Consider the following 57,671-nt stretch of genomic DNA (forward strand, 5'->3'; position numbering starts at 1 on the left):
CAGCTCAGCAGTTATTGATCAAAAAACCACATCTTTAACCGAACTGGGTTTGGTATCTATTGATCGTGTGCGCCTGATCGCAGAGCTTTATCTTGCCATTCAACAAGCCTGCGACTGGTTTAATCACGATTGCTATAATTTGGCATCTCGCTTCAATCATCATGCCGCATTTATGCAACAACAAGTTGAATTTGAACATTTTAAAGGTACTTGTCAGGGTACTTTTTTAGGCATTCAGGATGATGGCGCAGTGCAAATTGAAACGGCACAAGGGCTTGAAGTTTTTTATCAGGGACGTTTACGCCCTATCGATCATGCCGAGTCATCTTCATGAAAAATTTATGGCTAGATATTGGTAACACCCGCCTGAAATATTGGGTCACAGAACAAGACCGCATCATCGAACATGAAGCAGAATTGCATTTGCAATCTCCTGCCGATTTGTTGCTGGGTTTGATTCAACACTTTAAAAGTCTGAATGTGCATAAAGTAGGCGTGTCATCGGTACAAGATCAGAAGAATAATCAACGCATTCACTTGATTTTAAAAACCCTGAATGTGCCTGTAATTTATGCCAAAGTGCATGCAGATTATGCAGGTTTGCATTGTGAATATGATATTCAACAACTGGGGATAGATCGCTGGCTGCAAGTGCTTGCCGTGGCAAATGACCCACAAGAAAATTATTGTGTCATTAGTTGTGGTACGGCGCTGACTATTGATTTGGCGGATGGACTGACGCATTTAGGCGGCTATATTTTACCGAACTTATATTTGCAACGTGATGCACTGATTCAAAACACCAAAGGCATTAAAATTCCCGATGCTGCATTTGATGAACTCACCCCAGGACGCAGCACCATTGATGCTGTTCATCATGGTATTTTACTCGGCTTGCTCAGCACCATTGAGCATGTAATTCGACAATCACCACGTAAACTGATTTTAACGGGTGGCGATGCACCGCTGTTTGCCAAATTCTTGCAGCAATATCAACCGCAAGTCGAGCAAGATTTATTGCTCAAAGGTTTGCAGCGTTATATTCAATATGCAACCCATGAAGTGCACTAAAAACCAAACATTGCTCCATCTACGCTGATAAATCTTTCGGTGTAGCTGTCATCTACGAATAAAGAACAACAAAAAAGCAGGCGCATTTTTATGCGCCTGCTTTTTTAACACTTTGATTCTAAGATGTTTTTAACAATTATTTCTTGGTTGGGTCGTTGCCACCAAACAATGGGCCCATACCGCCGCCACTGAATTGCTTTTGTAAACCGCCCAGTGAACGCATCATTTTTGCCATGCCCGATGGATTGGCAAATTTTTTCATCATTTTTGCCATTTGTGCATGTTGCTTGATCAACTTATTCACTTCTGACACATCCATACCACAACCCGCAGCAATACGTTTTTTACGGCTTGGATTCATCAGGTCTGGGTTACGACGCTCTTTGATGGTCATCGACTGGATAATCGCTTCCATCTTTTTCACTTGCTTTTCAGGATTGGCTTGCGCAATTGCATCTTGAATACCTGAGTTGCTCATGCCAGGCAACTTGTCTAAGAAGCCCATCATGCCGCCCATTTTATTCATTTGTTCAAACTGCATCAGCATATCCTCAAAGTTGAAGCTGCCGCCTTTTTGCAGTTTTTTCGCCATTTTTTCGGCTTTTTCTTTGTCGATTTTACGTTCAACTTCTTCGACCAAAGACAGCACGTCACCCATGCCCAAAATACGTTGTGCAACACGTTCTGGGTGGAATGGCTCTAGGGCATCGAGTTTTTCACCCATCCCCAAGAATTTAATTGGTTTACCCGTAATCGCACGAACTGAAAGTGCTGCACCACCGCGCGCATCACCATCAGTTTTAGTAAGGATTACACCTGTTAATGGCAAGGCATCATTAAAGGCTTTGGCTGTATTTGCCGCATCCTGACCCGTCATGGCATCGACCACGAACAAGGTTTCAGTCGGTTTAATCGCTGAATGTAATGCCTTGATTTCATCCATCATGTCATCATCGACGTGCAAACGACCTGCAGTATCGACAATTAACACATCAGCAAACTGAATTTTTGCCTGTTCGATGGCACGGTTGGCAATATCGACAGGGTTTTCATTGGCATTTGAGTCAAAGAAAATTGCGCCAACTTCGCCTGCAACCGTTTGTAGCTGTTTAATTGCCGCAGGACGGTAAACGTCGGCAGACACCATCGCCACTTTTTTCTTTTGACGTTCTTGTAAGAAACGTGCCAATTTTGCTGCAGTGGTGGTTTTACCCGCACCCTGCAAACCTGCCAATAACACCACAACCGGTGGCTTGGCAGCAAGGTCAAGGCTTTCATTGGCCTCGCCCATCATTTTTGTGAGTTCGTCATAGACAATTTTGACGAACGCCTGACCAGGGGATAACTGAGTCATCACTTCCTGACCCAATGCCTCTTCCTTAACTTTCGCGATGAATTCACGAGTTACAGGTAACGCCACATCGGCTTCAAGAAGTGCCATACGTACTTCACGTAACGTATCTTTAATATTGTCTTCGGTTAGCTGCCCTGAGCCAGTAACATTTCTTAAACTCTGCGTGAGTCGTTCTGTTAAGGTATCAAACATTGCAAATTCCGCTTAAAATAGCCATTAGCAAAAAAATGTTTCTTTAAAATAGAAAATTTATGCACAAGATGCTATAGGATACTGTAGTTCGCATCGAATTTATATAAATGAATATTCATCATCCTGAAAAAGGTTTGACATGATCAGTCTCCCCTTGGTTTATACGATTTTAGCATTAATCGCTTATACCAGTTCTTTTTGGTATTTATTTTCACATTTAATGTCTAAACGTGCGCCAAATCACTGGTTTATTCGTTCTCTGCTCAGTTTGGGCTTATTGCTGCATGCTGCCGTGTTGTATAACGATATGTGGACGCCGATGGGTGTCAACTACAACGTGTTTAACCTAATGTCATTTACTGCGGGTTTAATGTTGTTATTGAGCTTGCTGTTCAGCAGTTACCGACCTGTAATTGCGCTAAATTTGATTGGTATTCCTGTAGCAGCAGTGGGTTTAATTGCAGGTTTTTCATTCAGCCAACATAATTTATTTATTAACCAAAACTCGATTGGTTTAGATATTCATATTATTTTATCGCTGTCTGCTTATGCCGTATTGTTGATGGCGACCATTCATGCCGTGCTCATGTGGTTTCAAAACCGCGAACTCAAAAACAAACAAAAGCGTCGGGTTTGGGTAAATTTACTGCCGTCTTTGCAAGATATGGAATCTTTGCTGTTTGATATGTTGATTGTAGGTTTTGCCTTACTCACAGTCGCACTAGGCTTTGGTTTCTTTACGGTAGAACATTTCTTTGCACAGCATTTAGCGCATAAAACTGCCTTTAGTATTATTTCTTGGTTTGTCTATGGGGCGTTGTTACTTGGGCGTTATAAGTTTGGTTGGCGTGGACAAAAAGCAATTCGTTTTACCATTATTGGCTTCTTTTTATTGGCGCTCGGTTTTATTGGTTCTAAATTTGTGTTGGAAATGATTTTGAGTAAGTAAGGTGTTTTTATTTTGCTCATTCAAAGTGTAGGATGATCAATTATTTAATAGCATAGTCGAGGGGGAATGGGCTGTTTAAATTAAGCCAATCATTTAAATGATTTCTAACGATGTAAGAACTCAATTAAAAGATCTAGTCTAGGATACACATCAACTGCATGGACTAGATAAAACTTGAGATACAGATCACTGTGTCAAATAAAACAGCTTAAATACCAGAACCTTAGCTACAACCACTTCAATTCAAAACCCTTTTCCTAGACAACCCACAGAAAAAAACGTATAACTCCACTTTTGTTTGAACTGGCAGCATCTTGTGAAACTGATTCTTGCACCCATGGAAGGCTTAACCGACCCCATCATGCGTGATGTAATCACGTCTGTAGGCAGTTTTGACTGGTGTGTAACAGAGTTTATTCGGGTCACAGACAGCATTTTGCCAGACCATATCTACCACACCTATTGCCCAGAACTACTCACCAATGGCAAAACTGCGGCAGGTACGCCTGTGCATGTTCAGTTTTTGGGGAATAATCCTGAAATGTTAGCCGCCAATGCAGCCAAAGTTGCGGCTATGGGTGCACCTGCAATTGATATGAACTTTGGCTGCCCTGCCAAAACAGTCAATCGGCATCGTGGCGGTTCAGTTTTACTCGATGAACCCGAAGTAGTATATGAACTGGTTAAAGCGGTTCGCGATGCCGTTCCTGCTCATATTCCAGTTTCCGCCAAAATGCGTCTAGGCTATATGGATCGGAACTTCATGCTAGAAAATGCGCACGCCATTGAAGATGCAGGCGCAGCATGGGTTACAGTACATGCACGTACCAAAGCCGATGGCTATACGCCTCCCGCATTTTGGGATCAGCTACGTCCTATTCGTGAAGCCTTGAAGATTAACGTCATCGCCAATGGTGAAATTTGGAACAATGCCGATGCCAAACAATGCCAGTTAGAATCGGGCTGTGAAGATTTGATGATTGGTCGTGGTGCGGTCACCACCCCAGACTTGACCCAATGTATTCGTCAAAATTCAGACCTGCCTTTGCTGAGTTGGCAAGATTTGCTGCAACTACAAATTCGCTTTATTCACGGCCCTGCCAAAACAGAAATTGGGATGCTGGGACGTTATAAACAATGGCTCGGCATGATGTCGAAACATTATCCCGAAGCCAAAGCTTTGTGGGATGAAATCAAGCGTCTGAAAAAGCTGGATGAAATCATTGAAAAATTAGTCGCGCACACGACTTAAACATTGAATCCATCAAACTCAAGCTTCATCTAAAAAATTTCAGCTTTTATTAGGGTCTGCTGACAATTCGTCTATGTTTGCGGCGATGCATATTTTTTAGCTGATATAAGGCATGGGACAGGAAATTTAGTCATTCTAAATGACTGGCACATAACGCAATAGCAGCAAAAAATATGCTCGCCCTGAAAGGCTGTGGCTAAAACTTTCTCAGATTGTGTTATGAAACTTAGCAATAGTCTCGCTATTACTTGCGTTTCATGCCTGATCTGCTCAGTTTTAGCCTACAGCGCAAGCCATTTATGAAATGTCAAAAGCCCCTAGTGAATATCGGCTATTCAACCTTGCTGACAAAGCTTGGCATTTCCCATGCACTGCCTGCAAAACCTTTGCATTGTCTTGCATCGAATTGATAGCTTTTGACAAACTGCTGACCATTCCACGCCCACTCAATTTGACTGAAACAATCGCCAATTCCACGCCCTTTTTGATAGGCAAAAATCTGTCCATTGCTAAATTCTGAAGCAGAATCAGTTACAAATTGCTGTATCTTTTGCAGTTTTTTATCCATAACCCAATAAGCCACACCCCAATTATAAGCCCCTCGCCAACAGCTTGCCTCAACCAACACGCTATCTTGATTTAAGAGATAAGTATGAATCTGCTGTTCTGCTTGTTCAGGTTCAAACAGCATATAACAATCTTCACGATCTACGGTTTTTTGTAAAATTGGATATAACTTTTCTGCACTGGCCGCGGTAAGCACCTGTGCTTTGGCGGTTCGGTGTTGAGGCTGCATGAGAATGTTAATTTTAGGCATCGCTTGCGCTTTTAAGACCTGCGTGGATGCTTGATTGCCTTTTGCCAATATTGCGGAGTCTGTACCCACACGTTTTTGAAATTCATCCATTTTTAGCAACACTGCACTCATGCCTGCATCAGACAATTTCCAGCGTTGTTGACCATGTTTCAACTCGATCACGACATGCTGACGCGCCTGTGCCAACAGCTTTTGCACACTGGCAGCAGATAAATTGGCGATACTTTCATGAAAGTTTAATTGCTGCAAAGCGCGTTCATTTAAAAATAAAGTGGCTTGAGCAATATCTTCTTGAATTTGCAATTGCCCTTGTACAGCACTCTTTGCACCTGCTTGACGGGTCAATAACATACTGATCGGTTGTTCAAAATCATCATCGCTTTGGTAGCCTGCGGCACGGCAGGTTCCTGTATTATCACAGGCCAACTCCCAATCTTGATGCTGAAAATACAGTCCTTGCAAAGCAGTCGACTGGCTTGAAGCAATCGTTTTTTCAGCAGTGATCGGTGCTGCAAAAATACCAACACTACCGAATAAACCACTGATCGCCAGCAATATTTTTAGATTGCATCTGAAATTCATAATCTTCGCAACTCCTGAAATGGTCATCTATAATTCAACGGCTCAATCAAAGCTAAATTTAGCACCTTGCCTACTCAGCTCAATAAAAAAGCACGCCAGAGCATGCTTTTCTAATGCAATTGAACATCAAGATTTAATGTAAAAAATTACGATTCCTGTGTTAAATCCTTGACCGTGGTTCTTGCGCCATTGGTTTTCACTGACTCAATTCCTTTGTCACGTGATTGTTCAGAAGTATAGAGCTGACTCGTACCAATAATCTGATGGTTGGCAGCTTTTAAATTAAAATACGGCTTATCATTCTTAGATGTCAGTCGATCATAACGCCCATCATCCTGACTGTTCTTTTGTACCGAAGCGATGCCATTTTTTGCCGATGCTTTCGCCTTATACTGTTCACTGGTTAAGATAATTTCGCCATTCCCAGCTTTAAGTACAAAGCGGTACTGACCATTGCTTGCTTGTGAAATCTCAAACCATCCTGACATACTTGCCCCCAGTTTTCTTGTGAGTGGTGAAGTGTGTTGTTGAATGATGCTAGGCTTTAAACTGCCTAAAAATTATTCTTTTCACTTAAAATATAAAGGACTTAGGCACAAGAAAACAGTATTAATTTTGTACACTCTTAAAGTTATTGTTGCTCAATTTGAATACTAAAATACTTTTATAAACTCCATAAAAAAGCGCAGGCAACTCAAGTCGCCTGCGCTGTTGAAATCTGCTTAAACTTAAGCTTTTTTCACATATTCAGATTTTAATTTCATAGCCCCCATGCCATCAATCTTACAATCAATGTCATGACCATCTGCTGCATCTGGAATTAAGCGAATATTTTTCACTTTCGTTCCCACTTTTACAGCAGCCGAAGAACCTTTAATCTTCAGGTCTTTAATCACAGTCACCGTGTCGCCATCTGCCAACACGTTGCCGTTTGCATCTTTAATCACAGCAGCAGTTTCTTCTAGCTGTTCCCCTTCTTTCCACTCATGTGAGCATTCAGGACAAATCAGTAGGTCGCCATCTTGGTAAGTGTATTCTGATTGGCATTTTGGGCAATTTGGCAAAGACATAAAAAACCTCAAAAACTATATTATAGCATTTTTTACTGAATTTTCATAAACTTAAAATCCTTATAAAGCACAAGGATAATCAAATAAAACTCTTTAATTGGACTGTGCTAAGCGTTGCAGTATCACGCGTTTTAATACCACTACATGATTGTGCTGCTCATCTTTAGCTGCTGTGACCAGAGTGATTTTTTGCTGCTGTGCCAGTTCACACAACGCCTGTAAAGCCTCTTCTTGCTCTGCTAATTCAGCTATATAACGCTGCTGAAACTCATCCCAATGTTGTTCAGGGTTTTGATGATACCATTTACGCAGCCCAGTCGAAGGCGTAATTTCTTTGGGCCATAAGTCAATACGAGCGCGTTCTTTACTCACACCACGCGGCCATAAGCGATCAACCAGCACCCGTGTTCCATCTGCCTGAGTCGCTTCAAGATAAGCGCGTTTCATTGCAATATCCATATTTGCACCTCTGCATCTTTTATGATGACGTCATCAGCGCCAAAGTTTTAGGCAGCAGATTATGTATCACAAATAAAAAAGCATGTGATCAACACATGCTTTTCAGATACCCGATTTAATCTTCGTAATCGTCTTCGTCTTCATCATCGTAGACGTAAGCCATACAGCCCCAGCCATCGTATTCACCGCCATGTTCTTCAGCAATTTTGCTGAACCATTGCTCTAAATCGATAATGTCTGAATACTCTGGTTCCATGTAAACATAAATGGTAATGATCCATTCAACTGCGTCAGATTCTTCATCTTGGAATAATGAAATTTTTTGTTCTTCGGCCAACAAATACAAAGCACATTTTTCAGCTTGTTCTTGTGTGGTAAAAGCGATGGAGTACTCAATCTCATGTGGCTCTGTCAGGTCATCCCCATCTTCATGCATTTGCCAAAGTACATTGCCATTATCATCATCAGGGAATTGTTCATAGTCACGTGTCATGCGAATATCCTTGTTATCTTTTTAGCCAATATATATCTGGCAAGTGACAAAATAGTGAATTCAACATAGCACAAATTTGCCCGAAGGACTCAATTTTCATCTCGTTTTACACTGACTTTAGTCTGAATTACCCAGAAGCTTGCTTTTACATGACACTACAATTGCTTTAAGCATTTGCAGCCAGTTTAATTTGTGGCATCTGACAAGATGCTTTCCTGTTTAAATGCCAACAGTAAAGCAGCAAACTTTAATTCTTCTTGTCGAAGTGTTAAGTAAGAGTCTAGAATTTTTGCGTGTCCAAATGCAGCCGCATAATGATTCAGCAAAGTAAAATCATCCTGCAAAGCTTGAAGCGATTCAGCCAGATTATGTTCAGTCAGCTGCGCCAAATATAAATCTGCTTTACTATTAAATGCTTGAGCCAGCAAAGTCACTGCCGCTAGACGGCGTTGCTCATCGACAAAAGCACAATGCGCAACTTCTTGATTTTTAACCGCATCTTGAATCTTGTGTCGTACTTGCTGCAGGTGTTGTGCTGCATCACTATAGCCATAACCTTCAATCAGATCATCCAATAGCTGCTGTGCAGGCAACTGAAAAGCAGGCGTATGATGTTCAATTTTATGATACAGCGCGGTCATAATCTGTTCGAGTTGCTGACGTTCTTCAACCAAGTTATAAAAAGCACCCAATTGATCTTGTGCTGTTTTAAGCGTTTTGGCTTTGGTTTTTTGCTCATGCTCGGCTAAAAAATTTCGGACTTTTTCAACTTGTTGCTTGCACTGCTCCCGCGTATTTTCCGCTTCGGATTTAATCATTTCTACAAACATTTCTACTTGTTGACGACGTTCTAATACATATTGCTCAACGTCTAAAATATGTTGATAGTGCTGCAAGGTTTCTAAACGACCTTTTAAACTGCCTATTTCGATGCGTAGCATGGTGAGCTGATGCTCTAATTCATTACTTTCTAACTCATCGGACGCCAAATTGGAGCGAGTGCGGTCTAAATTGCTTTGTAAAGATTGAATGCTGGCAGACAACTCACGGCGGCGCTGAGATTGCCAAAAAATAATCACCACCAAAACAATAATGATTGCACCCAATATATACAGCATATAACTTCTCCCACCCGCATTGGTCTGCCATATTTTGAAAAACCATCTTCAGTTTTTAAAGACGCTTTCTAACCCGCTTTGACAGCCCACCACACTCAAAAACACAAAGTTTTAAAACAGCGAGTTATTCACATCCTTTATTTATGCCAAGGCAAATGAATAACGACAGCTCTAAGGATACGTTAGCGAGTTAGCGGCACGAAGACTATCCCAATTTTTGAGTATTTTCACAAAAAAATTGAAAAATATGCGCCTGTTAGAAAAATTGAATCCAAAAATCTCTAAAAAGGAAGCTGTGCCCGAATTGCAACAGGAATTTGGCTTAACGGTTGCGTAAAAGCCAAATAACTAGCATGCAGCGCCATCCGACCTAAAGTGCTTTTTTTCGGTTCAGGATGATATAACTTATCGCCTGTAATGGGATGTCCAATATATTGCATGTGTACTCGTAACTGATGTGAGCGCCCTGTAATCGGGGTGAGCAATACACGGGTAATATCTTCAACCGCACAATATTCCAAAGCCTGATACAGCGTTTGCGCAGGCTTGCCTAAATCGAAATGCACAATTTGGCGTGGACGGTTTTCCCAATCGGTAATTAAAGGCACATCGACACTGCCCTCACCTTCAAGTTTGCCTTGAATTAAAGCAATGTAGTTTTTTTCTACTGTTCGCGCCTGAAACATTTTACTCAATGCGACTTCTGCATCACGATGCTTGGCGAACATGAGAATGCCTGAGGTCGCCATATCTAAACGATGGGCAATTTTTGCCTGAGGATAATCTGCGAGTACTCTTAAATATGCGCTGTCCTGATGTTCGGGCAAACGCCCAGGCACCGACAATAAACCTGCGGGCTTATCAATCACCAATAAATCGTCATCTTCATAGACAATTACTAAGGGATCTTGTGGAGGTGCATAAATAAAGTTGTCGTTTAAAGCCATGAACATACAGCATACAAAGCGGTGCGGGCAAAATATCAAGCACAGCCCGAACTGTCAATTCAGTCGGGCGATGTACTTTTTAGTGTAAAGATTTAGATTTTAAATTGGCTGAGTCTGCCAAGCTTAATCTGTCAAACTTAGTCTGCGAAACTTAGTCTGCTAAATAGTATTCCACCGTAGACACCACACGTACTTTTTTCAAATATGGCGTGTTGCTGTCACGATCTTCAATACTAAATACACCCTGATTGGCTGATTTAATTTTACCTAGACGACTGTCAGAATCTGCGGCAAATTTTTCTGCAACACTGCGGGCATTTTGTGTGGCTTGCTCAATCATGGCAGGTTTAATGTCATTTAGTTGTGTATATAAATATTCGGTACGTTGCCCGTAATCTTCACCACCAAAGGCAATTCCATTTTTGCCTAAATCGACCAAACGGCTTTGTGCGCTGCGCACTTTATCAATATTTTTGGTATAGACCGTAATGGTTTGATGTGCGGTATAACGCAAAGCAACATTGCCATCGCCACCATATTGCTGGGCGTATTTATCGGTAATTACAGGAGCAGCAATGGTGATTTCTTCAGGACTAAAACCTTCATTTTTTAAAAAGTTTTGAATCTGGGATGTTTGGCTTTGCATGGTGTCGTACAGCGCGGCCAAGTCTTGACTGGCGGTACTAAAACGAATTGGCCACACCGCGACATTGGCTTTTACTTCACGTTCAGACAAACCTTTGACTGAAACCACACGCTCATATTGTTTAATTTTGAGTGCGCTATTGCCCAATATCCAACCTGCGAGCACCATTCCCAAACAAATTAGACCGCCTAAAATCAATGCAGGTTTAAATTGATTCATGTTTGCCAACTCCTCAAATTGCGGGCTTTTCGCCTCTATTTCAATGACCGTGTGTTTTTAATGTACTGTCTAAAGCGGTTGTTTCTATGCTTTTCGATGCTTGTTTATAGAGTTTTAAATTAAGGTCGCATCATATACAGCGCAATGAGTGGCGCAATATTCAATAGCAATACCCCAATTTTATAGACTGCCATACCGCCATAATGAATGGCATCAAAACTTGCATCTGACAATTTGAACCATCTGCCATGTAACTGTCGCAGCCAGTCATGCGCGAAAATCACCACCACAAACCACAGCATTAAAATGGCATAGTTAATCAGTGCGCAGGTCAGTAATAAACGACACCAAAAATCGTAATCAACACTCATATCACACCTAATTAGATGTAGATGATTATTGCAAATTAACAGATTTGAATGAAAAATTTGATGGGAGTTTTGTAGCAGAAAGATGGTTTAAAATTCATTTAAGCTTTTATTTTGTCTGGATTTTATTGTCTTGATCTTGTTTTGTTTTTTATATTTTTAACAATATTCTTTAGGGTGTTAGGGAAAACAACTGTGGTTTACTTCAACTATCATGCTGGATAAGCCATGATCTTATAGCCTATAAACTTCTGGTTTATAGCGTCCTAAGCCGAATCGAGACCTTTTGGGTAAGTACTACACGCACGTTGTACGCAACTGGTAGCAATCTACTCTTTTCGATCCCCATCACACCCTTGAGATATATAGTAGTGATTTGAGGATGGGATTGTTTCCCCGTAATGATTTTATTTTGATTAATTTTTAAAATTTTTATCACTTTTTAAGTCATATTTTAAAAAATTTTCCAAATAGACATTTTTTATGCACTTAAATCATCAAATAAAGCTCAAATATTAAATTTATTACCACACTTATTTTTAAAATATTTTCAAACTGACCACAAACCTATGTGGAGGATTCAACAACTTTCTTTTTTCCTCGAATCCAGCGAATTGCCCAAATTAAAGTCAGGAGCACCACAAAAACCACCAATACAGGCACAATGAAGGACAACACTGAAAGTACGGCAGCCCCAATCCACTCTCCTGTAGAAATCACAGGATTAGCAACACCACCTGTGGTTGCGGTTGATACACCACGTGCCGCAACTGTACTCATTTGCACCACACCTGCTGTTCCACCACCGACAATAATGGCAGAAGCCCAACTGGCAAATTGCGACATTTCGCCACTGCTTACAGCCATTGTGGTGAGTGTACCTGCAATCATGGCGGCAGGCGTTGCAACGGTATCGAGTAAGTTATCAACCCACGGTACATAATACGCAGCAATTTCACTGATTGTTGCCACGGTCAAAGCCAGACAAACAGCAGGCATCGCCAACCATTCAAAACCTTTTAAGGGTTCAAACCAACCCATGAGCGCGGCAACACTCATAACCAATATAGGTACGAAAACCCGAAAACCACTGGCAGCACTTAGCCCAATGCCGACACATAAACCGAGTATTGTTTCCATGTTGTACCTCATTGCCTTGGGTTTTCTTTAGGTAAAATAGCAAAAAGCCCCATCGGGTGATAGGGCTTTAGATTAAAAACAGGATCAGCTGTTTTAAGTCGTGTAGCTTAGGCAACCTTGTTGTTATATTCGGTGCCATGGCATTTGGTACACGGTGGTAGACGGTCTGTACCAATTTCTAAGTAAACGCGATGCCCGCATTGGACACAAAAATAGAAGCCTGTTCCTGGTTTATCACCTGCAGTTACCATCTTTGTTCTCCGTGTGGTTTAGAAATGGTCAATCCAGTATATCTATTCTGTGATGATTGTCTATTGTCCATTTTGACGGGTGATGAGGGCAGTTGGGCGAAGGATGATTTTTATAAAAAATCTAACTCAATTACAAAGGATTAGATACCCAGTTTTCGACTTTTAATCCATCGACACGAGTAAATTCTTTTTCGTTATTGGTGACCATGACCCAATGATTTGCACGTGCATGTGCTGCTAACCATAAGTCATTTGCGCCAATGATCTGCCCCTTAGATGCAAAGTTCTGGCGTATTTCTGCATAATGGTGTGCAACATTTTCATCCAATTCAACCACTTGAATCATTGATGTTAATTCATCTATGACTTTTAAAGCCTTTTCTTTATGTTGACTTTTTTCTGCACCAAAACGTAATTCTCCCAACGTAATGACAGAAATTAATATATTTCGATGCGGAAGATGTTTTTCAAAATACTGACGCACAATTTCAGGTTGGTATTTAATAATGTAAATACAAATATTTGTATCTAATAAATATTGTACTTGCATTAGAACATTTCCCGTTCTTGAGGCGGCAGATCTTCTCTTTCATCTGCATAAAAGTCATTTGGCATTTGGGATAACGCTTTAAATAACCGATCTACCGTGACTGGTTTTTCACGAAGAATCACTTCATCACCACGACGAAAGATTTCAACTTCTTTGCCTTCAAAGCGAAATTCTTTAGGCAATCGAATGGCTTGACTTCGTCCTGTCATAAAAACTTTTGCGGTAGTCATTGGGCTACTCCATCGTTTTTAATACATACCTTATGATAGGTATTTATTGAATGTTTTTCAACCAACGAAACTTCCATTTTTAAATTTTATTGTTTTTGATAACTGCTGATTTTTTGAATGAATGATACTTTTTAGAAAATTAAGTTAGGTTTACAAAGAATTTGCTGTTTAATTCACAATATATTCATCTTCCAGAAAAAAAGACCTCACTTAATCATGAGGTCTTTTCTCAACAATAATCATTCTCTAACACTTCTTTAAAGAATAAAAATTAAAGAAGATTCTTAAAACATCATCAAGCCACATTCCCTTCCAAGAAGTCCTGCGCAAAGCGTTGCAATACACCGCCCGCTTCATACACAGATACTTCTTCTTCGGTATCTAAACGACAAGTTACTGGCACTTCAATCGTTTGGTTTTTACCATCATCCGTTGAACGCTCAATCACCAAAGTCAAAGTTGAACCTGGCGCAATATTACCAATCACGCTATAAAGTTCCGTACCATCCAAACCTAAAGTTTTACGGTTAACACCCACTTTAAACTCAAGTGGCAATACGCCCATACCCACCAAGTTGGTACGGTGAATACGCTCAAAACCTTCAGCCACAATCGCTTCCACACCCGCAAGACGCACGCCTTTTGCAGCCCAGTCACGGCTTGAACCCTGACCATAATCTGCACCCGCAATAATAATTAACGGCTGCTTACGGTTCATATAAGTTTCAATCGCTTCCCACATACGCATTACTTCGCCTTCAGGCTCAACACGCGCTTTAGAACCTTGCTTAATTGTGCCGTCTGAACGTACCACCATTTCATTAAACAATTTCGGATTCGCCAAAGTTGCACGCTGTGCAGTCAAATGATCACCGCGATGCGTTGCATAAGAGTTGAAATCTTCTTCTGGCAAGCCCATTTTTGCCAAATATTCCCCTGCTGCCGAGTCTAAAATAATCGCATTCGATGGAGATAAATGGTCTGTGGTGATGTTATCGCCCAAAATTGCCAACGGACGCATATTGGCTAAAGTACGTGGCGCAGCCAATGCACCTTCCCAATATGGTGGACGGCGGATATAAGTACTTTGTGGACGCCAGTCGTAGAGTGGACTTTCAGATTTTTCCGACTCTCCCAAATCGAACATTGGAATGTACACTTGGCGGAATTGTTCAGGTTTAACCGATTCTTTCACCAAAGCATCAATTTCAGCATCAGATGGCCAAATATCTTTCAGATAAATCGGGTTACCATTTTGATCTGTGCCCAAAGCATCTTTTTCGATGTCAAAACGAATCGTTCCTGCAATCGCATAAGCCACAACCAACGGTGGCGATGCCAAAAATGCTTGTTTCGCATACGGATGGATACGACCATCAAAGTTACGGTTACCCGACAGCACCGCAGTCGCATACAAGTCACGGTCAATAATTTCTTGTTGAATCGCTGGGTCTAATGCACCAGACATACCGTTACAAGTAGTACATGCATAAGCGACAATACCAAAACCAAGTTTTTCTAAGTCTTTCAGTACGCCTGCTTCTTCCAAATACAATGCAGCCGCTTTAGAACCTGGTGCAAATGATGATTTCACCCAAGGCTTACGCACTAAACCTAACTCATTGGCTTTACGTGCCAACAAACCTGCTGCTACAGTATTACGCGGGTTTGAGGTATTAGTACAAGAGGTAATCGCAGCAATGATGATGGCACCATCTGGCATTAAACCATCAGTACGGTTTTCAACCACACCTGCAATGCCTTTTTCTTTTAAGTCTGCAGTTGAAACACGCGCATGCGGATTCGATGGGCCTGCAATGTTACGAGTTACTGTTGAAAGGTCAAAACGTAATACACGTGGATACTCTGCCTGTGTCATTTCAGATGCCCAAAGACCAATTTCTTTAGCATAAGTTTCAACCAGTTTGACCTGATCTGCTTCACGACCTGTTAAGGTTAAATAGTCGATGGTGTTTTGATCGATGTAGAACATAGCGGCAGTTGCACCATATTCAGGTGTCATGTTGGAAATCGTGGCACGATCCCCCACCGACATGCTATCTGCACCTTCACCAAAGAATTCTAAATATGCACCGACCACACGTTCTTTACGCAAAAACTCGGTTAAAGCCAATACGATGTCCGTTGCCGTAATACCAGCCTGACGCTGACCGACCAACTCCACACCAATAATGTCTGGCAGACGCATCCAAGAAGCACGACCCAACATCACGTTTTCAGCTTCAAGACCGCCTACACCTACAGAAATGACACCCAAAGCATCGGTATGTGGTGTGTGTGAGTCTGTACCCACACAAGTATCTGGGAATGCAATGCCTTCACGGTTTTGAATGACTGGTGACATTTTTTCCAGATTAATCTGGTGCATGATGCCGTTGCCTGCAGGAATCACATCAACATTTTCAAATGCAGTTTTCGTCCATTCAATAAAGTGGAAACGGTCTTCATTACGACGATCTTCCACTTCACGGTTTTTACGGAAAGCATCTGGGTCAAAACCGCCATATTCCACAGCTAAAGAGTGATCGACAATTAACTGGGTAGGTACGACAGGATTCACTTTAGAAGGATCGCCACCTTGATCGGCAATTGCATCACGTAAACCTGCTAAGTCAACGAGCGCAGTTTGCCCCAAGATGTCGTGACATACCACACGCGCTGGATACCACGGAAAATCATGCTCTTGTTTACGCTCAATCAATTGTTTTAAAGATTGTTCTAAAATTGCAGGATCACAACGGCGCACTAACTGTTCTGCAAGTACTTTTGAGGTATAAGGAAGTTTGGCATAAGCGCCTGGCTGGATATCTTCAACGGCTTGTCGCACGTCATAAAAATCGAGCTGAGTGCCTTGCAGTGGTTTGCGGTAGTTGTTATTCATCTGGTATTCGCCCTTACTCTATTGTTCTCAACATCTTATGGGATGATTGTTTCCACCCGTCGAAAGCATTGTACGCTGCCAAAAACCCATTTCCCAAATCCTATATATTTCATACACTTAAATATAAAAACAGGGGTTTTTGAAACATTTAATTACATTTTGAGTAAAATTCTTGCCCTAAAAATGCTTTTTTTTGAAAAATAGCGCAAAATTGACCTCATTCTTTAGTCTTAGATTTCAATGTGAAAGGTTATTCATGCGCGATTTAGCTTTCAGTGCTTTAAGTTTAAACGGTGTCGATGCACAAAAATTCCTGCAAGGTCAGGTAACAGTCAATGTCGAAACATTAGCTGAAAATACAACCTGTTATACCGCAATTTGCAGTTTAAAAGGACGCGTTCAGTTTGGCTTCTGGCTTAAAAAAATCTCGTCCGAATGTTTTGAAATCATCAGCACAGCCGACCAAGCCGAAGATTTAGCCAAACACATTAAAAAGTTTGGTGCATTTTCAAAAATGCAGCTTGAAACCATCGGTACGGTTTACCCAACCATTCAGGGCAATCAAACTGAATTTTCAGCTGAAGTGACTGATTTAAACGCATGGCAACTACAAGCGATTGAAACAGGTCAGGCATGGATTCAAGCCTCAACAGCAGAAGTGTTTCAACCGCAGGAATTGCGTTTGCATCAACGAGATGGCGTGCATTATGACAAAGGCTGTTATTTGGGTCAGGAAGTCGTGGCACGTTTATGGTTTAAAGCCAAACCAAAACATTGGTTGCATTTAATTCAGGGTTCAGGCGAAGCACCTGCACCTGCCGCCAAACTGAATAATGATGTGGAAGTGGTGAATAGCATAGCGACTGCAGAAGGTTTTAAAGCGTTGGTGGTTGCCAAACCAAGTGCTTTGGAAGAGTTAGCTGTACAAGTATTGGCTTTGCCTGAACATTTGAATGGCGATGTTGCACGTCCGCAATAAAATAGATTCCACCCGCTCAGGTTAAGGGAGTCGCAAGATTCCCTTCAAATGACAATGAAAAAAAAAGCATTCGTACACATTTTTTATATTTACATTCACACTTTTCAACTTATGATGAATGCACCACTGTAAAAACAAAACGCACATCAACGGAATGATGTGTAAAAGAGAACAAGGTACAACTCAAATGATGAAAAAACTACTCATTGCGGGTGCAATCGCCCTATCTAGCAGCATCAGTATGGCAAATAGTAACATTCCAACCGATCCTGCTTTTGCCAAAATTGAACAATTAATGCAAGCCAACAAGGTTAAAGATGCCTATCAGGAATTAGAAAAGCTTGCCAAAACAGGCAATGCGCAAGCCATGTATAACTTAGGCTATTTGACACAAACTGGACAAGGCACAGCAAAAAATGAAAAGAAAGCCATTCAGTTGTATGAGCAATCTGCCCAAAAAGGCTACCCTGTTGCGAGTTATGTTTTAGGCAAAAACTATCTTACTGGCGCACTGGGTTTAAAACAGGATGCTGCTAAAGCCAAACAATATTTACAGACGGCATCCAATCAGGGTTTTAATGATGCCACAGTCGATTTAGCCGTTTTATATTTCTCGGAAAATACGGCAGCATCTGACCAAAAAGGTTTAAAACTATTACAACCTTTAATTGCCAAAGATCATTATCAAGCCATACATGCAAAAGCCTTGTACGAAATTAGCACAGGCTTTAAAAACAAAGATGAAGCACCAATTAAGCAAGGGCTGCAAAGCATTCAAAACTTGGCGCAAAAGGGTTATATTCCTGCACTCATGGCAGTGGGCAATATGTTTGTGAATGGCAATATCGTGCCGCAAAACTTGCCTGAAGCGAAAAAGATTTTTGCCTCACTGGCACAGGAAAATGTAGCGCAAGCCAAAGAATCATTGGCTGTGGTTGAAAAAATGATGGCAGATCAAGCCAAAGCTTCCAACAAGGCAACCGCTAAGAAAAGTTAAGATAGTTTCTTTATAAAGGCTATTAATCAGAGAAATTTTAAAAAAAGTCTGTATCAGCATGGTACAGACTTTTTTTTATGATTTGAGCACTTCGATACCGTTGCTATAAATACTTACCCGATTGTGTCAATAAAATCGCCACCATCACAAAACCAAAAACTGTACTCAACACCAAGGGGGCTAAGGCTTTTTCATGTAAACCATAGTGCTGCCCGAAAATACCAAAGGCAATTGGCATTGGTAAAGCCGCAAGCAAAGTCCCGACAAATAGCATTTCTCGGTTCACATCTAATGCCCATAAAATTCCAAAAATCGTGAGTGGCATCAGCAATACTTTGAATGCAACCAAAACAATACTTTGCAAATTCACCGACTTGATTTGCATGCCGACCAAACTTCCACCAATCACAAATAAAGCCAAAGGTGAAGCAGTTTTGCCCAACATTTCCAGCACTTGTGCAATAGCTTGCGGCAGTTTGAAATTCAACAATACGCACAGCATACCCAATAAAATAGATAAAATTACTGGATTTTTCAGTAAGCGCTGCACAGTTTCGGCATACACCTGCCAACCTGATTTCGCTGAAGATTGTAGCCCTCGTTCTGCCAAAATCAGCATCAATGCCACAATAATTAAATTTTCGACAATTAAAGTTAAAGACAAATAAATTGCCGATTGACTGCCAATCAACAAAGTCAAAATAGCAGTGCCAATAAACCCTGTATTTGACATTGATGCACCCATTGCCAAGACACTGGCATGGGTTAAGTTTGAATTAAAATAATGCCGATACAGTAAAAAGGCAAAGATAAACAGCAGAATAGAACCGCCACCGTAACCTAAAAAATAAGCGGGATGCCAGATTTCTGACAAACTTTTACTGGCCAATGCCTGCAATAGAAATGCAGGCAACGCCACTTTCATGACAAATTGACCTAGAAACTGAATTGCATTAGATTCTATAAACTGGCTTTTTACGGTGAAATATCCCAAAAGCACGACGGCGCAAATGGGAAATAAAATACTCAGTAACACCCTGACATCCTTTTTCAGTGTTGCCCATATTTCTGCATGGTTTTACTGATTTACCTTACACCGAATCCTCCAATAAAGCACGGCAAAATAGTTTAAGTTTCACTTATTTTAAGCAGATAAAATATTAGGATTCCACTTCCGTATCTGTTGATTTAAACGGCGCAAATAAAGTACGGAACCCATGCGGCTGACATCGTAAATATTGCGGGGCAATTTCAATTTTTTCGCCCAATTCTGCCGCAGCATGCCATGGCCAACGTGGGTCATATAAAATGGCACGTGCTATCGCAATTGCATCGGCCTGTTCATATTGCAAAATACCTTCTGCCTGCATCGCTTCGGTAATCAAACCCACCGCAATTACAGGAATTTTTACAGCTTGCTTAATGGCATGTGCAAATGGTGTTTGATAACCCGCATGTAAATCAATTTTTTGATCGACATGCAAACCACCGCTCGACACGTGAATATAAGCCGCACCTAAATGCTCCAGTGCTTTTGCCAAACCTACTGAAGATTCCACATTCCAACCCTCTGCATCATCCATCCAGTCTGTTGCAGAAATTCGCACCCCAATTGGATAGCCTTGTGGAACAGCATTTTGAATCGCTTGAAATACTTCCAATGTAAGGCGAATCCGATTTTCCAAACTGCCGCCATATTCATCTTGGCGGTGATTAGACAATGGCGACATAAATTGATGCAATAAATAGCCATGTGCGGCATGAATTTCGATTAAGTCAAAACCTGCATCCACCGCTCGTACTGCGGCGCTGGCAAAGTCTGCAATGACCTGTTGAATTTCATCTTGCGTTAAAGCATGCGGTGGATGTTCGTGCGATTGAAATGGCAACTCACTGGCCGATACCGTCTGCCAACCATGTTCTTCATTCGGTGCAAACTGTCCTATGCCCTGCCACGGTTTATCGGTTGAAGCTTTACGACCCGCATGTGCCAACTGCACAGCAAATGGCATAGGCGATATACTTTTGACTTTATGCAATAGTGCTTTCATCTGCGCACGCTGCATGTCATTCCATAAGCCTAAATCTGCATAACTAATACGTCCTGCTGCCTGCACTGCCGTGGCTTCTACAATACACATCCCTGCGCCCGACAAGGCATAATTGGCCCATTGCTGCTCATGCCAATAGCTCAATTCACCTTGTTCATTGGCAGAATATTGACACATCGGGGCGATAACAATTTTGTTGGCAAGTTGCAGTGATCCAAATTGAATCGGCTGAAAAAGTAATGTCACGCTGCAAGCCCTCATACAGTGCGATTCACCAAAAGCGAATCATTAAATAAAAAAGAAGTAATCACTCAGAATCTGCCATCTGTTTTAGATGGTTTTTCTATAATAGATGTTTAAAAATGATTTATTTATAACGTGTTGTATGGTTTTTGCAAAGCCTGCTTTTGTTTTACACAGAATAATTTTGCGACAGCACACTATGGCTTGTATTCTATGGATAATGCCCAATATTAAGCGCATTACTGTATGTCCTTGCCTGCTTAATTTCTAAAAGCGGATTGAATTTGTACCATGCCAGAATTACCAGAAGTTGAAACTACCAAAACTAGTCTATTGCCGCTACTTGATCAAAAAGTCCTGAATGTAGAAGTACGTCAAGCCAATTTACGCTGGCCCATTCCAGAAAACCTACATAAACTCACAGGACAAAAATTACTGCAATTGACCCGCAGATCCAAATACATTCTGGCGCAATTTGAACAGGACAGCATGTTGTGGCATTTAGGCATGTCGGGCAGTTTTCGTCTTTGCGATGCGCAGGAAGATTTACGCAAACACGACCATTTGATTATTCAGTTTGAAGATATACAATTGCGCTACCACGACCCACGTCGCTTTGGCTGTATTTTATGGCTAAATGAAAGCTCTCAACGCAAACTGATAGATCCACTTGGCCCTGAGCCGTTGAGTGATGCCTTTAACCCCGACTATCTTGCACAGAAGCTCAAAAACAAAAATGTTGGCATCAAAGTTGCAATTATGGATAACCATGTCGTGGTGGGTGTGGGCAATATTTATGCCACGGAAAGTCTGTTTAATTTAGGTATTCACCCTGCACAACCTGCATCATCACTCAGTTTGAAACAGATTGAAAAACTAGTGCTCGAAATCAAACGCATTTTAAAACAAGCGATTGATTTAGGCGGTTCGACCTTACGTGATTACAGCAATGCGATGGGCGAAAATGGCTATTTCCAACAAACCTTGTTGGCGTATGGACGTGCAGGTGAAATGTGTGTGAACTGTGAAACCACACTAGAAAATTTAAAACTGGGCCAACGTGCCTCGGTATTTTGTCCTGAATGTCAGCCTTTGAAAAAAGTACTCACTTCGACTAAAGCTGCAACAAGCAAACGAGGTAAAAAAGTATGAGAACCGCTATTGTGCGTCATATTTTAGTGAAAGATAAAGAAACCTGTGAACAACTGAAAAAGCGGATTCAATCAGGTGCTGATTTTGCCAAAATTGCCAAACAATTTTCGACCTGCTCTTCAGGAAAAAAAGGTGGGGAATTGGGTGAGGTCAAAAAAGGACAATTGGTACCCGTCATTGATAAATTAGTGTTTACCGCAGCAGAACGCGTACTACACGGCCCTGTAAAAAGTCAGTTTGGTTTTCATTTGGTAGAAGTAAAGTTTCGGATGTAATTTTTATGCCTTCAGCGCCTCTCCATCCTAGAGAATAGGGTGCAAACAAACGGCGCATAAAGCGCCGTTTGTTTTGATTGCGTATTAAAAATTATTGACGTTTTTTCAATTCATCACGAATTTCACGTAGCAACGCGATATCTTCTGGCGTTGCTGCTGGTTCTGGCGCTGCTTCTTCTTGTTTACGGCGCATACGATTAATCATTTTCACCATTAAGAACACCACCCATGCCAAAATAATGAAGTTAATTAAAATCGTAAGGAAGTTACCATAGGTCAGGACATTTACACCTGCTTTGGTTAACTCATCTAAAGACTGTAAATTGTTTGGGTTATCGCCCAAAACAAAGAACTTTTGTGTGAAATCCACACCACCGCCAGTGATCACAGTAATCAATGGCATGATGATATCTTTCACTAATGAGTCAACAATTTTACCAAATGCCCCACCAATAATCACACCGACAGCCAAGTCGATCATGTTACCTTTTACCGCAAATTCGCGGAACTCTTGAATAATACTCATTTAAATCTCCAGTTTTTTTGACTTTAATTTATGTGACGAAGTATACATTAATTTTATAGCTTCATTTCCACGTAATTTACTCGGAAATCATCTGATTTTATATATTGGTTTGCTAATTTTAAACAAAAAATGCCATCAATAAATTGATGGCATTTTTAAATTTTGCTGCCCCGCATGAGGACAACATCATTTTTAAAACTTATTTACCAGAACGGTTACGTTTACGTTCGTTTTCAGTCAACCAGCGTTTACGGATACGGATTGACTTAGGTGTTACTTCAACTAATTCATCATCTTCAATAAATTCAAGCGCTTGTTCAAGCGTGAATTCAATTGCAGGTACCAATGTCAACGCATCATCAGTACCAGAAGCACGTACGTTAGTTAACTGTTTCGCTTTAGTTGGGTTAACTGTCATGTCGTCTGAACGAGAGTTAATCCCTACGATCATACCTTCGTAAACTTCTAACTGAGGTTTAGCAAATAGACGACCACGGTCCTGCAATGTGAACAATGCATAGCCAAGGCAAGTACCTTGAACCATAGAAATCAACACACCGTTTTGACGTTTCGCAACTTGACCTGCTTTCATTGGGCCATAGTGTGAGAAGCTTGACGTCATGATACCCGTACCAGAAGTCATGGTCATGAATTCAGAACGGAAACCAATTAAACCACGTGAAGGCACAGTGGCTTCAATACGGATACGACCTTTACCGTCTACTTCCATATTGGTCATCTCACCTTTACGGTTACCCATTTGTTCCATCACAGCGCCTTGGTGCTGTTCTTCTACGTCAAAAGTCACGTTTTCGTATGGTTCTTGCATTTCGCCATCAATCTCTTTCAAGATGACTTGCGGACGAGATACACCCATTTCGAAGCCTTCACGGCGCATGTTTTCAATCAATACAGAAAGGTGAAGCTCACCACGACCAGATACTTTGAAACGGTCTGGACTGTCAGTATCTTCTACACGAAGTGCAACGTTATGAATCAATTCACGGTCAAGACGTTCACGGATGTTACGTGAAGTCACGAATTTACCTTCTTTACCTGCAAACGGTGAGTTGTTGACTTGGAATGTCATCGATACCGTTGGTTCGTCTACAGAAAGCGGCGGTAAAGCTTCTACATTTTTCGGATCACAAATCGTGTCAGAAATATGTAATTCGTCCATGCCTGTTACACAAACGATGTCACCTGCAGATGCAGATTCGATGTCGATACGCTCTAAACCGTGGTAACCCATGATTTTTAAGATACGACCGTTACGTGTTTTGCCTTCTTGGTCAATCACGGTTACAGGTGTATTCAATTTCACAGAACCACGTTGAATACGACCCACACCAATCACACCCACGAAACTATTATAGTCAAGTGAAGAGACTTGCATTTGGAATGGACCATCAACATCAACTGCTGGTGGCTCAACGATATCTACAATTGTTTGGAACAACGGTGTCATATCTTCCGCTAATTCGTCTGGCGCAGGACCAGCAACACCACGTAAGCCTGATGCATATACGATTGGGAAGTCTAATTGGTCATCGGTTGCACCCAAGTTATCAAACAAGTCAAATACTTGATCAATAACCCAGTCTGGACGCGCGTTTGGCTTGTCTACTTTGTTGATGATCACGATTGGCTTCAAACCGCGTGAGAACGCTTTTTGCGTTACGAAACGTGTTTGTGGCATTGGACCTTCTTGTGAGTCAACCAAAAGAAGTACGCAATCCACCATCGACATTACACGTTCAACTTCGCCACCGAAGTCGGCGTGTCCCGGGGTGTCCACAATGTTAATGCGGTATTCAGTATCAGTACGTTTGTCTAACCATTTGATTGCAGTGTTTTTTGCAAGAATGGTAATACCACGTTCACTTTCAATAGCGCCTGAATCCATGACACGCTCAATCTCGCCCGCTCGTTCACCGAGTGCGCCCGATTGTTGTAAAAGTTTATCCACAAGAGTTGTTTTTCCGTGGTCAACGTGCGCAATAATTGCGATGTTGCGGAGAGTTTTAATATCAGACATTTAAATTCAATACGCTATAAATTTGAGGGCAAATTATACAGAAAAATACTAAAGTTTTATAGTGACACTTTATTGACACACACAATTTTTTTTGATGAGTGGCGTGCTTTGGGTTTTGTAAAGCTGTGTAACTCGATTAGAATAGCGCCACTTTTGCAATTTTTTATGACTCATGTCTGATTTAAACCACTCTCCCCACCCAAAAGACCAGCTCGATTTGGTCTATGGTCTGAATGACCGTCCAAAACCATTCATCGCTTTTTTAGCAGCTTTTCAGCATTTACTGGCAATTATTGTTCCAATTGTCACACCAGGTCTCTTAATTTGCTTGGCTTTAGGTGTTTCCAAACAAGATACCAACATGATCTTGTCAATGTCTTTGGTCATTTCAGGCATTGCAACCTTTTTACAATGTAAAAAAGTCGGCCCTTTTGGTGCAGGTTTGCTCATTGTGCAAGGCACCAGTTTTAACTTTATTGGCCCAATCATTGGTATTGGCTCTGCTATGGTCGCCGCAGGCACACCTGTTGAATCGGTCATGGCGGCAATTTTTGGCGTGGTCATTGCAGGTTCGTTTATTGAAATGGGCGTATCGCAAATTTTACCGTGGGTCAAAAAGCTGATTACCCCATTGGTCACTGGTATTGTGGTACTTCTCATTGGTTTGACCTTAATTAAAGAAGGTTTAATCAGTATGGGCGGTGGCTACCAAGCCATGAGCAATAATACCTTTGCCAATACCGACAACCTGATTATGTCGTGTACCGTCTTGGCAATTATTATTATTTTGAACCGCATCAATATCACGTGGATTAAAAGCTCTGCCATTTTAATTGCCTTGGTGATTGGTTATGCAATGGCAGGCATGATGGGTCATCTCGACTTTTCAGGTCTGAAAGATGCCCCTCTGGTACAAGTGCCGACTCCGATGCATTTTGGACTGGATTTCTCTTGGAGCTTATTCATTCCATTGGCATTTATTTATTTGGTGACGTCATTAGAAGCCATTGGTGATATTACCGCGACCTCTAAACTCTCCAATCAACCTGTCGATGGCCCACAATGGATGCAACGCATTAAAGGCGGTGTATTGGTAAATGGCGCTAACTCATTCTTGGCAGGGATTTTCAACACATTCCCAAGTTCGGTATTTGCCCAAAACAATGGCGTGATTCAACTTACAGGTGTTGCTAGCCGTTATGTCGGTATCTGGATTGCTGCCCTGCTCATCATTTTAGGTTTACTTCCTACAGTCGCGGGTGTGATTCAGGCTGTGCCTCAAGCCGTACTAGGTGGTGCTGTGATGGTGATGTTTGGTGCCGTTGCCGCTTCGGGAATCAATATTCTTTCAGGTGTCGCTTTAGATCGTCGTGCCTTACTGATTATTGCAATTTCATTGGGCTTAGGCTTAGGTGTTGCACAAGTGCCACAAATTCTGGAACACTTACCTGAATTATTCCGTAATATTTTCAGTTCAGGCGTTGCAACAGGCGGTATTGCAGCACTCATTTTAAATATTGTGCTTCCTGAAACTAAAAAGTAATTGCATGTCCAAAAAACACTGTCTGAGCTGAACTTGGGCAGTGTTTTTCTATTGGAGAGAGAACCATGAACCCCCAAAGCGAAGTTTTACTCAGACAATATGACTATTTGTCTGGTCGCGTTCTACTGATCAATGCCCCGACCGATCAACTCCTCGCAGAATTGGGTGACTCAATCCAAGCTTCTGTTTGGACATGGAATTTTAACGACTATCAATACTTTCAAAATCAACAGGCGCAAGTGCATTTTGGTGCAGAATCGCCTGCAGGTGAATTTGATCAGGCTGTTATTTTTGTGCCGAAATCCAAGGAACTGCTCAATTACCTGATTCACACCATTGCCGCACAACTCCCACAAGGCAGCAGCGTATTTTTAGTCGGTGAAAAGAAAGCAGGAATTGAACGGGCTGCAAAGCAATTACAACCTTATGGCAAAACACTCAAACTAGATAGCGCCCGCCACTGCCAACTATGGCAGCTGATTTTAGACTGCAAGGTTCAAACTAAAGCCTTAGCAGATTGGGCGCAAAACTATACAGTTGCTACACCTAAAGGCGATTTACAGATTTGTGCCTTGCCGGGTGTATTTAGCCAAAAACACTTGGATGTTGGCACGGCTGTATTATTGCCTTATTTGAATCAGGTTACTGCTGGAAAAATTGCAGATTTTGGCTGTGGCGCGGGTGTGATCAGTGCTTACTTAGCCAAACTTAACCCTGAAAATCGTATTTTTGCTTTAGATGTCGATGCCTTTGCTTTAGCGTCAACGCAAATGACGTTTGAAAAAAATCAGCTCAATCCACAACAGCTTGAAATTAAAGCCGTGACAGGCATTGAGGATGCACCGCTATTTTTGCATGCCATCGTGAGTAACCCCCCGTTCCACCAAGGCATTCACACACATTACGATGCCAGTGAAAATCTGTGTAAAACCTCACGTCGTCACCTGAAATCGGGTGGTGAACTTTGGATTGTGGCCAATCGCTTTTTGAATTATCCACTCTTAATTGAACAAAGTTTCGGTCAATGCACAATCAAGGCAGATCAACAAGGCTTTAAAGTGCTGTTTGCCAGCACGCAGAAAAATACAAAGGAAGTAGGATGAGCGACTCACACAACAGTAGAAAACTGCAGCGTAAGCTCGGTGCGCGTCATTTAAACATGATCGCCATTGGTGGCTCAATTGGTACAGGTTTATTCCTTGCTTCAGGTGCGACCATTGCCAATGCAGGTCCTGGTGGCGCCTTGCTTGCGTATGCCCTCATTGGTGTGATGATTTATTTCTTGATGACCAGTTTAGGGGAACTTGCCACCCACAATCCAACCTCTGGGGCTTTCTTTACCTATGGCAGTAAATATGTCGAAGGTGGTTTCGGTTTTGCGCTAGGCTGGAACTATTGGTACAACTGGGCCATTACGGTTGCATTTGAATTAGTAGCGGTGCAATTCATCATGAAATTTTGGTTTCCTGATATTCCTGGCTTTTACTGGAGTGCATTATTTTTAGCGGTGGTTTTCGCAATTAACGCATTAACCGTCAAAGGTTTTGGGGAATCTGAGTTTTTCTTCTCACTGGTCAAAGTCCTTGCAATTGTAGTGTTCATCATTATTGGTCTATTCATGATTATCAAAATCATGCTGACTCCAGATGTTGCTACTTTTGCCAATTGGAGCAAAGGCGAAGCTCCATTTGTAGGTGGATTATCCGCCTTAATTGGGGTAGCAATGATTGCAGGATTCTCATTTCAGGGTACAGAAATGGTGGGGGTTGCTGCGGGTGAATCTAAAAATCCGAAGAAAACAATTCCGATTGCAATTAAACAAATCTTCTGGCGTATTTTGTTGTTTTATATCGTGTGTATTTTCATTATTGGTACCTTAATCGCCTATGATGACCCACGTTTACTTCAAGCAGCCGCTACCGATAACATTGCACTCTCTCCGTTTACTTTACTGTATGAACAGGCAGGCTTTGCCTTTGCCGCAAGTGTCATGAATGCAGTAATTTTAACTGCGATTCTTTCTGCTGGTAACTCGGGTATGTATTCATCGACCCGTATGCTATTTGATATGGCACGTAAAGGCAGTGCACCAAAAGCTTTTGCCCGCTTGGATGCTCGTGGCGTCCCAATGAATGCACTGTATGCCACAACAGCAATCGCTGCACTATGTTTTTTAACAACATTTATTGGTGAAAAACAAGTATTTAACTGGCTTCTGAATATGTCAGGCATGTGTGGCTTTATCGTTTGGCTCGGAATTGCTGTATCGCATTACCGCTTCCGTAAAGGCTATTTGGCACAAGGCTACAAACTTGAAGATTTAGATTACCGCGCCAAATTCTTTCCTTTTGCGCCATGGTTTGCCTTTATTTTATGTGCGATTGTTGTATTAGGGCAAAACTACCAAGCAGTGCTTGAAGGTGAATGGCTCGCTGTTTTATCGACTTATATTGGTATTCTTTTGTTCTTGGTCATTTGGTTAGGCTATAAATGGAAACACAGAACCAAACTGATTGCATATCAGGATATGGATGTGAAACCACTACACCCTGATCATGACTAAAAAAGTTCTTCTTCAGTTTCACTACATTTAAGAAGCTAAGGTTCAAAAAAACAGCCAACATTTGGCTGTTTTTTTATGGCGTAAATTTAAGACAAATTCTATTTTTAAAATATTTTTGTAATCAATATTACGGCGAGAGATCACGCCACAAACTGCTCAATGTTGATTTTATAGTCGCTAAACAACGACTTGATTGGCTGATGGACAACCAGTCCATGTATCTTGTTTCAAAATTTGATCTGGGGCACCGCTTTGGAGTTTTTAAATGAATTGACGATAAACTTGATATAAAAATTCGGCTTAGTTTACGAGTCAACAAACCGAAATATTAAGCACCGTCAGCCTCTACCTTATTTACTCATTATTCTAAAAATCATACTTTTACAATATTTTTTAAACGTATTGAATGTAAATCATTTCAGGCACTTTCTAATCCAGTCACCTCATAAAAGAGAAGCATAAAAAAACGACTCCGAAGAGTCGTTTTTTCAACTTAACTCAAATTATTGAGCTTGTTGTTCAACAGTCACTGTACGGCTGCCAGTGATCGTCGCGAATACACGACGGTTCATAGCACGACCTTCTTTAGTGTTGTTGTCAGCAATCGGTTGATCCCAAGCGAAACCTTGAGTAGACAAACGAGCTGGATCTACATTGTATTCATTTACAAGTGAAGATTTAACAGAGTTCGCACGAGCTAAAGATAAACGTTCGTTCAATGCACGTGGACCAGTGTTGTCAGTGTGACCTTCGATGCGAGCAGTAGCGTTTGGATATTCAACTAACTTCTCAGCAACTTTAGCGATTTCTGGCTTGTACTGATCTTTGATGTTTGATTTGTTCGTATCAAAGAACACACGAAGTTCCATGTTCAAGTCTTCAGTCAACTCTTGTGGAGCTGGAGCTACAGGAGCTACAGGCTCAACTGGAGCAACTTCTACAACAGGAGCAGCTGGTTTCAAGTGACCGCCAAGAACGACGTTAAGACCAGCAAGTGCTGTATAGTTCCAGAACTGTTCGTCGAAGTGGTAAGTACCACGTGCTTCAGTACGTAGAGACAGAGCATCGTTTAAGCGCCAGAATGCACCTACACCCGCATTTGCCAGTGTACCTTCTTCAGTGTTACCACGGTCACGATTATTCGCACCATTTACGTTGCTACGGTCAACACCAGAGAATTTAGTTTTGTAATGACCAGCACCACCCAGTACGTATGGCTTGATTTTGCTGTCATAGTTTTGAGTAATCAAGTCAGAAGTAACATAGAAGTTACCGTTGATTTGAGTTGATTTGTACTCTGCACCTGGCTCAACTAAGCTATTCGCTTGACCAAAACCATGTGAACCATTCATTTGGCTTACGTCGCCTTTCACTTGGTTATATTCAGCTTCGAAACCTAACCATGGAGTTAATTCAACACCAATCGCAGCACCAACGAACAAGTCGTCTTTCATTTCGCCTTGACCAAGTTTTGAAGATAACAACTGTGATTGACCATTATTGTGTTTAGTGTCTTGCCAAGTATAACCCAGCATTAATGGAGTAACAGTTACGCCCGCGTTTGCAGCAGCTAAAGGAGCAGCTACGAGCATTGCTAATGCAATACGACTCATTTTCATGGATTTATCCTCCAGAGATAACAATTGTTGTTCAAGCTCAAGCCCGTAATTAGGCCATCCTGAGATAGGCTTTTTATTACCCCAGTATTATTCTTAAGCTATTCACATGGCATCATACAAACACTTTATTATTTTTCCAAGTGCTTGATTAATTTAATCAAGTAAATTATTGACAAAATTACTTACAATTTCCGTTGTAATTCGGTAACTTTCTACTCAATTTTTTATTGTGAATAGCTTATCTTTCCTGCGCTTTATTTTAACAGCTTTCTCGAAAGTTGTTTAATATTTATTATACAGCAGATAAAACGCTATAAAACAACGAATTACTCAAATTAATCATAAAAAAACATAACAATAACAGGTATAGACTTATGTCGAATATAAGCAAAAATGGCTTCACGCTGTTTGAATTGATCGTCACGTTAGCGATTAGTGCGATTTTAATCATGGTTGCCCTGCCCTATTTTCATCAGCTGATGGCACAACAAGAACTCAAACGAATTCAGTACTCATTGCTGTCTAGCCTAAAAATAGCACGCTCCCATGCCCTCACCCACCACAGCAATGTGGTGATTTGTCCTACGCAAAACTTTGTTCAATGTAGCAAGCAAAACTGGAATACTGGATTTTTGATCTTTATGGATCGCAATCGAAACCGCCAAATTGATGAAAATGAATACATTATTTATACAGAAAAAACTGCACTCAAATATGGAAATTTAGATTGGCGTGGCACCTTAAACATCCCTAGTGTGACTTTTAATGCACAACAAGGACTCCCAATCGGTTCAAATGGCAGCTTTTTCTATTGTTCATCCACGGTATCGAATCACCGTTTGGTACTGAATAAAATGGGCATCACTCGAACAGAATTTACTTCAGAATGTTAACTTAGTAGTCTAAAGTTCGGTACTCGCTGTCACTTTATTCTCATGATTTTTTGCCTATACTGCTGAGGCAAGGTATCGCATACCCATACATCAGCATAACAATGCACAGAACAATTTGGAGAATATAAATGACTGATATCGTGATTGTGAATGGCGCTCGTACTGCCATGGGTGGTTTTCAGGGCAGTTTAGCCACACTGACTGCACCTGAGCTGGGTGCAGCAAGTATTCAAGCCGCAATTCAACGCGCAGGTCTGCAACCCACAGATATCGAAGAAGTCATTATGGGCTGTGTTTTGCCTGCTGGCTTAAAGCAAGGCCCTGCTCGTCAGGCGATGCGTCAAGCAGGCTTACCAGATTCTACAGGTGCGGTCACCATCAACAAACTCTGTGGTTCTGGTATGAAAGCTGTCATGCAAGCAGCCGATGCAATCAAAGCAGGTTCTGCCTCAATCATTGTCGCTGGTGGTATGGAGTCAATGAGTAATGCACCTTATGTACTGACCAAAGCACGTGCGGGTTACCGCATGGGACACGGTGATGTGAAAGATCACATGTTCTTAGATGGCTTAGAAGATGCAGAAACAGGGCGTTTAATGGGCTCATTCGCACAAGATATGGCCAATAGCAAAGGCTATACCCGTGAACAAATGGATGATTTTGCGATTCGCTCTCTTAAACGTGCGCAAACTGCCGTAAATGAAGGCTATTTTGCCGATGAAATTGTGCCTGTACATGTTTCAACACGTAAAGGTGATGTGGTTGTCGATAAAGACGAACAACCATTTAATGCCAATATTGAAAAAATTCCAACTCTTCGTCCAGCTTTTGCCAAAGATGGCACGATTACCGCAGCCAATGCCAGCTCAATTTCAGATGGTGCTTCAGCCTTAGTCCTAACGTCTGCAGAAAATGCAGCAAATAAAGGTTTACAACCATTAGCAAAAATTGTGGCTTATGCCACCAATTCACAACATCCATCAGAATTCACTATTGCCCCTGTTGCTGCAATTCAAAAAGTATTGGATAAAGCGGGTTGGCAAGTTGCAGATGTAGATTTATGGGAAATCAATGAAGCTTTTGCTATGGTCACCATGTGCCCAATAGATGAATTCAAGCTTGATCCTGAAAAAGTGAATATCAATGGTGGTGCATGTGCGCTTGGACATCCTGTGGGTTCTACAGGTTCACGTATTATCCTGACTTTAATTCATGCGCTTAAACGTACAGGTGGCAAACGTGGCGTGGCCGCTCTCTGTATTGGCGGTGGTGAAGCAACTGCAGTCGCGATTGAATTGCTTTAATGCATTGCCCCCCTATTCCGTAAAGCGGAATTAGGGCAGATGGGATACAGTCACTCCCTAACTCCTCTTTTAAATTCAAAAAGCAAAAAGACGAATCATTGATTCGTCTTTTTGCTTGTAGCTTTAAAAAGTTTAGAGCAATTCTGCACGCAACTGTTCAGGCGATTTCATTGACAATAAACCTGGCGCAACATCATAAGCAGTTTTTGCACCATATTGCTGCATTTGGTTTAAACGATAGCAAGCACGTGCATAAGCCACCAAAATACTCGCGGTAAACTCAGGATTGCTGTCTAACTTCAATGAGAATTCAAGCACTTGTTTTTGTTCATCGCTGGTATTACCACTGCGAATGACAAAACCACCATGTGGCATGCGTTGGTGATCTTTGGCTAAAGTCGCTTCATCAATGAAATTTACGGTTGTGTTGTAGTCAGCGAAATAATCTGGCATGGTCACAATCGCTTGCTCTACCGCAGCAGCATCGGCACCTTCTGCAAGTACGACATAACATTCACGAGTATGTTTATCTTTGGTGCTTAATACAGGACGCGCACCGCTACGCACTTGTTCAATGGCATCATTCGATGGAATGGTATATTGCACACCTGCTTTTACACCATCAACACGACGAATGGCATCTGAGTGACCCTGACTTAAACCTTTACCCCAAAAAGTATAGGTTTCACCATCAGGTAACAGCGCTTCACCAAATAAACGATTAATCGAGAACATGCCTGGATCCCAACCAATTGAGATGAGTGCAGTTTTCTTGTTCGCTGTCGCAGGTGCATCTACAGATGCATAATATTCAGGAATACGTGCATGCGTATCGAAACTATCGACAATATTAAATTGGCTCGCCAGTACTGGACCTTGTTGTGGCAAGTCGTCTTTTGAACCACCACATAAAATCAGCACATCAATTTTGTCTTGAAAATCTGACAATGAATCCATGTGCAACACTGCTGTTTCAGCAAAACATGGTGAAACGCTTTCAGGCGCACGACGGGTAAAAATACCCACCAATTGTAAATCTGGGTTTTTATGAATCGCCGTTTCAACACCACGACCTAAGTTGCCATAACCAGCAATACCAATACGGATAGAATTTTGCATAAAGACAAATCACTTCATCATGAAAAAATTGAAAAATAAATCAGAGGATAATCACATCAAATTATCGTCTTGATTGATTTTTGATAATGTAAAAATAACGCCTACATAAGACTGCGATGCTACATCAGCGTGCTTATACTACAGCACTTTGCGGTAAATTAAATCATTAAGAAGTGCGATAAAACAAGCCGTTTGATCATTTTAAGGCAAACAAAAAGCCTGCACATGGCAGGCTGTTTGTAAATGTGTGAACCGCGATATTTCGATAAAATCTATCTACATTTCGATGAAATCCATCATCAATATATTACGCACCTGTTTGATAATTTGGTTTTGGCACTGCGGTAGAAGCTTGATAAGGATGGGTAAAGTCCGCCAAACCTGCTGCAGCTTCTTGCACATCTTTACCTTCTTTAATCACGAAAGTATCGAAACCTGCACGTTTCATATAATTTAAGACGTCTTTAAAGACATCACCGACTGCGCGAAGTTCACCCTGAAAGCCTTGACGGCGTAACAATGCCGCAAAAGAATAACCACGGCCATCGTTAAAACCTGAAAATTCAATAAAAATTGCATCCAGTTCTGCCAATGGAAATTCATGGTTTTCAGGCGAAGCATCTACCGTTAAATATAGGGCTTTTTTACCTGAAATTTGTGCCAACTGATCAAGCTGTTCAACGCTGAGCACCACATCACCTTGCGGTAATGCTGCATCTTCAGCAATCACTTGATAAGTATTGTCTGCAATCGTGCCATCTTTTGCGAGCACAGGTAGTGCAGTATTAAGCATAAGCGCGCTCCTTAAATGGTTGAATGCCGACACGGCGATAAGTGTCGATGAAGTCTTCACCTTCACTACGCAAATCTAAGTAGGTATTTAAAATTTCTTCCACCACATCAGGAATCACTTCAGCAGCAAAAGATGGCCCTAAAATATCACCGATTGACGCATCATGGTCTGCATGCCCGCCCAAAGTGATTTGGTAGAATTCCGCGCCTTTTTTATCGACACCTAAAATCCCGATATTACCAACGTGGTGATGACCACAAGCGTTCATACAACCTGAAATATTTAAATCCAGTTTGCCAAGATTATAAATGGTATCCAAATCATCAAAACGGCGTGAAATGGCTTCTGAAATTGGAATAGATTTGGCATTGGCAAGTGAACAGAAATCACCACCCGGACAGCAAATAATATCGGTAATAAAGCCAATATGCGCGCGCGCCAAGTTATTGGCATCGAGCACTTGCCACAATGCAAACAGGTCTTTTTGTGGCACATCTACCAAAGCAATATTTTGCTCATGCGTGGTACGCAACTCACCAAAGGTATATTGATCGGCTAAATCTGCAATCAGATTCATTTCTTCTGTCGTCATGTCACCCGGTGCAACACCTGCACGTTTCAATGAAATGGTGACAATACGATAGCCTTGTACTTTGTGCGCATTGGTGTTGATGTTGAACCATTGCTTGAATTTTGGATACTGCGCAAACAGCTCGCTAAAATCTTCATCGGCATAGTTTTGATAAGCAAATGGCGTGAAGTTTTTATCCATTTTTTGCAAAGTTTCTGCATCAATTTTTAAGGTTTTCACCGTATGTGCAAATTCAGCTTCAACTTTTTCTGCAAATACTGCTGGAGTTAAGGCTTTTACCAAAATTTTGATACGTGCTTTATATTTATTGTCGCGACGACCATGCAAGTTATAAACACGTAAAATAGCTTCTAAGTAAGCAATCAAATCTTCACGTGGCAAGAACTCACGAATAAAGCTACCGATAATTGGAGTACGACCTAAGCCGCCACCAACTTTAATTTTATAGCCAATTTCGCCTGCTTCATTTTTAACAATATAGACGCCAATGTCATGAAATGCAGTCGCAGCACGGTCAATTTCTTCCAGTGCAGACACCGCAATTTTGAATTTACGTGGCAAGAAGGCAAATTCAGGGTGGAAAGTCGACCACTGACGAATTAATTCACAGGTTGGACGTGGGTCAGCAATTTCGCCCGCCACGACACCTGCATACTGGTCTGTGGTGGTATTACGAATACAGTTACCCGAAGTCTGAATTGCGTGCATTTGTACGGTTGCAAGCTCTGCCAGCATGTCAGGCACATTTTCCAGTGCAGGCCAGTTAAACTGAATATTTTGACGTGTTGATACGTGCGCATAGCCACGGTCATAGTCTTTGGCAAGCTGCGCAACTTTACGCAATTGCTTAGAGTTCATCAGACCGTAAGGCACCGCAATACGCAACATTGGCGCATAGCGTTGTACATACAAACCATTTTGCAGACGCAATGGACGATATTCATCCTCAGTCAATTTGCCTGCTAAATAACGTTCCGTTTGGTCGCGGAACTGTGCAACACGTTCATTAATCAGTTGCTGATCGAAATCAGTATATAAATACATGGCGTACAGCTAGTCATTTCTATTATCACGGCTGACAGCATAGCGAGATTCAATCTATCAACAAAATGTGTTTTTTACATATTTCTTAGCGGTTTTATTGATAAGCCATGGCAACATCACAACCAGTAAGCCTTTGCCAAAATTTATAGACTTTTTATAGAGCTATCACAAAATAATGCAAGCTTTAGCATTTTTTCTGCTAAAGCATCTATTCGATCTTTTTATTGATTACCTATGCTTATGACTTGGCTTTATCTTCATCCTGATTTTTAGTCTGAGATGACCACTGCCCTGCGCCCAAAGCCTGCCCGATATAATCGTAACGCATTTGAGAACGTGAAAATTTAATTGGACACGCCAACTGAGTTTCAGTTTTTTCGGCATTCTGCTGAATAGGAACTTCTACTGTCCAACCGCGTTGCTGTGCCAAAGGTGAATGTAAGGCTTCATCTAAAGTGAATACAGGTTCAACGCAGACATCATATTGCGCGAATACCTGCTGCCATGTGGCAAAACTTTGTGTTTTAATTTTATCTTGAATAGCGTGTTTGACTTGCAAGCGCTCTTGCGGATCTAAAGATGCCCCTTTTTCCAAAAGTATCGGTAAGTTTAAAATCTGTGCCAAACCCTGCATAAACTGCGGCTCTAAACTACCGACTGAAAGATAACGGCCATCTGCTGTTTCATAATAGTCATAATAGGTGCCACCATTTAAGTAAGATTGCTCAGCATATTGAGGAACCTGTGCCGCCAAAACCGCTGAAGCGGCCATATTGTTTAAAGTCGCAGTGCAATCGGTCATCGAAATATCAATATACTGCCCTAAACCACTGCGCTGACGTTCTATCACTGCACTTAAAATCGCCACCAAAGCATGCAATGATCCACCTGCTACATCGGCCACTTGAATCCCGAGCGGTGGCGGCCCACCCGCTTGCCGTCCACTATGCCCCGCAATGCCAGACAAGGCTAAATAGTTGATGTCATGTCCTGCCCTTTGTTGATAATCGCCTGTTTGTCCATAACCTGTGATGGAACAATAGATCAGTCGCGGATTAATTTTTGCCAAGCTGGCATAGTCCAGCCCTAAACGCTGCATCACGCCTGGTCTAAACTGTTCCAATACAATATCGAATTCGGCAATTTTATCGTGAATAAGCTGAATACTTTCGGGGGATTTTAAATCCAAAGTAATTGACTGTTTATTCCGATTCAAATAACTGTGCGAAGTCGCTTGTCCATTGGCATAGGGCGGAAATAAACGAATTAAGTCAGGACGGGTTGCCGATTCAATATGAATCACCTCTGCACCCATATCCGCCAAATACAAACTGGCAAAAGGGCCGGGCAATAAGGTAGAAAAATCTAAAACTTTTAAACCGCTCAGTGCATGTGTCATTGTTGTGATTACTCGATTTTTACTGATTTTCCGTTCATCTTATAAACAGCAAAACTGTAACACAATGTCATGTTCAGCCATTTACCTTGATCATTTCGGCAATTTATTATGTAAAATAAGTAAAATTGGTATTGTAAATTGCCAATTTCAATTTTTAGCGTCATTTAGGTCAAGCTTACGTGAATACAAAAGAGACTGAAGGATTTAACATGAGCAGAGATACCATTAGTATCCATTTTGTAAATGCAGCGCTCACGGGTGTTAAGCGACTCGGCATGGATGTCGAAACCTTATTATCTCATGTCGGTATTGAGGCAGAACTTCTGCGCCAACCGAAAGCACGTATTTCACCTGAACAATATACTCGCTTTATTAAAATGTTGTGGATGGTAACCCAAGACGAACACGTGGGTTTTGATTCTCAGCCACGTCGTTTGGGTACATTCGCGATCATGTGCCAATTGGTAATTCACGCCAAAACACTGGGCGATGCCTTAGAACTCTCTTCGCAATTCTACAAACTGTTTGGTGATGATTGGTCGGTTACCTTAGAACGTGATAAACACGAAGCACGTTTGGTACCATCTATTCCACAAGCTATGGATCCTGATCACTTTATTACTGAAAGTATGTTGATGATTTGGCACGGCTTGGCATCTTGGCTGATTGAACGTCGCCTGCCTTTGGAGCGCGTACATTTTGGCTATCCACGTCCTGCACATGCAGATGAATACGATGCGCTGTTCTTTGCGCCTGTCATGCAATTTGACATGCCACGCACCGAAATTACCTTTGCTGCCGACTACTTGGATTTACCAATTCGTCAAACCCAAGAAACCTTAGACGAATTCTTAAAAACCGCGCCTGCGCAATTGTTGGTGAAATTCAAAAACACCAATTCTTTAACTTCGCGTATTCGTGACGTGTTAAAGAGCCAAATTGGCGAAGAAATGCCAACCTTGAACGATGTTGCATCCATGCTGTACCTATCGCCACAAACCTTGCGTCGTCGTTTGGCTGCAGAAGGTAAAAGCTATCAAGGGGTAAAAGATGCATTACGCCGTGATGCCGCGATTCACCTATTGCTGAATCCTGAACTTACCCTTGAAGATGTGGCACAACAAGTTGGCTTTAGCGAAACCAGTACTTTCCACCGTGCTTTCAAAAAGTGGACTGGCGTCACACCTGGTTTATACCGTCAGTTGCACGGTTATCATTAATTTAGAATCGACAATTCACAATAACTCGTAATTCCAATCGATTGCCCTTGCACACCGCAAGGGCTTTTTTTATCGCTCTATTATAGTTTCAATCTTTCTGCCAAATTACTGCGTCATCCGAATTAGCAAAAAACCTCACTGACCTGTACCGTTCTCGTCATTGCACTTCAAAATTTTCAGATTACACTCAAAAGCAATCATAAAGAAAACTATCGACAAGGGATTGATTATGAGCGAGGCCTACATCATTGATGCTATTCGCACTCCGCGCGGCAAAGGAAAAAAAGATGGCGCATTACACGAAGTTAAACCCATTCGCCTACTCACAACCTTATTGAATGAATTGCAACAACGACACAACCTAGACACCTCACAAGTAGACGATATTGTTTTGGGTTGTGTCACACCAATTGGCGATCAGGGTGCAGATATTGCCAAAACCGCAGCGATTGCCGCAGGTTGGGACAATGATGTTGCTGGGGTACAAATCAACCGCTTTTGTGCCTCAGGTTTAGAAGCCGTGAACCTCGCAGCGCAAAAAGTTCGTTCGGGTTGGGAAGATTTAATCGTTGCAGGTGGTGTGGAATCTATGTCACGCGTGGCAATGGGTTCCGATGGTGGTGCTTGGGCATTCGACCCTGAAACCAATATGGCTTGTGACTTTATTCCACAAGGTATTGGCGCTGACTTAATTGCCACACTCGATGGCTATAGCCGTACAGAAGTCGATCAATTTGCAGCAGCATCACAGCACAAAGCCGCAGCAGCACAAGCACAGGGACATTTCGAGCGCTCGATTGTACCTGTCAAAGATCAGGCAGGTGTGGTGATTTTGGCACAAGATGAATTTATCAAACCACAGACCACGGCTGAAAGCTTGGCACAGCTCAAGCCGAGTTTTGCCAATATGGGACAAATGGGTTTTGATGCGATTGCCCTGCAAAAATATCCTGAAGCAGGACAAGTCAATCATGTGCATCATGCAGGCAATTCATCAGGTATTGTTGATGGCGCGGCATTGGTCTTGATTGCATCGGAACAAGCGGTACAACAACACAACTTAAAACCACGCGCCAAAGTGCTTGCTACCGCACTGGTTGGCACAGACCCTGCCATTATGCTCACAGGACCCGCGCCTGCAGCACGCAAAGCCTTAGCCAAAGCAGGACTGAACATTGAAGATATTGATCTGTTTGAAGTCAATGAAGCCTTTGCAGCCGTGGTTCTGCGTTTTATTACAGAACTTCAGGTTGATCCCGCCAAAGTCAATGTGAATGGTGGTGCTATTGCCTTGGGTCATCCACTTGGCGCTACAGGTGCCATGATTTTAGGCACCTTACTGGACGAGCTAGAACGACAAGATAAAAAACGCGGCATGGCTACATTATGTGTAGGCGGTGGGATGGGAATTGCCACCATTATTGAGCGAGTATAAGGAGTATAAAAATGAGCGCCATTCACTATCAAAAAAATGCCGATAATATTGTCACTCTAACCTTTGACTCACCAAATCAATCTGCCAATACCATGAATGCCGATTTTAGAGATGCATTAGCGCAAGTGGTGCAAAAGTTACAGGCAGACGAACAGGTGGCGGGAATCATTTTTACCTCTGCAAAAAAAACCTTTTTTGCAGGCGGTGACTTAGATGAGTTAATTCAAGTACAGCCTGAACATGCCAGCTCATTTTTTCAGATGATTGAAAACCTAAAAGCACAGCTGCGTTATATTGAAACCCGTGGTATTCCTGTGGTAGCTGCCTTAAATGGCACGGCACTCGGCGGCGGATGGGAACTTGCTCTGTGCTGTCATCATCGTATTGCAATTCGTGATACAAAAACCAAGTTTGGTTTACCCGAAGTGACTTTAGGTTTATTGCCTGGTGGCGGTGGTATTGTGCGGATGGTACGTTTATTGGGTTTACAAACTGCCCTGCCGCTGTTGATGGAAGGCAAACAGCTGAGTGTGGAAAAAGCACAAAGTTTAGGTTTAATCCATGATCTTGCTGAAAATGAAACAGAATTACTCAGCAAAGCCCAAGACTGGATTCTTGCACATCCTCAATCACAACAAGTATTTGATGTCAAAGGCTATAAAATCCCTGGGGGAACACCATCTACACCTGCTGTCGCGCAAATGCTTTCCATTGCTCCTGCCATGCTACGCGACAAAACCAAAGGCTGTTACCCTGCGCCTGAAGCAATTTTGAGTGCAGCAGTAGAAGGTGCGCAGGTTGATGTCGATACAGCCTTACGCATTGAATCTCGCTATTTTACCCAGCTCGCAACAGGTCAAATTTCTAAAAATATGATTGGCACCTTTTGGCATGGGCTGAATGCGATTAAATCGGGCAGTGGCCGTCCGCAAGGCATTGCACCGCATCAAACTCAAAAAGTCGGCATTTTAGGTGCAGGCATGATGGGCGCAGGCATTGCTTATGCCACAGCAAGCAAAGGCATTGCGGTTGTTCTTAAAGATGTATCCATCGAACAAGCTGAAAAAGGCAAAGCTTACAGTCAAAAACTATTGGATAAACAAGTATCGCAAGGTCGTATAAGTGCAGAGCGAGCAGCACAAGTCTTAGCCAATATTCATCCAACGGCACAGGCTGCCGATTTACAAGGCTGTGATTTGATTATTGAGGCGGTATTTGAAAATCCTCAACTCAAGGCGCAAGTCACACAAGAAGCCGAAGTTTTTCTGGCAGAACAAGGTGTGATGGCATCCAATACCTCAACTTTGCCAATAAGCAGGCTTGCCCAAGCTGCGCAAGATCAACAGCGCTTTATTGGACTGCATTTCTTTAGTCCTGTCGATAAAATGCCGTTGGTAGAAATCATTAAAGGAAAAAACACCTCTGCCGATACTTTGGCAAAAGCATATGACTTTGTGCAACACATTGGTAAAACACCGATTGTAGTCAATGACAGACGTGGCTTTTTTACCAGTCGGGTGTTTGGCACTTTTGTGCAGGAAGGCTTGCGCTTACTGGCAGAAGGCGTACATCCTGCCAAAATTGAAATGGCAGCTTTAAAAGCAGGTATGCCTGTTGGTCCGCTTGCCATTCAGGATGAAGTGTCTTTAACCTTGTCTGAACACGTGGCGCAGGAAGCACGTAAAGCGTTACAAGCCGAAGGAAAAGACCGACCACTGTCGAGTGCAGATGAAGTCATTCAAACCATGATTCATCAATTCTCACGTAAAGGCAAAGCTGCAGGTGCAGGCTTTTATGACTACCCTGAACAGGGTAAAAAACAGCTTTGGTCGGGGTTAAGTCATTGGTATAAAAATACCGAAATCGCTGAACAAGAGATGATTAACCGTTTCTTATTTGTACAAGCACTGGACAGCTTACGTTGCTTGGAAGAAGGTGTTTTAGAATCTGTCATTGATGCCAATGTTGGGTCAATTTTTGGCATTGGCTTCCCTGCATGGACAGGTGGTGCTTTGCAGTTTTTAAATCAATATGGTTTAACACAGGCTTTGGCACGAGCACAGCAACTTGCTGCAGCATATGGCGAACGTTTTACCCCACCTAAAATTTTGCAAGACCGTGTTGCTGCAGATGCTAAAAGCATTTAAGTCTAAACTTTAAATTTAAAACAATCTGAGAGGGATACATCATCCCTCTTTTTATTTGCTCAAAATTACAATGAATATCCCTGCATGAATAGAATTTAATCCGTTTTTCATGCATTTTATGTTATAAAGTTACATAATTTTAAGATTTAGATTCAAATTGGGTAGATGCACATGACCGAACGCCTTACTCCTGAAAAATCACCTTGGGGTTGGAAAGCACTCTTTATTTTCTGTATTTTGGGTGGAATTTTCATGTTTATTTTCTGGTTAGCGGTCACGAATGAACCTGACTACATGCCTAGCCAGCAACAAAAGCAGAATACTCAGCAACACGCCTTTAAAAATGCGCCAGCTATGTCACAAGAAGCATTGGCAAAAGCACAAGCAGATCGTGAAGCACGTGAAGCTTTGGCTGCTGAAACTGCAGATGCACACGGTATGACTGAAACAGAACATGCCAATATGCCTGAAAACCATGAGCCAGCACCCGCACATGGACATTAATATGCGCTAGCGGCTCTGTTCATACAGTTTATAAAAAGAAATCGCCATGATCACATTCCATCATGGCGATTTTTATTTTGCACGATTAAAATCAGGACTATCGACAATTCGTTTAAAATATCAATCGCATATCTACATGCGGAATACCACAATCTAAATACGACTCACCCTCAACCTGAAAACTCAAACTTTGATAAAACGGAATCGCGTGTTCCTGCGCAGACAACTTGACCCACGGACGTTGCTGCTGCTTTGCCACCTGAATAATATGCTGCATTAAAACACGTCCCACACCTAAACCGCGCTGTGATTTCAACACTGCGACCCGTCCAATACTGTGATTTTCCAGTAAACGTGCTGTTGCAATCGCCTGTCCAGTTGCATAGACCACAAAATGCAAGGCAACTGCATCTTGTGCATCCCACTCATCTTCAGGCGCAATTCGCTGTTCCTGAATAAAGACTTGCTCACGAATAGATTTGGCCTCTGCAGCAAATTGTGTCCAAGTGCCCGATTGAATTTCATAATCTTGCATCTTTATATCCTGTTCCATCTTGCTTAGCACTTAGAACCAATGCCCTGTTGATCCCACTGATCGTTCAACAACAACTCCAAAGAATGTTTTTGAATACCGTACATGGTTTTTAAATCACGAATTTGTGCCAAAACTGCTTGATCAGGTTCACTCCAATTTTGACGTTTGGTTGCCAAAATCATTTTGTTTTTACTGGTGTGTTCTAAAGCGACAAACTCAAAAACTTTGGTGTCATAACCATAGGCTTTGAGCAATAAAGCGCGGATGGTATCGGTTAACATTTCCGCCTGTTGCCCTGCATGAATGCCAAATTGCAGCATCGGTTGCAACACGCTTGGGCTTTGTAATTGTGGACGCAACTCTTTATGGCAACACGGCGCGCACATAATCATTTGTGCATTCAGGCGAATACCAGTATGAATTGCAAAATCGGTGGCGACATCACAGGCATGCAAAGCAATCATTACATCTAAATGTTCTGGCTGATAGGTGCGCACATCGCCCTGAAAAAAAATCTAGCTGCTGAAAGTCTGAAGCACTCGCCACCGACTGACAAAACTCAACCATTTTCGGGTTTAGTTCCACCCCAGTCACAAAAGGAAGAAATTGCTGCTTTTGCAAATAGTCATATAACGCAAAAGTTAAATAGCCTTTGCCTGAGCCAAAATCCACCACGCGCACAGTATTTTCCGAAATTTTGATTTGCGCCAAAGCCCCCGAAAAAATTTCAATGAATTTATTAATCTGTTTCCATTTACGCGCCATGCTCGGAATAATTTGCGCTTTGGCATCGCTAATCCCCAAGTGTTGTAAAAATGGGCTGGATTGATCGACATAACGCTGCTTTTCTCGGTCATGTCCTTGCGGTTCTTTCGGTTTCGCTATAGTCGGTGCTGTTTTACTAATGCTGAGCATGGCTTTCTTTTTGTTCTTTTTTAGCTGAATTTCCTGATCTGTCGTAAATAAATTGGCCTGTTTACAATCTGCCAATAAGTGACTCAATTGTATCTGTGCTTCTGCCAAAGGATAGTTTTTGGTGATATCCTGCGTTTTATGGCGATACAAACAAGTTAAAACGGTGTCTTGATTTAGCTGAATCACCCGTAAGGTGATTTTTTCTAATTGTTCCAGTTCGCCTTTATATTGACTCAGCACCACACGATCAAGCTTTTGTGTATCAATGGCTTGCTGAAAAGCCTCTAAGAATTGTTGTTCCTGCACAGAGGGAGAAGCCAAAGTCGACATAATAAAAACCTGAAAAAATTACAATTCAAGTTTAATTGTTATTACCCTAAAAGCAAAATTGAATTACGATACAGTTGTATAATTAAAGAAATTAAAGCAGATTCGCCATGAAATTAAATGCCCCTTTAGTGCCTGATTATGACCTGCAAGAAGAACGGATTAACTATCTGAGCCATGGTGTTGGTGCGGCTTTGGCATTTATTGCAGGTATTCTTTTAATCATTAAAGGTGCGTATTTAAGTACGGGACAATGGCTAGGTTTGTGGGCCTATGCAATAAGCATGGTACTGCTTTTTTCTGCTTCAATGCTGTATCACATGGCAACCGCAGCAGACCGTCGTTATTTTTATAAAAAGTTAGATCACACCGCAATTTATTATTTAATTGCAGGGACTTATACCCCATTTTTATCCATCGCGATTCCTACTCAAAAAGCACAATATTTGTTAATTGCCCTGTGGATTATTGCCCTGATTGGCACCCTATTTAAACTGGTATTTATCAACCGTTTTCATAAAATTTCTTTAATTGCCTACTTGGTGATGGGTTGGTTAGCCGTTCTGGTCATGGACGATATGCAAGCCTATTTAAGCAGCCAAGCCCTGACCTTTTTGCTAATTGGCGGCATTGCCTACACCGTGGGTGCATTGTTTTATGCCTTAAAACGCGTAAGATATACCCACGCAATTTGGCATGTATTTGTCTTAATTGGTGCAGGCGCACACTTTCTGGCAATTTATCTGTATGTGATTTAACGCTGAATATCGCTCATGTCTTACAGATAAAACGATCAGATTTGAATGGTGTTCATGGATGCAGTTTTGTAACCGACTTCTTGTTCAAAAAAGTATAACTACAAGAAGTATCTACTATTTTTCTGCCAGTGCGGTCTGTGCCAAATTGCACTTTCATTTAAAATTCACTTTACATAAGGTCCTGTATGGCATCTTCATCTACTGCTGCCGCTGAACAGCCGACTCAAAATTCTAAATTTCGAGTACTGACTGCAAGCTTGGTCGGTACCACCATCGAGTTTTTTGACTTTTATATCTACGCCACTGCGGCAGTCATTATTTTTCCGTATCTGTTCTTTCCGACCAGTACTGACCCAATGACGGCAACCATTCAATCTCTCGCCACCTTTGCAATTGCCTTTATCGCCCGTCCAATTGGCGCAGCTTTATTTGGACATTTAGGAGATCGGATTGGACGCAAAGCCACTTTGGTCGCGGCATTATTGACCATGGGAATTTCTACAGTCTGTATTGGTTTACTGCCGACGTATGCACAAATTGGGATTATCGCGCCATTACTGTTGGCGTTGTGTCGCTTAGGGCAAGGTTTAGGCTTGGGCGGTGAATGGTCGGGAGCAGTACTGTTAGCCACAGAAAATGCCCCTGAAGGTAAACGTGCTTGGTATGGCATGTTCCCACAATTGGGCGCTCCGATTGGTTTTATTCTTGCCACAGGTTCATTCCTTATTTTAGGTGCGCTGATGTCTGAGCAAGACTTTATGACATGGGGCTGGCGCATCCCGTTTATTTCGAGTGCCTTATTGGTGATTGTCGGTTTATGGATTCGCTTAAAACTGCATGAAACGCCTGCCTTCCAAAAAGTGTTGAATAAACAAAAAGAAGTCAATGTGCCATTTATTCAGGTCTTTAAAAAACACGCTAAAATGTTAGTGCTCGGAACAATCGCTGCAATTTGTACCTTTGTGGTGTTTTATCTGACTACAGTATTTGCCTTGCAATGGGGCACTAAACAACTGGGTTATTCACGTGAAGAATTCTTAAAACTTCAACTACTAGCCACATTGTGTTTTGCCGCATTTATTCCCCTCTCAGCCGTTTTAGCCGAAAAATTTGGACGTAAAACTACCTCTATTGCGGTGTGCATCGTCTCTGCAATTTTTGGCTTATTTTTTGCCGACATGCTTGCTTCAGGCAGCACGTGGATTGTATTTATTTTCCTGTGTATTGGCTTGGCAATTATGGGACTTACTTACGGGCCCATTGGTACAGTATTGTCTGAAATTTTTCCTACTTCTGTACGCTATACAGGCTCGGCACTCACCTTTAACTTGGCGGGTATTTTTGGCGCATCGTTTGCCCCACTCATTGCCACCAAACTTGCCACCACTTATGGCTTGGCTGCAGTTGGTTATTATTTAAGTGCAGCATCCATCTTGTCTTTAATCGCATTTTTAATGATTCGAGAAACCAAGCATGATGATGTAAACAATCAAATTTAAGCGCAAAAATTGCATCAAAAAACCAGCCTCGGCTGGTTTTTTTCATGTAGGCGATGGTGACGGTGCTTACAATAATTCAATAATATCAATCGTGGGCGGCACACCAAAACGAAAAGGAACACCGACCATTCCTGTCCCTACAGTCACAAATACATCGGCATGATCATGGCGATATAACCCCTTTTTATGCCCTAAAATAGATACTTTTTTCATCACATAATCGGTCAGCCACGGCAGTTCAACCTGCCCACCATGGGTATGTCCTGCCAACATCAACGGACGTGTCGGCAATTTTGGCACCATATCCACTGTATCGGGGTTATGTGATAACAACACCCACGGCTTATCCTGAGGTAAATCGGGCATATAGCGCATGTCGGTTTTACCTGCCCATAAATCGCCAATACCGAGCAAACGAAACTCATCAAACTCGACAATTCTACCTTCAATATCAATCACGTTATTTTGTTCTAAAGCCGTTTTTAACAGCTCTTGAATGGGCGGGCCAGGATACTGCTCATCATGATTACCATTTACCGAATATACAGGCGCACAAATTTCTTTTAATACCGCCAATTCTTCGACCAATTTATTTTCAGGCTCATAAGTCCAGTCGCCTGCTACAACGACAATATCGGGGTTTTGCAAATTGAGTTTTTTCACAATTTGCTTCAATTGACGCTCATGCCCAGAAAACAAGCCAATATGTAAATCTGCAATTAAAGCAATTTTGACAGGCTTTAATAAACGGCGATCTGCATGAATTTGATATTTGGTAGTTTTGACTTGAATCAAATGCGGTTCAATAAAACGCGCATAGCTCAACACAGCACTGACTAAAAATACAAAAATCGCTTCGTGGATGGAGTAATAGCCCTGAATACCCGCATAAACACTAAAAAAAACCAAAGGCGGCAACAGGTAAGACAAATAAAATGCCAACAAATGCACAAAGGCCTTAAACGGGTGAATGGTTTCTGTATTGGCCTGACTGCGCCATGCTTGCGAAACTGCCCACAGCGCCAAAATTGCCATACCCATATAGAAATACAACACGACTGAATCGTTATCCCACATATTTATTCTCTATTACTTCATACTTCTGCTATTCAATGCTGCGCTAAACCCAGATGTCGCATTTAACCCACACACGTCATATATCTGTATTGTCATATTTATCTTTTCATAGCTGACAATTATACTCAAACCCTATTTTTAACTTATTTGCTCCTCGTGCTAAAAAGGAATTTAATTTGGCAAACCGCAGCTCATCCGCTCCATTTCAAAATATTCGGCACAACGTCTTGTGGCTGAGTTGCGCCTTCGTTTTGACACTCTCAGGCTGTAGCACGCTGCCCAAACAGATTGAACATCCGATCCGGATGGCGTTTGAAACCCCAACCGATCAAACCAGTTTGGCCAAAATTGTACTGCCGCTACGCGAAAAATATCCGCAGCTTACGGGTTATCATGTCCTGTATGATCCGCTCGAAGCCCTAGCAGCACGTATCTATCTGATTAATAAAGCAGAAAAATCTTTAGATTTACAATATTATATTTGGGATAACGATAAAATTGGCGCGCTTGCACTACACGCCATTATTCGTGCGGCAGATCGTGGGGTGAAAGTCCGCTTATTGGTCGATGATAACAATGCCAAAAAAATGGAAGGCATTTATCTCGCGCTCGATCAACACGTCAACATCGACATCAAACTGTATAATCCATATCGCTTTCGACATTATCGTGCCATGGACATGATTTTGGATTTGAAGCGTATTAACCGTCGTATGCACAACAAAAGCTTTATTGCCGATAACCAAATTTCTCTGATTGGTGGGCGCAATATGAGCAATCAATACTATAACGTCAGCGACAATTATCAATTTTCTGATGTCGATGTGATGTTAGTCGGCTCGGCTTCGGATGAAATTATTCACTCTTTTGATGAATACTGGAATGATGACTATGCTTATTCAGTCAAGCAATTGGTCAATCCACAACATTACACCTTGCGTTATGAAAGCTTAAAACAGCAATTAGAACAGCACGATCAAGAAGCCACCGTACAAAATTATTTAGATTTGGTGACTCGTTCTAAAGCGATTGAACAGTGGATGACGCGTAGTATTAAGTTCGATTGGGTCAGTGCTGAAGTGGTCAAAGATGCGCCGAGTAAAATTAAAGACCGCGCCTCAAAAGAAGAACATCTCAACTTTCAATTGCTGACGCATTTAGAGAAGCCAAGCAGTAGTGTCGATATTATTTCTGCGTATTTTGTCCCTGAACAATCGGGGGCAGAAAAACTAAAAGACTTGGCGGATGATGGCGTTCAGGTACGCGTACTGACCAACTCCTTTAAAGCCAACGATGTTCCTGTGGTGCATGCTTTTTACGCCAAATATCGAGAAGATTTATTGGCAAATAACGTGCAGCTGTATGAGTTTTTGGCGCGACCTGAAATGGAAAACCTAAACACACATACGCACGAAATTTCCAAAAAAGCCAAAGTCAGTATGAAAGGTTTAAGCCGTTCTAGTTTACATGCCAAACTCATGGCATTGGATGAAAAACAGGTATTTATTGGTTCGTTTAATTTTGACCCACGCTCGGCATATTTAAATACTGAAATTGGAGTAATTTTAAATAGTCCACCATTGGCTCGCGCAGTTCACCAGACCATGGATGTCAATTTATCCAAATATGCTTATAAACTGGTTTTAGATGCGCAACAAAACATTCAATGGCAGATGAAAAATCCACAAGGCGAAACTCAAATTCTAAAAAAAGAACCAGGGATGAAATGGTATCAACGTGCGGCAATGAAAATTACCTCATGGCTGCCAATTGAAGGCTTTATGTAGCAACATAATATTGAAGCTGTTGGATGATGACCATTATTCTTAAAAAAATGTGATGTGCTTAGGCTATCTTTAACATGAAGATGCGCCTAAGCATGTTTTATGATGTCAGCACTTGTGGTTTTAATACCTGACGATGCAACTCAGCCAAACCTTCTGTCATGCGTTCCTGTACCACAGCAGTTAAAGATTCAATATCGTGCCCTTCTACCACAATTGCAGGTAACGCCATTAAATGCGCTGTCACTTTCGGCATTTCCAAAACATCTTTCACATGATCAACAAAGGTCATGTCATTAATAAACGGCGCAACAGTATCTAACTCACCTTGCTGATTCACATAACAAATCAGACAAATTTGCACAGGTCGTTTGGCTTCAATTGCTGCCCCTAAAATACGACCATGCACTTTTTTAATTTTGCTTCCATCTGACGTGGTCGCTTCAGGAAAAAATAATACAGGAATATCTTGTTTTAAAAATTGCGTGATTTGTTCACGAATTTTGACTGAATCGCCAGAGCCACGCTTAATAAATAGCGTCCCCCCACCTTTGGCTAACTTACCCAATAACGGCCATTTTTCAATTTCAGCTTTGGCCAGAAAAAATACCCGCGCACTAGAACCCAATACCGCTACATCTAACCACGAAATATGATTACTGACCCATAGCGCAGGGTCATGCGGAATTTCACCATGAATTTGCACTTCAATATTAAAAACTTTGCACAATTGACGGCAAAAATATTGCACATAGCGCGTATTGTTCGGGTTGTTGGTGTCTTTATACAATTGATGACGATAGACCAAATAAAACCCTTCACCAATCGCGCCAGCCGTTGCCAGAACTTTTTTGCTATACAAAGCAAGCTTTGCAAAACCATGAATTGGAGATGTGTGAGTTTCAACAGCTGGGTTCATAGGGTCATCACTAATTGTTAAACGCAAAACAACGTATAAAGGTCTATATTTTGCTCATTCTATACTGTTCAATCTGAACTTGCATTGATAATAAAAACCGAAACCTGCATGCAAACATGCGACTTTTGGCAAAATCTAAATAGATAAATTCTATATTGGGGTCATCCTTATAATTGAGTTTACATACGTTGATATAGCATCAAATCAGGGCGCAGGAAAAATCCAATCATCTATTTCCCTGCACAAACATTTTTTCTACTAGAATATAGCTTTAGCATGGAGATTGCGCTGAGTGGAAAATTTTGTGCCACCTCAAGATGGCGAGCGTGTTGTACTGGTCAGTGTCGCTGTCCAAATTTTAGAAGACCTAGATGCCGAAGAATTTCAGCTCTTGGCTGAATCTGCGGGTGCAGAAGTTTTACAACACGTCCACACTCAACGTAGTAAACCCGATGCCAAACTCTTTATTGGCTCAGGCAAAGCCGAAGAAATTGCCGCATTGGTCAAAGAACACGACGCCAATTTGGTCATTTTTGATCATGCACTCAGTCCTGCACAGGCACGTAATTTAGAAAAAGTGATGCAATGCCGTGTGGTTGACCGTACCGAACTCATTTTAGATATTTTTGCTCAACGCGCCCGCACTTACGAAGGTAAATTACAGGTCGAATTGGCACAATTACAACATTTATCTTCACGTTTGGTGCGTAGTCGCAGCAACTTAGACAGTCAAAAAGGCGGTATCGGCTTACGTGGTCCTGGGGAAACCTTGCTTGAAACTGACCGACGCTTATTGCGTATTCGCATGGGACAACTAAAAACCAAACTCGATAAAGTCCGTCAAACCCGTGCACAAGGTCGTGTGGCTCGGCAAAAATCCGCCATTCCTACCGTTTCATTGGTCGGTTATACCAACGCAGGCAAATCGACCTTATTTAATATTTTGGCGCAAAGTGATGTCTATGCTGCTGACCAACTGTTTGCTACGCTTGACCCTACTTTACGGCGTTTAGAATGGGATGGCATCGGACGTCTGGTATTGGCAGACACCGTTGGCTTTGTAAGAAACCTATCTCACTCTTTGGTGGAATCTTTTAAAGCAACTTTGGAAGAAACCTTAGAAGCCAGTTTATTGCTGCATGTGATTGATTCAAGCAACCCCGATGTGTTGGAACAAATTGAAGCAGTCGAAGGTGTGCTAAAAGAAATTGGCGCAGATGTACCTATTTTGCGGGTTTACAATAAAATTGATGTCTCAGGCGAAACAGCCAAAATTATCTATGAAAAACCGCATCAACCTGACCGTGTCTATGTATCGGCACATTCAGGGCAAGGTTTAGACTTGTTAAAACAAGCCGTACATGAATGTTTGATGGGGCAAATTCAAAAGTTTGATCTTAAATTACAACCTGCTTATGGCAAACTGCGCAATCAACTGTATGCGCTCAATGTCATTCAGGCAGAACAGTACGATGATGAAGGTCAATTACATCTACAAGTCAGCATGGCACCACATAAACTGGAACAACTGATTAAACAGGCACATTTACCGATAGACGAAATTTTAGGTGCACAGGCAGAACAATTTAAACGTCCGCTTGAAGCATTTGAAATTGACGATCAGATCGGTTAAAACGTGATAAGTAAAATTTTAATGAAAGATCAAAAATGAGCAGGATAAAACATATCGATTGGCCAGCATGGATCGGCACACTCCTTTTGATTATTGTGTTTCGTGAAGCCTCTGTATGGATCATGACCCAATTTAATCACCCAGAATTAGGCAATTTAGTCGGTTTGCTCAGCCTGCTGGCGGTATTATTTACATGGCGCAAACTCAGTAAAATTCCTGCTCGTCTGGTCGATACCAACAACAAAATCATGAAAGAAAGTGCCTTTGCCTTTTTACCCATCAGCGCGGGTTCATTAATTATGCTCACGCACATGGGCAAACAAATTCCAATCTTCTTAATTGTGTTGTTTATCAGTACGCTGATCCCGCTTTGGCTGTATGCCAAAATGGCAAAACGCTGGCTTTAGGAGATTAAAATGCTGTCAATTCTATATGGTTTTTTAATCACTCTCGTTGCATATTTACTGGCAAAACCTTGCAACCAAAAAGTCCCGCAAATCCCTGTGATTGTCTTTGGCATGTGTTTTGTGTTGCTACTGTTGTATTTTTTCGGGATTCCATACGAAACTTACGTAGCACAAACCAACCCTTTGTTTAATCAATTATTGGGCTATGTGACAGTTGCACTCGCCATTCCTCTAGCAGCCATGCGTTATGACGATTTACCACTAAAAGCCATTTTAGGCATTTTACTATTTGCCAGCATCAGTGCTGTAGCCCTACCTATGGGACTGGCATATACCTTACACATGTCTAGTGCCGATATTATGGCCTTTGCTACACGTGCCGTAACCACACCTATTGCCATTAACATCGCCACACTTTTGGAAGCCCCAATTCAATTGGCAGTATTGATTGTGATTTTATCGGGTGTTGTCGGTGCTGCTTTCTCACCTTTTATTTTAAGACACATCAATGATGAACGTGCCTCTGGTTTGGCTTTAGGTCTGGCTGCGCATGCAATTGGGACCGCCCAAGCTTGGCAACGTGGTAGCGTAGCTGGACGTTATGCCGCCTTTGGTATGGCCGTCAATGCAGTATTTACCGCAGTATGGCTGCCAACTTTTATACTGTATTTACAAAAAATGTGACTGAGCAATCACTTATTTAGACTTGTCGAGTTTTAACTTTCTTTTTACTATGAAATATCCAGTTAGCCAAAAACAAGGAACATTGAACATGGTCAAGATGAGACTCACCGTTGCCTTAATCTGCTCAGCGTTAGGAAGTTTTGCGCTAGCTCAAGATATTACGGGTACTTGGAAAAATATTGATGACAAAACAGGTTCATCAAAAGCAATTTTAGAAATTCGTCAGGAAGCCAATGGCACCTATACGGCTAAAATTGTCAAAGTTACTCCTCGTCCTGGCTACACTCCTAAAGATACCTGTGTCAACTGTCCTGCGCCTTATACCAACCAACCTATTTTAGGAATGGATATACTCAAAGGCTTAAAACATACAGGTGGCACTAACTTCTCTGGTGGAAAAATTATTGACCCATTAAACGGCAATATCTACAGCACCAAAGCCAAATTAAGCAGCAATGGCAAACGTCTGACCATGCGTGGTTATGTGGGCGTATCTGCTCTAGGACGCAGCCAAACTTGGATTAAAAGCGACTAATTAATCGCTTTACTTTTCACTTAAAATGCCACACGTTCGTGGCATTTTTTATTAGTTTTCTTACATTTTAGTCGCAACTTTAAGATTAATTTTTTCTCAAATCGCTTGACTCCTACCACAACTCGCTTTATATCTTGAATAAACCTCTGTGATCAATTTCGGCAATCAAAGGAACTGATATGAAGAAAAATTTACTGATAGGTGCATTTGCAAGCTTAATGTTCAGTGGCAGTTTATTTGCTGCAGACTTAACTGGAACTTGGCAAAGCATTGATGACAAAACTGGCTCACCTAAGGCTTTAATTGAAATTACCAAAGCGGAGAATGGTACGTTTACGGGTAAAATTGTCAAAGTCACACCACGTGCAGGCTATACCCCTAAAACCATTTGTGTCGATTGCCCTGCACCATATACCAATAAACCACTTGTAGGCTTAGAAATTATTAAAGGTTTACAACATGTGGATAACAACAACTATGCCAACGGGCGTATTCTTGATCCACTTGCAGGCAAAATGTATAGCTTAAAAGGACGTCTTGCTGCCAACGGTAAACGCCTAACCTTGCGTGGTTATGTCGGAATTTCTGCCATTGGTCGGACACAAACGTGGATTCGTCAATAAAATCTAACGCATAGTGTCGCATCGGTCATTTTTTCAAGATACTCGGGGCTTTGTGCAAGCCTATTCACAGATTAGACTAGCCGCAAAGACCGAGTAAGGGAAATAAAATGATTCAAAAATTGGCTTTAGGAATAGCCGTCATCTTCGGCAGCCTTAGCACTTTGGCGATGGCACAAGATTTAGCGGGCACTTGGCAACAAATTGATGATAAAACAGGCTCACCCAAAGCTGTCATCGAAATTCGTAAAGAAGCCAATCAAACCTATACGGGTAAAATTATTAAAGTAACTCCACGTCCAGGTTATACCCCACGTGAACTCTGTAATAAATGCCCTGCGCCCTATACTAACCAACCTATTTTAGGGATGGACATTTTAAAAGGCTTACAACAAGTCAAAGACAGCAATAATTACGAAAAAGGACGCGTAATTGATCCATTGGCAGGTCGTATTTACGATGCAAAAATTCGCATCAACTCGACAGGTAAGCGCTTGACTTTGCGCGCTTATATGGGGGTATCTACACTAGGTCGCAGCCAAACTTGGATTCGGATTCAATAAAATTCAAGATAAAAATGGCCACTTTAATAGGTGGCTGTTTTCATTTCGACATCACATTTTCAAATTATAAAGATAAAGTATTGTTACCATTCTGCCAGCGGATTATCCACTGAAAACAATTGCTTATCTTCCAAACGATACGCCATGAGCTGATTGCCCCACACACAACCGCCATCCACATTTTGAATATTGTCAGCTACCCTTTTCCCTTGCAATGCCGCCCAATGACCAAATACGATTTGATGTGTTTGCGCAGCTAAAGATGGATATTCAAACCACGGTTTAAAACCTTCTGGCATCGGGTCATCTAAGGCATCTTTAAAGCTGAACTCCAAACCACCCTGTAAATTGGCTAAACGCATACGGGTCAAATAATTGGTAATACAACGTAAACGCGCATGTCCCGTTAAATCATCCGACCAAACTGTAGGTTCTGCCCCATACATTTCCTTAAAAAATGCATCCACCACAGCAAAATCTTCATGCCCAATGACCGCTTCGACTTCTTTAGCATAGGCTGCTGTTTGTGCAGCATTCCAAATATGGGGAATACCTGCATGGGTCAAAATCGTATTTCCATTCGGAAAAAGACACAAAGGCTGTTTGCGTAGCCAGTCAATTAAATCATCACTGTCAATCGCATCAATTACATCGCGGGTATTGTCTTGCTCTTTAATTTTCTTTAAGCCACGTGCGCCTGCTAACAGCGTCAAATCGTGATTGCCTAAAACTGTTGCTGCAACGCCGCGATCGACCAGTTTTTTAATAAAGCGCAATGCACCAATTGAGTTTTCACCACGTGCAACCAAGTCGCCAGCAAACCAGATAAAATCCTGATCAGGGTCAAACTGTATTTCTTTAAGTAACAGTTTCAGGGCTTCAAAGCAGCCCTGTACATCGCCAATCACATAGTTGTATCGAATTGCTGCCATTAACTCACCATTTGATCTGCCAATGCGACAAATGCTTCCAAACTTAAAGTTTCAGGACGTGCCATTGGGTCTACCCCTGCACGCTCAAATGCATCTTCAGCCAACATGCCTTTTAAGCTATTACGTAAAGTTTTACGACGCTGGGTAAAAACATGCGACACCAAACGTGCCAATGCCTTTTCATCTTTGGCAATAATTGGTTTGGTTGCATAGGGTTCTAAGCGAAATACAGCAGAAGTCACTTTAGGCGGTGGGTTAAATGCACCAGGCGGCACTTCAAACAAGAAGGTTGGCTTGCAGTAATATTGCATCATCACCGACAAACGCCCATATTCTTTGGTGTTTGGCGATGCGGTAATACGATCCACCACTTCTTTTTGCAGCATAAAGTGCATGTCTTTGACTTTGTCGCCAAATTCTAAGAGATGGAACAATAACGGAGTCGAAATATTGTAAGGCAAGTTCCCGACCACACGTAAAGGACGGCCTTCAGCAAATAATTCACTAAAATCGTATTTCAGGGCATCACTTTCAACAATAGTCAAGCGTTCGGGATGCGGTACACGCCCTGGCAAGCCTGCAGCCAAATCACGGTCTAACTCCACTACAGTCAAGGCATCACACTCACCAATTAAAGGTGAGGTCAATGCCGCTAAACCCGGTCCAATCTCGACAATATTATCGCCTGGACGTGGGTTCACTGAGCGGACAATTTTGGCAATCACGCGTTGATCATGCAAAAAGTTTTGACCAAAGCGTTTACGAGCCTGATGCCCTTCATCTTTTGGGTTTAGGGCATTAATTTGATACATAAAGATTTCCAAGCTGAAATTATGAACGTGCTAAATCCAGCGCTAAATCGACAGCAACATGCAAGCTAGAACTTTTCGCAAGTCCCGTACCTGCGAGGGAGAGCGCTGTGCCGTGATCGACTGAAGTGCGAATAAACGGTAAGCCTAAAGTAATATTGATTGCTTCACCAAAGCCCTGAGATTTTAACACAGGTAAACCCTGATCGTGATACATCGCTAAAACTGCATCGGTATCTTTTAAATTTTCTGGGGTAAATAAAGTATCTGCAGGTAAACTTAAACTGAGATTTTCACCGCGATTACGGTAATTTTGCAGCACAGGATTAATCACCTCAATTTCTTCCATGCCTAAATACCCATCTTCGCCCGCATGTGGGTTCAAACCACAGACCAATACTTTAGGATGTTCAATTTTAAACTTGCTTTTTAGATCGTGCAGCAAAATATCAATTACTTGTTCTAAACGTGTTTTGGTAATGGCATCTGCCACGGCACGTAAAGGTAAATGCGTGGTCGTCAAGGCAACGCGTAAGGTTTTGGTGGCTAACATCATCACCACACGCGCAACACCTGCAAACTCCTGATAATATTCAGTGTGCCCACTAAAAGAAATACCAGCTTCATT

Annotated in this window: 56 protein-coding genes and 1 pseudogene (2 of these 57 running past the window's edge); 26 read left to right on the plus strand and 31 right to left on the minus strand. The window is 41.8% G+C overall.

The window, feature by feature from the left end; all coding sequences use genetic code 11:
- Positions 1-334, plus strand: the final stretch of a protein-coding gene (locus tag FTU09_RS04385) for a biotin--[acetyl-CoA-carboxylase] ligase (protein WP_004972369.1). The gene continues 434 nt to the left of window position 1, outside the view; only the last 334 of its 768 coding nucleotides appear in the window; its start codon lies beyond the left edge, outside the window; the stop codon is at positions 332-334.
- Positions 331-1,071: a type III pantothenate kinase gene (locus FTU09_RS04390; RefSeq protein WP_004972372.1), complete on the plus strand. Its 741-nt coding sequence runs from the start codon at positions 331-333 to the stop codon at positions 1,069-1,071. Before FTU09_RS04385 ends, FTU09_RS04390 begins: the two co-directional genes overlap by 4 nt.
- A gap of 136 nt (positions 1,072-1,207) precedes the next feature.
- Here FTU09_RS04390 and ffh read toward each other — a convergent pair whose 3' ends face one another.
- On the minus strand, positions 1,208-2,617 hold the full coding sequence (gene ffh / locus FTU09_RS04395) for a signal recognition particle protein (RefSeq protein ID WP_096902093.1): 1,410 nt from the start codon (positions 2,615-2,617) through the stop codon (positions 1,208-1,210).
- A 139-nt stretch (positions 2,618-2,756) separates the two neighbouring features.
- Between ffh and FTU09_RS04400 the strand changes: the two genes are divergently transcribed.
- Complete coding sequence (locus FTU09_RS04400) at positions 2,757-3,566, plus strand: inner membrane protein YpjD (protein ID WP_180079611.1); 810 nt, start codon at positions 2,757-2,759, stop codon at positions 3,564-3,566.
- A gap of 316 nt (positions 3,567-3,882) precedes the next feature.
- Positions 3,883-4,818 (plus strand): tRNA-dihydrouridine synthase, encoded by a 936-nt coding sequence (locus FTU09_RS04405; protein WP_026438289.1) that lies wholly within the window; start codon positions 3,883-3,885, stop codon positions 4,816-4,818.
- Positions 4,819-5,149: 331 nt separating this feature from the next.
- Here the strand turns inward: FTU09_RS04405 and FTU09_RS04410 are convergent, their stop codons facing one another.
- From FTU09_RS04410 to acnD, 14 genes are all read right to left on the minus strand, one after another.
- Entirely contained in the window at positions 5,150-6,217 is a 1,068-nt protein-coding gene (locus FTU09_RS04410; protein ID WP_180079612.1) for a DUF1176 domain-containing protein, read from the minus strand.
- A 146-nt stretch (positions 6,218-6,363) separates the two neighbouring features.
- Positions 6,364-6,705 (minus strand): YegP family protein, encoded by a 342-nt coding sequence (locus FTU09_RS04415; protein ID WP_180079614.1) that lies wholly within the window; start codon positions 6,703-6,705, stop codon positions 6,364-6,366.
- A gap of 240 nt (positions 6,706-6,945) precedes the next feature.
- Complete coding sequence (locus FTU09_RS04420) at positions 6,946-7,287, minus strand: zinc ribbon domain-containing protein YjdM (RefSeq protein ID WP_004972388.1); 342 nt, start codon at positions 7,285-7,287, stop codon at positions 6,946-6,948.
- A 93-nt stretch (positions 7,288-7,380) separates the two neighbouring features.
- Positions 7,381-7,746, minus strand: a complete 366-nt coding sequence (locus FTU09_RS04425; RefSeq protein ID WP_180079616.1) for a DUF488 domain-containing protein — start codon at positions 7,744-7,746, stop codon at positions 7,381-7,383.
- A gap of 115 nt (positions 7,747-7,861) precedes the next feature.
- On the minus strand, positions 7,862-8,239 hold the full coding sequence (locus tag FTU09_RS04430) for a ribonuclease E inhibitor RraB (RefSeq protein WP_096901552.1): 378 nt from the start codon (positions 8,237-8,239) through the stop codon (positions 7,862-7,864).
- A 185-nt stretch (positions 8,240-8,424) separates the two neighbouring features.
- On the minus strand, positions 8,425-9,357 hold the full coding sequence (locus tag FTU09_RS04435; RefSeq protein ID WP_180079618.1) for a DUF5660 family protein: 933 nt from the start codon (positions 9,355-9,357) through the stop codon (positions 8,425-8,427).
- A gap of 281 nt (positions 9,358-9,638) precedes the next feature.
- Positions 9,639-10,304 carry an RluA family pseudouridine synthase gene (locus FTU09_RS04440; protein WP_104853295.1) on the minus strand — a complete coding sequence of 222 codons (666 nt, stop codon included), beginning with the start codon at positions 10,302-10,304 and terminating at the stop codon, positions 9,639-9,641.
- 151 nt (positions 10,305-10,455) lie between these two features.
- Entirely contained in the window at positions 10,456-11,169 is a 714-nt protein-coding gene (locus FTU09_RS04445) for an SIMPL domain-containing protein (RefSeq protein ID WP_004972399.1), read from the minus strand.
- Positions 11,170-11,288: 119 nt separating this feature from the next.
- Complete coding sequence (locus FTU09_RS04450) at positions 11,289-11,540, minus strand: DUF6868 family protein (RefSeq protein ID WP_004972400.1); 252 nt, start codon at positions 11,538-11,540, stop codon at positions 11,289-11,291.
- A 564-nt stretch (positions 11,541-12,104) separates the two neighbouring features.
- Positions 12,105-12,677 (minus strand): DUF4126 domain-containing protein, encoded by a 573-nt coding sequence (locus tag FTU09_RS04455; protein ID WP_136144743.1) that lies wholly within the window; start codon positions 12,675-12,677, stop codon positions 12,105-12,107.
- A 107-nt stretch (positions 12,678-12,784) separates the two neighbouring features.
- Complete coding sequence (locus tag FTU09_RS04460; RefSeq protein WP_096901556.1) at positions 12,785-12,928, minus strand: hypothetical protein; 144 nt, start codon at positions 12,926-12,928, stop codon at positions 12,785-12,787.
- 130 nt (positions 12,929-13,058) lie between these two features.
- Positions 13,059-13,478 carry a type II toxin-antitoxin system VapC family toxin gene (locus FTU09_RS04465; RefSeq protein WP_136144745.1) on the minus strand — a complete coding sequence of 140 codons (420 nt, stop codon included), beginning with the start codon at positions 13,476-13,478 and terminating at the stop codon, positions 13,059-13,061.
- Positions 13,478-13,708 carry an antitoxin gene (locus FTU09_RS04470; protein ID WP_004972406.1) on the minus strand — a complete coding sequence of 77 codons (231 nt, stop codon included), beginning with the start codon at positions 13,706-13,708 and terminating at the stop codon, positions 13,478-13,480. The genes FTU09_RS04465 and FTU09_RS04470 overlap by 1 nt, the downstream gene beginning before the upstream one ends.
- Positions 13,709-14,003: 295 nt before the next feature.
- The gene (acnD, locus tag FTU09_RS04475; protein WP_180079620.1) at positions 14,004-16,610 is read right to left on the minus strand and encodes a Fe/S-dependent 2-methylisocitrate dehydratase AcnD; all 2,607 of its coding nucleotides are present in this window, start codon (positions 16,608-16,610) and stop codon (positions 14,004-14,006) included.
- A 256-nt stretch (positions 16,611-16,866) separates the two neighbouring features.
- Here acnD and FTU09_RS04480 point away from each other — a divergent pair, with 256 nt between their 5' ends.
- Together FTU09_RS04480 and FTU09_RS04485 are read left to right on the plus strand one after the other, a co-directional pair.
- A complete protein-coding gene (locus tag FTU09_RS04480) occupies positions 16,867-17,589 on the plus strand; it encodes a folate-binding protein YgfZ (protein ID WP_004972410.1) in 723 nt (240 codons plus the stop codon).
- A 190-nt stretch (positions 17,590-17,779) separates the two neighbouring features.
- Entirely contained in the window at positions 17,780-18,586 is an 807-nt protein-coding gene (locus FTU09_RS04485; protein WP_026438287.1) for a tetratricopeptide repeat protein, read from the plus strand.
- 103 nt (positions 18,587-18,689) lie between these two features.
- Here FTU09_RS04485 and FTU09_RS04490 read toward each other — a convergent pair whose 3' ends face one another.
- A complete protein-coding gene (locus FTU09_RS04490) occupies positions 18,690-19,622 on the minus strand; it encodes an AEC family transporter (protein ID WP_180059919.1) in 933 nt (310 codons plus the stop codon).
- A gap of 124 nt (positions 19,623-19,746) precedes the next feature.
- Positions 19,747-20,883 carry an NADH:flavin oxidoreductase/NADH oxidase gene (locus tag FTU09_RS04495; protein ID WP_167845804.1) on the minus strand — a complete coding sequence of 379 codons (1,137 nt, stop codon included), beginning with the start codon at positions 20,881-20,883 and terminating at the stop codon, positions 19,747-19,749.
- A 288-nt stretch (positions 20,884-21,171) separates the two neighbouring features.
- Here FTU09_RS04495 and mutM point away from each other — a divergent pair, with 288 nt between their 5' ends.
- Complete coding sequence (gene mutM / locus FTU09_RS04500; protein WP_004972419.1) at positions 21,172-22,032, plus strand: bifunctional DNA-formamidopyrimidine glycosylase/DNA-(apurinic or apyrimidinic site) lyase; 861 nt, start codon at positions 21,172-21,174, stop codon at positions 22,030-22,032.
- The gene (locus FTU09_RS04505; RefSeq protein ID WP_096901561.1) at positions 22,029-22,307 is read left to right on the plus strand and encodes a peptidylprolyl isomerase; all 279 of its coding nucleotides are present in this window, start codon (positions 22,029-22,031) and stop codon (positions 22,305-22,307) included. The genes mutM and FTU09_RS04505 overlap by 4 nt, the downstream gene beginning before the upstream one ends.
- A gap of 91 nt (positions 22,308-22,398) precedes the next feature.
- Here the strand turns inward: FTU09_RS04505 and mscL are convergent, their stop codons facing one another.
- A complete protein-coding gene (gene mscL, locus FTU09_RS04510) occupies positions 22,399-22,833 on the minus strand; it encodes a large conductance mechanosensitive channel protein MscL (protein ID WP_004972423.1) in 435 nt (144 codons plus the stop codon).
- Positions 22,834-23,032: 199 nt separating this feature from the next.
- Positions 23,033-24,871: a translational GTPase TypA gene (gene typA / locus FTU09_RS04515; RefSeq protein ID WP_180043559.1), complete on the minus strand. Its 1,839-nt coding sequence runs from the start codon at positions 24,869-24,871 to the stop codon at positions 23,033-23,035.
- 172 nt (positions 24,872-25,043) lie between these two features.
- Here typA and FTU09_RS04520 point away from each other — a divergent pair, with 172 nt between their 5' ends.
- The 3 genes from FTU09_RS04520 (at position 25,044) to FTU09_RS04530 (ending at position 28,977) form a co-directional block, all read left to right on the plus strand.
- Positions 25,044-26,414 (plus strand): uracil-xanthine permease family protein, encoded by a 1,371-nt coding sequence (locus FTU09_RS04520; RefSeq protein ID WP_179996300.1) that lies wholly within the window; start codon positions 25,044-25,046, stop codon positions 26,412-26,414.
- A gap of 65 nt (positions 26,415-26,479) precedes the next feature.
- Positions 26,480-27,517, plus strand: coding sequence for a methyltransferase (locus FTU09_RS04525; protein WP_179996301.1), 1,038 nt, complete (start codon positions 26,480-26,482; stop codon positions 27,515-27,517).
- The gene (locus tag FTU09_RS04530) at positions 27,514-28,977 is read left to right on the plus strand and encodes an amino acid permease (RefSeq protein ID WP_180079622.1); all 1,464 of its coding nucleotides are present in this window, start codon (positions 27,514-27,516) and stop codon (positions 28,975-28,977) included. Before FTU09_RS04525 ends, FTU09_RS04530 begins: the two co-directional genes overlap by 4 nt.
- Before the next feature lie 503 nt (positions 28,978-29,480).
- On the opposite strand, the gene omp38 is transcribed toward FTU09_RS04530, so the two are convergent.
- Entirely contained in the window at positions 29,481-30,596 is a 1,116-nt protein-coding gene (gene omp38, locus FTU09_RS04535) for an outer membrane protein Omp38 (protein WP_180079624.1), read from the minus strand.
- Positions 30,597-30,970: 374 nt separating this feature from the next.
- Between omp38 and FTU09_RS04540 the strand changes: the two genes are divergently transcribed.
- Positions 30,971-31,489 carry a GspH/FimT family pseudopilin gene (locus FTU09_RS04540; protein WP_180079626.1) on the plus strand — a complete coding sequence of 173 codons (519 nt, stop codon included), beginning with the start codon at positions 30,971-30,973 and terminating at the stop codon, positions 31,487-31,489.
- Positions 31,490-31,617: 128 nt separating this feature from the next.
- Positions 31,618-32,793: a thiolase family protein gene (locus FTU09_RS04545; protein WP_180079628.1), complete on the plus strand. Its 1,176-nt coding sequence runs from the start codon at positions 31,618-31,620 to the stop codon at positions 32,791-32,793.
- A gap of 132 nt (positions 32,794-32,925) precedes the next feature.
- Here the strand turns inward: FTU09_RS04545 and FTU09_RS04550 are convergent, their stop codons facing one another.
- From FTU09_RS04550 to FTU09_RS04565, 4 genes are all read right to left on the minus strand, one after another.
- Positions 32,926-33,912 (minus strand): diaminopimelate dehydrogenase, encoded by a 987-nt coding sequence (locus tag FTU09_RS04550; RefSeq protein ID WP_180079630.1) that lies wholly within the window; start codon positions 33,910-33,912, stop codon positions 32,926-32,928.
- A 307-nt stretch (positions 33,913-34,219) separates the two neighbouring features.
- Positions 34,220-34,705: a DUF934 domain-containing protein gene (locus tag FTU09_RS04555; protein WP_004972443.1), complete on the minus strand. Its 486-nt coding sequence runs from the start codon at positions 34,703-34,705 to the stop codon at positions 34,220-34,222.
- Positions 34,698-36,341, minus strand: a complete 1,644-nt coding sequence (locus tag FTU09_RS04560; protein WP_096901566.1) for a nitrite/sulfite reductase — start codon at positions 36,339-36,341, stop codon at positions 34,698-34,700. Before FTU09_RS04560 ends, FTU09_RS04555 begins: the two co-directional genes overlap by 8 nt.
- Positions 36,342-36,579: 238 nt before the next feature.
- Complete coding sequence (locus FTU09_RS04565; protein WP_180079632.1) at positions 36,580-37,740, minus strand: CaiB/BaiF CoA-transferase family protein; 1,161 nt, start codon at positions 37,738-37,740, stop codon at positions 36,580-36,582.
- A 209-nt stretch (positions 37,741-37,949) separates the two neighbouring features.
- On the opposite strand from FTU09_RS04565, the gene FTU09_RS04570 reads away from it, so the two are divergent.
- The 4 genes from FTU09_RS04570 (at position 37,950) to FTU09_RS04585 (ending at position 43,046) form a co-directional block, all read left to right on the plus strand.
- Entirely contained in the window at positions 37,950-38,960 is a 1,011-nt protein-coding gene (locus FTU09_RS04570) for an AraC family transcriptional regulator (RefSeq protein ID WP_004972448.1), read from the plus strand.
- 229 nt (positions 38,961-39,189) lie between these two features.
- Positions 39,190-40,395: an acetyl-CoA C-acetyltransferase gene (locus FTU09_RS04575; RefSeq protein WP_096901568.1), complete on the plus strand. Its 1,206-nt coding sequence runs from the start codon at positions 39,190-39,192 to the stop codon at positions 40,393-40,395.
- Between the two features lie 11 nt (positions 40,396-40,406).
- Positions 40,407-42,542, plus strand: coding sequence for a 3-hydroxyacyl-CoA dehydrogenase NAD-binding domain-containing protein (locus tag FTU09_RS04580; RefSeq protein ID WP_180079634.1), 2,136 nt, complete (start codon positions 40,407-40,409; stop codon positions 42,540-42,542).
- Positions 42,543-42,713: 171 nt separating this feature from the next.
- Positions 42,714-43,046, plus strand: coding sequence for a hypothetical protein (locus FTU09_RS04585; protein WP_004972453.1), 333 nt, complete (start codon positions 42,714-42,716; stop codon positions 43,044-43,046).
- Positions 43,047-43,158: 112 nt separating this feature from the next.
- Here the strand turns inward: FTU09_RS04585 and FTU09_RS04590 are convergent, their stop codons facing one another.
- Together FTU09_RS04590 and FTU09_RS04595 are read right to left on the minus strand one after the other, a co-directional pair.
- Positions 43,159-43,581 carry a GNAT family N-acetyltransferase gene (locus FTU09_RS04590; protein WP_004972455.1) on the minus strand — a complete coding sequence of 141 codons (423 nt, stop codon included), beginning with the start codon at positions 43,579-43,581 and terminating at the stop codon, positions 43,159-43,161.
- A gap of 23 nt (positions 43,582-43,604) precedes the next feature.
- Positions 43,605-44,826: pseudogene (locus tag FTU09_RS04595) on the minus strand (SAM-dependent methyltransferase).
- A gap of 107 nt (positions 44,827-44,933) precedes the next feature.
- Between FTU09_RS04595 and FTU09_RS04600 the strand changes: the two are divergent.
- A complete protein-coding gene (locus FTU09_RS04600) occupies positions 44,934-45,581 on the plus strand; it encodes a hemolysin III family protein (RefSeq protein ID WP_004972459.1) in 648 nt (215 codons plus the stop codon).
- Between the two features lie 185 nt (positions 45,582-45,766).
- A complete protein-coding gene (locus FTU09_RS04605; protein ID WP_096901571.1) occupies positions 45,767-47,080 on the plus strand; it encodes an MFS transporter in 1,314 nt (437 codons plus the stop codon).
- Positions 47,081-47,146: 66 nt separating this feature from the next.
- Here the strand turns inward: FTU09_RS04605 and FTU09_RS04610 are convergent, their stop codons facing one another.
- On the minus strand, positions 47,147-48,157 hold the full coding sequence (locus FTU09_RS04610; RefSeq protein ID WP_004972462.1) for a metallophosphoesterase: 1,011 nt from the start codon (positions 48,155-48,157) through the stop codon (positions 47,147-47,149).
- Positions 48,158-48,333: 176 nt separating this feature from the next.
- Here FTU09_RS04610 and FTU09_RS04615 point away from each other — a divergent pair, with 176 nt between their 5' ends.
- Positions 48,334-49,944, plus strand: a complete 1,611-nt coding sequence (locus tag FTU09_RS04615) for a phospholipase D family protein (protein ID WP_257221695.1) — start codon at positions 48,334-48,336, stop codon at positions 49,942-49,944.
- Between the two features lie 97 nt (positions 49,945-50,041).
- On the opposite strand, the gene FTU09_RS04620 is transcribed toward FTU09_RS04615, so the two are convergent.
- A complete protein-coding gene (locus FTU09_RS04620) occupies positions 50,042-50,860 on the minus strand; it encodes a 1-acyl-sn-glycerol-3-phosphate acyltransferase (RefSeq protein WP_096901584.1) in 819 nt (272 codons plus the stop codon).
- A gap of 292 nt (positions 50,861-51,152) precedes the next feature.
- Here FTU09_RS04620 and hflX point away from each other — a divergent pair, with 292 nt between their 5' ends.
- The 6 genes from hflX to FTU09_RS04650 all read left to right on the plus strand — a co-directional run bounded on the left by hflX (position 51,153) and on the right by FTU09_RS04650 (position 55,302).
- On the plus strand, positions 51,153-52,493 hold the full coding sequence (gene hflX / locus FTU09_RS04625) for a ribosome rescue GTPase HflX (RefSeq protein ID WP_180079636.1): 1,341 nt from the start codon (positions 51,153-51,155) through the stop codon (positions 52,491-52,493).
- A 35-nt stretch (positions 52,494-52,528) separates the two neighbouring features.
- Positions 52,529-52,900 carry a hypothetical protein gene (locus FTU09_RS04630; protein WP_004972466.1) on the plus strand — a complete coding sequence of 124 codons (372 nt, stop codon included), beginning with the start codon at positions 52,529-52,531 and terminating at the stop codon, positions 52,898-52,900.
- Positions 52,901-52,909: 9 nt separating this feature from the next.
- Positions 52,910-53,584, plus strand: a complete 675-nt coding sequence (locus FTU09_RS04635; protein ID WP_180079637.1) for an LrgB family protein — start codon at positions 52,910-52,912, stop codon at positions 53,582-53,584.
- Positions 53,585-53,672: 88 nt separating this feature from the next.
- Positions 53,673-54,119: a DUF2147 domain-containing protein gene (locus FTU09_RS04640; protein WP_168542481.1), complete on the plus strand. Its 447-nt coding sequence runs from the start codon at positions 53,673-53,675 to the stop codon at positions 54,117-54,119.
- Between the two features lie 179 nt (positions 54,120-54,298).
- Positions 54,299-54,742 (plus strand): DUF2147 domain-containing protein, encoded by a 444-nt coding sequence (locus FTU09_RS04645; RefSeq protein ID WP_168418864.1) that lies wholly within the window; start codon positions 54,299-54,301, stop codon positions 54,740-54,742.
- A 107-nt stretch (positions 54,743-54,849) separates the two neighbouring features.
- Positions 54,850-55,302: a DUF2147 domain-containing protein gene (locus FTU09_RS04650; RefSeq protein ID WP_179995504.1), complete on the plus strand. Its 453-nt coding sequence runs from the start codon at positions 54,850-54,852 to the stop codon at positions 55,300-55,302.
- An 83-nt stretch (positions 55,303-55,385) separates the two neighbouring features.
- Here FTU09_RS04650 and FTU09_RS04655 read toward each other — a convergent pair whose 3' ends face one another.
- The 3 genes in view from FTU09_RS04655 to pdxA are tightly spaced (at most 19 nt apart) and all read right to left on the minus strand, a layout consistent with a single transcriptional unit that may run on beyond the window.
- Positions 55,386-56,234 carry a symmetrical bis(5'-nucleosyl)-tetraphosphatase gene (locus tag FTU09_RS04655; protein WP_180079639.1) on the minus strand — a complete coding sequence of 283 codons (849 nt, stop codon included), beginning with the start codon at positions 56,232-56,234 and terminating at the stop codon, positions 55,386-55,388.
- Positions 56,234-57,046 (minus strand): 16S rRNA (adenine(1518)-N(6)/adenine(1519)-N(6))-dimethyltransferase RsmA, encoded by an 813-nt coding sequence (rsmA, locus tag FTU09_RS04660; RefSeq protein ID WP_180079641.1) that lies wholly within the window; start codon positions 57,044-57,046, stop codon positions 56,234-56,236. The genes FTU09_RS04655 and rsmA overlap by 1 nt, the downstream gene beginning before the upstream one ends.
- A gap of 19 nt (positions 57,047-57,065) precedes the next feature.
- Positions 57,066-57,671, minus strand: partial view of a 4-hydroxythreonine-4-phosphate dehydrogenase PdxA gene (pdxA, locus tag FTU09_RS04665; RefSeq protein ID WP_180079643.1) — the 3' portion only. It continues 363 nt past the right edge of the window; the window shows 606 of its 969 coding nt (coding positions 364-969); the start codon falls outside the window, past its right edge; the stop codon is at positions 57,066-57,068.

It is taken from the genome of Acinetobacter sp. YH12058 (genome assembly GCF_013419805.1).
Lineage (GTDB): Bacteria > Pseudomonadota > Gammaproteobacteria > Pseudomonadales > Moraxellaceae > Acinetobacter > Acinetobacter towneri.

Excerpts from the sequence above, each read along its gene's own strand:
- FTU09_RS04390 (WP_004972372.1), top strand. The coding sequence starts at position 331 with ATGAAAAATTTATGGCTAGATATTGGTAACACCCGCCTGAAATATTGG.
- ffh (WP_096902093.1), bottom strand. The coding sequence starts at position 2,617 with ATGTTTGATACCTTAACAGAACGACTCACGCAGAGTTTAAGAAATGTT.
- FTU09_RS04400 (WP_180079611.1), top strand. The coding sequence starts at position 2,757 with ATGATCAGTCTCCCCTTGGTTTATACGATTTTAGCATTAATCGCTTAT.
- FTU09_RS04410 (WP_180079612.1), bottom strand. The coding sequence starts at position 6,217 with ATGAATTTCAGATGCAATCTAAAAATATTGCTGGCGATCAGTGGTTTA.
- FTU09_RS04415 (WP_180079614.1), bottom strand. The coding sequence starts at position 6,705 with ATGTCAGGATGGTTTGAGATTTCACAAGCAAGCAATGGTCAGTACCGC.
- FTU09_RS04420 (WP_004972388.1), bottom strand. The coding sequence starts at position 7,287 with ATGTCTTTGCCAAATTGCCCAAAATGCCAATCAGAATACACTTACCAA.
- FTU09_RS04425 (WP_180079616.1), bottom strand. The coding sequence starts at position 7,746 with ATGGATATTGCAATGAAACGCGCTTATCTTGAAGCGACTCAGGCAGAT.
- FTU09_RS04430 (WP_096901552.1), bottom strand. The coding sequence starts at position 8,239 with ATGACACGTGACTATGAACAATTCCCTGATGATGATAATGGCAATGTA.
- FTU09_RS04435 (WP_180079618.1), bottom strand. The coding sequence starts at position 9,357 with ATGCTGTATATATTGGGTGCAATCATTATTGTTTTGGTGGTGATTATT.
- FTU09_RS04440 (WP_104853295.1), bottom strand. The coding sequence starts at position 10,304 with ATGGCTTTAAACGACAACTTTATTTATGCACCTCCACAAGATCCCTTA.
- FTU09_RS04445 (WP_004972399.1), bottom strand. The coding sequence starts at position 11,169 with ATGAATCAATTTAAACCTGCATTGATTTTAGGCGGTCTAATTTGTTTG.
- FTU09_RS04450 (WP_004972400.1), bottom strand. The coding sequence starts at position 11,540 with ATGAGTGTTGATTACGATTTTTGGTGTCGTTTATTACTGACCTGCGCA.
- FTU09_RS04455 (WP_136144743.1), bottom strand. The coding sequence starts at position 12,677 with ATGGAAACAATACTCGGTTTATGTGTCGGCATTGGGCTAAGTGCTGCC.
- FTU09_RS04460 (WP_096901556.1), bottom strand. The coding sequence starts at position 12,928 with ATGGTAACTGCAGGTGATAAACCAGGAACAGGCTTCTATTTTTGTGTC.
- FTU09_RS04465 (WP_136144745.1), bottom strand. The coding sequence starts at position 13,478 with ATGCAAGTACAATATTTATTAGATACAAATATTTGTATTTACATTATT.
- FTU09_RS04470 (WP_004972406.1), bottom strand. The coding sequence starts at position 13,708 with ATGACTACCGCAAAAGTTTTTATGACAGGACGAAGTCAAGCCATTCGA.
- acnD (WP_180079620.1), bottom strand. The coding sequence starts at position 16,610 with ATGAATAACAACTACCGCAAACCACTGCAAGGCACTCAGCTCGATTTT.
- FTU09_RS04480 (WP_004972410.1), top strand. The coding sequence starts at position 16,867 with ATGCGCGATTTAGCTTTCAGTGCTTTAAGTTTAAACGGTGTCGATGCA.
- FTU09_RS04485 (WP_026438287.1), top strand. The coding sequence starts at position 17,780 with ATGAAAAAACTACTCATTGCGGGTGCAATCGCCCTATCTAGCAGCATC.
- mutM (WP_004972419.1), top strand. The coding sequence starts at position 21,172 with ATGCCAGAATTACCAGAAGTTGAAACTACCAAAACTAGTCTATTGCCG.
- FTU09_RS04505 (WP_096901561.1), top strand. The coding sequence starts at position 22,029 with ATGAGAACCGCTATTGTGCGTCATATTTTAGTGAAAGATAAAGAAACC.
- mscL (WP_004972423.1), bottom strand. The coding sequence starts at position 22,833 with ATGAGTATTATTCAAGAGTTCCGCGAATTTGCGGTAAAAGGTAACATG.
- typA (WP_180043559.1), bottom strand. The coding sequence starts at position 24,871 with ATGTCTGATATTAAAACTCTCCGCAACATCGCAATTATTGCGCACGTT.
- FTU09_RS04520 (WP_179996300.1), top strand. The coding sequence starts at position 25,044 with ATGTCTGATTTAAACCACTCTCCCCACCCAAAAGACCAGCTCGATTTG.
- FTU09_RS04525 (WP_179996301.1), top strand. The coding sequence starts at position 26,480 with ATGAACCCCCAAAGCGAAGTTTTACTCAGACAATATGACTATTTGTCT.
- FTU09_RS04530 (WP_180079622.1), top strand. The coding sequence starts at position 27,514 with ATGAGCGACTCACACAACAGTAGAAAACTGCAGCGTAAGCTCGGTGCG.
- omp38 (WP_180079624.1), bottom strand. The coding sequence starts at position 30,596 with ATGAAAATGAGTCGTATTGCATTAGCAATGCTCGTAGCTGCTCCTTTA.
- FTU09_RS04540 (WP_180079626.1), top strand. The coding sequence starts at position 30,971 with ATGTCGAATATAAGCAAAAATGGCTTCACGCTGTTTGAATTGATCGTC.
- FTU09_RS04545 (WP_180079628.1), top strand. The coding sequence starts at position 31,618 with ATGACTGATATCGTGATTGTGAATGGCGCTCGTACTGCCATGGGTGGT.
- FTU09_RS04550 (WP_180079630.1), bottom strand. The coding sequence starts at position 33,912 with ATGCAAAATTCTATCCGTATTGGTATTGCTGGTTATGGCAACTTAGGT.
- FTU09_RS04555 (WP_004972443.1), bottom strand. The coding sequence starts at position 34,705 with ATGCTTAATACTGCACTACCTGTGCTCGCAAAAGATGGCACGATTGCA.
- FTU09_RS04560 (WP_096901566.1), bottom strand. The coding sequence starts at position 36,341 with ATGTATTTATATACTGATTTCGATCAGCAACTGATTAATGAACGTGTT.
- FTU09_RS04565 (WP_180079632.1), bottom strand. The coding sequence starts at position 37,740 with ATGACACATGCACTGAGCGGTTTAAAAGTTTTAGATTTTTCTACCTTA.
- FTU09_RS04570 (WP_004972448.1), top strand. The coding sequence starts at position 37,950 with ATGAGCAGAGATACCATTAGTATCCATTTTGTAAATGCAGCGCTCACG.
- FTU09_RS04575 (WP_096901568.1), top strand. The coding sequence starts at position 39,190 with ATGAGCGAGGCCTACATCATTGATGCTATTCGCACTCCGCGCGGCAAA.
- FTU09_RS04580 (WP_180079634.1), top strand. The coding sequence starts at position 40,407 with ATGAGCGCCATTCACTATCAAAAAAATGCCGATAATATTGTCACTCTA.
- FTU09_RS04585 (WP_004972453.1), top strand. The coding sequence starts at position 42,714 with ATGACCGAACGCCTTACTCCTGAAAAATCACCTTGGGGTTGGAAAGCA.
- FTU09_RS04590 (WP_004972455.1), bottom strand. The coding sequence starts at position 43,581 with ATGCAAGATTATGAAATTCAATCGGGCACTTGGACACAATTTGCTGCA.
- FTU09_RS04600 (WP_004972459.1), top strand. The coding sequence starts at position 44,934 with ATGAAATTAAATGCCCCTTTAGTGCCTGATTATGACCTGCAAGAAGAA.
- FTU09_RS04605 (WP_096901571.1), top strand. The coding sequence starts at position 45,767 with ATGGCATCTTCATCTACTGCTGCCGCTGAACAGCCGACTCAAAATTCT.
- FTU09_RS04610 (WP_004972462.1), bottom strand. The coding sequence starts at position 48,157 with ATGTGGGATAACGATTCAGTCGTGTTGTATTTCTATATGGGTATGGCA.
- FTU09_RS04620 (WP_096901584.1), bottom strand. The coding sequence starts at position 50,860 with ATGAACCCAGCTGTTGAAACTCACACATCTCCAATTCATGGTTTTGCA.
- FTU09_RS04630 (WP_004972466.1), top strand. The coding sequence starts at position 52,529 with ATGAGCAGGATAAAACATATCGATTGGCCAGCATGGATCGGCACACTC.
- FTU09_RS04635 (WP_180079637.1), top strand. The coding sequence starts at position 52,910 with ATGCTGTCAATTCTATATGGTTTTTTAATCACTCTCGTTGCATATTTA.
- FTU09_RS04640 (WP_168542481.1), top strand. The coding sequence starts at position 53,673 with ATGGTCAAGATGAGACTCACCGTTGCCTTAATCTGCTCAGCGTTAGGA.
- FTU09_RS04645 (WP_168418864.1), top strand. The coding sequence starts at position 54,299 with ATGAAGAAAAATTTACTGATAGGTGCATTTGCAAGCTTAATGTTCAGT.
- FTU09_RS04650 (WP_179995504.1), top strand. The coding sequence starts at position 54,850 with ATGATTCAAAAATTGGCTTTAGGAATAGCCGTCATCTTCGGCAGCCTT.
- FTU09_RS04655 (WP_180079639.1), bottom strand. The coding sequence starts at position 56,234 with ATGGCAGCAATTCGATACAACTATGTGATTGGCGATGTACAGGGCTGC.
- rsmA (WP_180079641.1), bottom strand. The coding sequence starts at position 57,046 with ATGTATCAAATTAATGCCCTAAACCCAAAAGATGAAGGGCATCAGGCT.